This is a genomic window from Streptomyces sp. NPDC055189 (assembly GCF_053606765.1).
This window is the reverse complement of record NZ_JBSGSG010000059.1, coordinates 1-56,251: the sequence shown is the minus strand read 5'-3', so window position 1 is coordinate 56,251 and position 56,251 is coordinate 1. Positions and strand designations below refer to the sequence as shown.

The following is a 56,251-nucleotide window of genomic DNA, read 5'->3' as shown; positions in this document are numbered from 1 at the left end:
GCGCCCTCGGTCATGTCGTCCCGCGTCTCCGCCGGACTCCGGAACCGCCCGATACAGGACCGAGACCACCAGCCGGCTGCCGTCCTGCTGGCCCTGCCCCGTGTGTAACTGCCCACCACAGCCGTCGGATCCCGCACATGGGAGCGGTTGCGGTTCTCCTGCACGATCTGCCGGCCCGCCGTGACCGGCCGCGCACCGAAGCCGGCCTCGCCGGCCCCACCGCCGTCCGGGTCCTGCTCGAGCGCGCCATCGCCTTCCACCCCCCAGCCCGCGGCGAGCCGACCGACGCAGGCCTCCGGCGGCCGCGCACCCTCTTCCGGCCGGGCGGCCGGGCTCAGCTGCGTGCCCGGCGCGCCGCTCACCCGACGGGCCCACCAGCGCGCACGCCGTCCGCACCGGGTCCGAAACCGTGGGCATGGGCCCAGGCGACGGCCGCCGCGCGGGTGCGGACCCGGAGCTTGGCGAACAGGTGGTTGATGTGGGTCTTGACGGTGGCCTCCCCCACCAACAGGCGCCGGCCGATCGCGCCGTTCGACAACCCCTGGGCGAGCAGCCGCAGTACGTCGCACTCGCGCGGGGTCAGCAGGCCCTGCGACGGTATGGACCCACGCCTGCGGCTCGTCGAGGTCAGCCCAGTACCGGTACGCCTTCATCATGGTGTCCTGGGCGACATCTGCGGCCAACGGCAGCGGAGCGCCATGGTTGACCAGGAAACCGATCAGCCTGTTGACGGTCGTGCGGTAGAAGTCCGAGAACTCCGCATCCGCGGCCAGGCGCGCGGCGCCGCCCCCCAACGCCGCCTGGCCGACGTCCGCGCAATCCGCCCCCTTCGCCGGGCTACCGTCGCTCATGCAGCACAGTCCTCCGTCCCGGCCCGGCCCGGGTGATCTTCACGCGGAGCCGATGCCCGTCGCCCCGCTCCCCGTCGATCTCCAACCGCCCCCCGCCGGCGACTGCTTCGGCAGCACTGACGAGGTACTGGCGCTGCATCCTGCCATGCTGCACCAGCCAGCGCAGCCGCAGCCGCAGCCGCAGACCGAGCAGAGCGCACAACTGGACGACAATGATCGAGACGATGGTGACGGCGGCAGTAAGCGTGTCCACGGACGTCTCCTCTCGTGGGTCGTGGGGCCGACGGGCTGACCCGCCATGCAAGTAAGAGCCCCTCAAGACCCGCGCCGTGAACTCCCGCCCGCAAATACTTCACTCCGGCCCCCGATCCGGGCACCGCGCGTGCCGCGAAGCGTCTACTGCTCAGACGGGCTCGGTGAACGAAACCGGCTTGCCCGTGGCGCGGGCGCAGGCGATCTCCCTGCTCGTGGACCCGCCGATATACCCGCCGGGGAAAGCGCCTGAGTTCGAGATTTCTGAGGCGCTGGCACCACGAACTCGCCCATTCGTATGGCGTCTGGGAGCACTCCGCTCCGCCGTTCCAGATGGTCGGAGTGCTGGCGCTGCCAGTACAGCCTGTGGCCCAGCGGCTTCGTCTGCATGTGGAGCGGTCGTGGGACGGGTTGGACGAACTCGACGTCGTTTATTCCGGCTGGATGGGTTCAGCTTCGCGATCAGCAAGCATGACGGCAATCCGCTCGGCGTCTCGTATGTCGGCCTCACCCAACCGCACGAGCAGGCCGACAAGACCCTGGACCCCCCCCCGCTCGATCTGACACGACCGCTTTCGTTCCGAAATACCCGGCTGGCCGCACATCCTTGGACCGGTGGGCGGTTTGCCCATCAGTCAGAAGGGAGGCTCGAGATCGCCGCGGCCATCGCTGTGTGGCCCGCAGTCCCAGCGCTCCTCCTGAAAAGGTTCAATGCCGGTGACATCGTGGCCCCATGCTTCGAGGGCCTTCCGGGCAATGCGCCGGTCAGGATCGTCGCTGCTGGTGCCCAGGATGCGGCGCGCGTGCACGGCGAGGTGATCGCGGCGCTGGGCAAGCGCGGGGTGTTCGGCGAGGACGAGCGCGGCGAGGCCGGCGGCTTCGCGCACGTCCTGGTGACTGTCCTGCAGGAAGGGCGCGACGGCTTGATAAAGCATCGGGCGCAGGTCCCGGAAGGCCGCCACGACGGTGCCGTGGGAGAGAAAACCAGGGAAGTACTGCTCGGTGCGGCCAACAATCTCGTCGGAGGCGTCGTAGGCCGTGTCAGCCAGCCAGTTCAGCAGCGTCGCGCGGATGGGGACGTTGCGATAGGGCCGCAGGCTCATGGCCGCCGGGTGGGTGAGAAGGCCGGCGACATACATGGCGACGGGGGCGGTGGCTTCGTAGATGCTGTTCTGGTGGCCGACCAGCTCACTCAGTTCCGACAAAGCGGTGACCTGCACACTGGGATCAGGCTCCAGCAACCGTGCCAGGACTTCGGGAAGGCACTCACCGTTCCCGAAAGCCGTCTGGAGCGAACCCCAATCAGTCTCCGCCAGGACTACCCGGTAGGGCGGCAAGTCAGGCTCGCGGGGCGCCCCGGCCGTGGAGCTGCTGTGGTTCACAGGCCAAACCTAGACCAGACTTCTGACACGATTCCCGTCCGGGCCAGTGAGAATCCGCTGGCATTCCGAGAGCGACGGGTGCGTTTGCGCTGGTCAAGCACAGAATCGGTGTTTCCGCGGCAGAGACGAGGTGTTGTGTCGTCTCTGCCGTGGAGGTGCCGGGATGCCGCCGGCAGGGCCTGCTGGTGCGCTCAAGGTCTCGACAACCCCGAGCCGCACCCGGCCCTGTCTTCCTGCGCGGACAGACCCAAGATCGAGCCGCGGCATTCGAACCCATGCTCACCAAGATCGATACGACAACGGCTTTCAGTCGGACAAGGGGTCAGGGCGGAATACCCGGGTGTAGCGCAGTCCGGTGTCGGGGGTGATGTCGAAAACCGCGCACAGGTGTTGCGGGTCGGCGCCGGTGACGGCGGCCTCTTCGAGGATCCGGTCCTCGCGGAGTCGTTGGGCGGTGACCGGAAGATCCTTGAGCAGGGGCTGCATCCAGCCGATGGTGACCGGCGTGCGAGAGTGCGCGGTCTGCGAGCTGAGGAACAGGTGGGGGTTGCGGGTGTGTGGCCAGCGTGCGTGGCGGAGTCGGATGTAGTCGGCGGCGGCCTGGCGGGTGAAGGCGTCGAGGGGGTGGTCGATCTTGCCGTGCACGAGCCGGCCGCCGGTGAAGTCGATGGCAGCCAAAGGCAGTGCTCGTGCCCGGTGGGGGCAGAGCGCGTGAATGCCGATGAGGGCGATCAGCAGCTTTGGGGCGGGGTCGCCCTCGGCGGCCGCGGCCAATGTCTGGATCGCCTCGGGACTCGACGGGGTGGGCACCGAGCTGGGCTTCGCCCCCGAGCTCAGGCCGCGTGCCGGGTTGGCGAACAGCAGCCGTTGGCTCTTGAGGGTCTTGAACATGTTGCGCAGCGCGACTGCTTCAGTGTGCGGTGCCGCGCACTGGGACAGCCACTCCATGAGGTCGGCGCGGGTGACCCGGCGAAGGGTGCGGTAGCGCTTCGAGCAGTCGAGGAGGAACGGGATCGAGGCGTCGACCTGGTTACGGACGGCGGCGGTTGAGCGGGGACGGCGGCGGGGCCGTGCGCGGCACCCACGACTCGGCCCGTCATCTCGTCCAACCGAGCGACGCCCACCCCAAACGCTACGACCGTGTCATCAGGCCCCAGCGCCTCCTGCCGCTGACCAGCGTGGCGGCGGCTGTCCCCGGGCAGGTGCCGTGGTGGGCATCGCGGCCGATCGTCAGCGCTACACGTGCAGCACGACGTCCACGGGCGGCGGTGGCGCAGGGTCTCCGAACATGGAGCGGCACTCCTCAAAGCCCTCGACCTTGACGGGCTGCTGAGGCGCGCGGTGCCAGCGGTCGGCGGTGAGAACATCGTCGTGGGCCTCCACAAGGCGGTGGTCCACGGCCAGGCGCCGTACGCCGCCTGGTTCGTAGCCGAACTTCCGGGAGACGCGGCGGGAGGCGGCGTTGTCCGCGAAAGCGGTGGACACGACCCGCTGGGCGCCCGGGCAGTCGAAGGCCAGGTACAGGGCGGCGGCACGCATCTGTGTGCCGAAGCCTCGTCCCTGGAAGCGCCGGCCGAGCCAGAATCCGGTCCGCGCCTCGCGGGTGACCAAGAAGTCGCGGGCGGAGAGGTTCTGCCGGCCGATCACCTGCCCGTCGTGGAAGACCGCGAGCAGGGGTGACGGTCTTCATCAGGGGTGTCCTTTGCTGTGCGGGTACCTGGTCGCGGCCAGGGGCAGACGAGGGCCTTGAGGACCTGGCGGTCGGCCATGGCCTGGTAGGCGGCCGGCGTCCGGTCGAGGGGGAAGGTCTGGTCGAAGACGCGGCCGGGGGCGATGGTCCCGTCCAGGACGTCGGAAAGTCGTCCTCGTCGAACTGGTCGGTCGAGCGCACCGTGCCGGTCAGCATGCCTCGGCCGAGCGCGGAGAACGGCACCAGGCCGATGTTCAGCTCCCGCAGCACGGGCAGCACCCGCTCCTCGATGCCGCGCGTGAACAGCGAGTACTCCAACTGCACCGCGGTAACCGGCCGGACGGCGTGGGCGCGGCGGATCGTGTCCGGGCCCGCCTCCGATTGGCAAGGGCGGGCCACGGCGCAGCCTCAGCCGCGGAAGCCCGGGCCGGGGTCGCGCTCGGTAATACGCCCGGTGAGCACGTCTTCGGACTTGAGGCTGTCAGTTCTTCTTCATTTCCTCTGCGAGCATCACGATGATGCCGCTGGGGCCGCGGACGTATGTGAGCTTGTAGATGTCCTCATAGATGGCCACGCCGCGCAGCGGATGGCACCCGTGTTTGGCGGCGGTCTCAAGTGCTTGGTCAAGGTCGTCGACCGAAAACGCGACGCGGTGCATGCCAATCCCGTTGGGACGAGTGGGCTCCGACTCGATCGCTGCGGGGTGAATGTACTCGAAAAGCTCAAGGCGACCCTGACCATCTGGCGTCTGGAGCATCGCGATCTTGGCGTGGTTGCCATCGAGGCCGACGGCAGTGTCGGTCCACTCGCCACAGACCGTGTCACGTCCGATGACCGTGAGACCAAGGTCGGTGAAAAAGGAGACCGCAGCTTCGAGGTCCCGAACGGTGACGCCGACGTTCTCAAGTTTGACGGGCATGCGCTGCATGCTAGCGAGCCGGAACACTCAACGCCGTACAGCAGTGCGTACTGGGCGACGGGCGAACGCCCAGTCACGCACCTCGTGGCACACCGCCAGCCAGCGGTCGCGGTGCACCTCCTTGGCGGCCGCCGCAGCATCCAGATGGTCGGCGAGGTCACCGCAGGAGTCGATGATCATGGCAGTGAGCCGCTGTTCCCGGCCGGGTAAGCAGCGGTAGAGCGCCGAGGGGGGAGACCAGCCAAGCGACACTCGCCTCCCCCGCTTGACCTGAGTAGACCTGTCTGTCTAATCTTGGCGCTATTAGACAGACAGGTCTACTCACACTCCGGACGGGAATGGTCATGACGAATCTCTCGGTCGTCCCGGCGTCCAAACCGGCGCGCACCCCGGATGCCGCGCTCGCCGGATCCGCTTCCCGATCCGACTCCCCTGCCGTATCCGCGCGGGGCATGCGGCTGCCGCCGAACGTGGCTCTTTACGTACTCGCCTCGATCACCGTCTCGTTCCTGGCGGCCTCCAGTGCGCCAACCCCGCTCTACGCGCTCTACCAAGCCGAATGGGGCTTCGACCCGATCACCACCACCGTGGTCTTCGGCGTCTACGCGGTAGCCGTACTGCTCGGGCTGCTCACCACGGGCAAGCTCTCCGACCATGTCGGCAGGCGGCCGGTACTGCTGGCCTCGCTGGCGGCGCAGGCCGCCTCGATGGTCGTGTTCGCCACCGCCGACAGCGTGTCGGGGCTGATGGTCGCCCGGATCGTCCAGGGACTGTCGACCGGCGCCGCGCTCGGGGCGATCGGGGCGGGGATGATGGATATCGACAGGTCGCGCGGCACAATCACCAACGCGGTCGCCCCCGGCATCGGCACGGCGACCGGCGCGCTGGTTTCCGGCCTCGTCGTCCAGTTCCTGCCCGCCCCCACGCATCTGGTCTACCTCGGGCTGCTGGCGGTCTTCGTCCTCCAGGCCGTCGCCGTCGCACTGATGGCGGAGACGGTGATCCGCAAGCCCGGGGCGCTCGCCAGCCTGGCGCCGGAGATCAAACTGCCGCGCGCCGTACGCCGCCCGATGCTGGTGGCCGCGCCGGTGCTGCTCGCCGTCTGGGCGCTGGCCGGACTGTACGGGTCGCTCGGCCCGTCGCTCGCGCGACAGTTGACCGGTTCCAGGTCCGAAGTCCTCGGCGGGCTGAGCCTGTTCGTGCTCGCCGGGGTGGCCGCCGTCTCGGTACTGGTCCTGCGGAAGGCGGCGACGCGGACGGTGATGCTCACCGGCATCCTCGCGCTGATCGCCGGGGTGGCCCTCACCCTCGTCTCGATCCGCGACTCCTCCCCCACCGGCTTCTTCGTCGGATCCGCCATCGCGGGCGTCGGCTTCGGCAGCGGGTTCCAGGGCGGCATCCGTACGGTGATGCCGCTGGCCCGGCCGCACGAGAGTTCCGGGGTGCTGTCGCTGCTCTTCGTCGTCTCCTACCTGGGCATGGGGGTGCCCGCCGTGATCGCCGGGTTCCTCGTTGTCCACGCGGGCGGACTGACCGCCACCGCGCAGGAGTACGGCGTCGCCGTGATCGCCCTCGCGGCATTCGCGCTGCTCGGGCTGCTGCGCGGCGGCCGAGACGGGGCGGCGGTCCTGCCGGGCAAGCGGATCGGCGGCAACGCCTGAGGAGTGGCCTGCGGCCGGGGCGCGGCCCAGGGGCCCCGCCGGAGCATAATGTAGACAGGTCTGTCTGAAGGAGTGACCGTCATGGCGAGTGTCCAGAGCACCGCAAAGCCGTCGGCGCGTGAGCGTCTGCTCGCCTCCGCGAACGAGCTGTTCTACGCCGAGGGCGTGCAGAGCGTGGGGATCGACCGGGTCATCGAGCACGCGGGCGTGGCCAAGGCGTCGCTGTACAACACCTTCGGCGGCAAGGAGCAGCTCGTCCGGGCGTACCTCGACACCCGGCACGCGGGCACCGCCGACCGGATCACCCGGGCCATCGCGGAGCGCGACACGCCGCGCGAGCAGATGCTGGCGGTCTTCGAGTCCCAGGGGCGGCAGTTCGACCGTCCCGACTTCCGAGGCTGCGCCTTCATCCGCGCCGGTGCCGAGGCCAGCCCCGGCGGGCTGGTCCAGGAAGCGGCGGACGCCTTCCGCAGCTGGATGCGCGAACTCTTCACCCGCCTCGCCGCCGAGGCCGACGCAGCCGACCCCGACACCCTGGGCCGCCAGCTCCAACTCCTCTACGACGGCGCCGGTATTTCCGCCCTGATGGACCACGACTCCGCGGTGGCCGCGACCTCCCGCGCGGCGGCGACCGCCCTGATCGCGGCGGCGACGGGCGCATCCGCCGAGGCATGAGCGGCGCTCGGCAAGCACGCGGGCCGGGACCGCGAGCGTGAACCACGTGGTGACGCCAGGGCAACTGACGCGGCGTCGGTAGAGCGACCCGGGCTCATGCACCGGGTCCGATCGGTGCGCCGCAGGAACTCCTGCAGGCGCTGTCCCGGGACGGGGCTGCCAGGCTGCGAGACCGCGCCTGTCGTGCCGTGCGTACCGCCGCTGAGCGGCAGGAAGCGCTGATGAAAGCGCAGAAGGGGGCTGGCGGCGGCCTACACCCGGCTCCGCGCCCGGCGGCACACGCCCTGCGGGCGGACCACGCACCTCTCGGGCTTTTGGCTGTCCGTCATTTTTGACGTGTCCCTATGAGCGGGTGTGATTCCCTCCGGGGCCGGCAGGGTGATGGACGGTGGTACCGGCAGGTGGGCTGCGTCCAGGCCGAATCCAACGGCCGGCAAACCGCCCGAACGCAGTGCCGCGGCCGCGATCGTCCCCCTTGGCTGCGGGTCAGCGGGTGCGCCGGCCCCGAAGGAACGCCCGCCTGGGCAGGACGAGCAGCAGCAGGCTGTAGTACTGCAGCACGGGTACGGCGAGGGCGAGGGCAAGGGCCAGGACCAGAAGGAGGACGTTGAGATAGCTCTCGATATACAAATCCTTGATCCTGCGACGGTCCTTTTCACCGTCCCCCTCGGCCAGTCCCGGGGTGGTTTTCAGGATCCTCAGCATCGCCAGCCGGCACACCGTGCTTGCCAGGAGAACCGTGTAGTAGAAGGCCGCCGCGAACCGGTCACGGCCGAAGGCGCCAATCATCTCCGTCGGCAGGGGAAGCACGACGACGGACAGCAGCCATCCCGTGTTCCACACCATCAAAGAGCGGGTGACCCTCGCGACCGACGAGAAGGTCCGGTGGTGCTCCTGCCAGATGTTTGCGATGACCGCGAAGCTGAGCAGGAAGCTCCAGATCTGGTCGAGGTGGCCGGTGAACACCTCGCTGGCCTGCTGGTGGGCGGACACGGCCTCCGGGACGAGATCAATCAGCGGCAGGATCAGCAAAGTAATCGAGATCGCGGTCACCGCGTCGGTGAACAGCACCAGCCGTTCGCCCGAGGCACCCCCTTCGCTCCTGTCCGGCGCGGGAACCGGCGGCTGAGCGGGGTCGTATCCTCCCGTGCCGGTTTGGTCGACGGCGTCGCTGGCACCCATGCGTGTTGCACCTTTCTTCTGTCCGGTCCGTCGGGCCGGGGTCTGCCGACTGCGGCGGCTCCCACGACCAGGGCGGATCCCAATGTCTGGCTGTACAAGGGCTGTTGGGAAAACGGATTCGGATTCGAGTACCAAGCAGCCGCTGCCCACGGGGGCAGACCGGGGCTCAGGGCTGCCCGGAGGCGCGCACCTTCAGTGCTCCCGAGCGGGTGAGCAGCGCGGCGATCGCCATGAACACCAGCCCGTTGGTGACGATCGGGGCGATGTCCTGAGGCGGGGCGCCGTGCCGGAAGAAAAAGCGGCCCAGTTCGGACTCGTACCAGTAGGTGGCGCCGATGGAGAACAGCGAGCGGGCGACGATCAGGCCGATCCACAGCGCCGCGTAGCTGCGGCCCGCCCGGGCGACGACCCGGCCGTCCGGCTCCCGGAAGACCCGGACCTGGCTGACGGCTAGCAGGCCGAACAGCACGCCGGCCGCGAGGCCGCAGATCTCGATGGCCAGGCCGATCCCGTTGTCGAAGAAGGTGTGGACGAACACGGGGACGATGATCACCGCGACGATCAGCGGGCGGAGCAGGCGTCCGCGGCTCACCGCCTTGGTGCCGAGGTCGGCGTGCAGGGTCGTGAGCAGCACGACGACGTTGATGAGGAGAGCGCTCTGCAAGGTGGACATGGTTTCCGCCGGTAGGTGAAGGGGGTTGTTGTCCACACAGCGTCGGACCTGTGCCGCGGCCCGGGCGTCGGCCGAGGAGTTGAGGAGGGTGGAGCGCGGATACCTCCACCCTTCTCCACCCTCCTCCACCTGCCGGCGGGCCCCGGCCCGGCTGCGGGGCACAGGTGCATGCCAAGCTGCAACCATGGTCGTTACCACCGAAGGCAAGCCGTCGCCGGCGCACCCCGTGCCGCCGCGACCGGTCCTGGCGCGTGCTGACCTCTGGCAGCATGTGCTGCCCCGGGTGCTCGGGTTGGCTCTGGTGCTGGTCGGCCTGCCGTTCTCGGACGGGCTTGCCTGGTCCGCCACCACCTGGGCGCTGGTGGTATTGATGAGCGGCGCCTGGGCCCTGTGGTGCGCGGCCGCCTTCCGTGCGGGATCTCCGGTGCCCGAGGCGTTGGCCGTGCCGATCCTGGGCATCGTAATGATCAGCGGGAACCTCCTGGTCACCCTCGAACCCGAGGCCATGCTGGCCACGGCAATCGTCGGCATGGCGGCGGTGTCGTCCGGAGCGTTCCTGTCCACGCTGGTCAACGCGGCCGTACTGGCGGCCGGCGTCCTGGCGCTGGCGATCGGCGGGATCGTGGCCGGCTTCCCCGGGTCGGCATGGGCGCGCGTCGCCGCCTGGATCGCCGCCCTGCTGGCTTGCCAGCTCGCCGGCGCGACCCGGCGCAGCGTCGGGACCCAGCACGCGCAGGCGGAGGAACTGCTGTTGCAGACCCGGCGTGTGCACGAGGAGGAGCAGCGGGCCACGGCGCTGGCCGAGCGGACCCGGGTCGCCCGGGAGATCCACGACGTCCTGGCGCAGTCGCTGGGTGCTCTGGCGGTGCAGTTGGACGTGACCGACTCGCTGCTCACCGCGGATCCGCCGCGCACCCAAGAGGCGGTGGAGCGGGTCCGCAACGCCCGCCGGATCGCCGTCGACGGACTGACCGAGACCCGCCGCGCGATCGCGGTCCTGCGTGCGGACACCCCGCCCCTTCCGGAGGCCCTCACCGTGCTGGTCCACGACCACCGCACCGCCTCCGGCGCGCCGGCGACGTTCACGCCGGTCGGCACCCCGCGCGCGCTCGAACCGGACGTCGGGCTGGCGTTGCTGAGAGTCGCCCAGGAGTCGCTGGCGAACGCCGCCAAGCACGCCCGCGGACAGGAGCTGACCGCCACTTTGGACTACGAAGAGGACCAGGTGAGGCTGACCGTGCTGTCCGGGCCCGCCGGCTCCGGTGGCGGCGAGGCAGGCCCACGGCCCCCAGTAGCGGGGATGGACGGCGGCTACGGTCTGGCCGGCATGCGCGAGCGGTTGCTGCTGGTCGGCGGCGACCTGACGGCCGGCCCCACCCCGCAGGGGTGGCGCGTGCAGGCGGAGGTGCCCGCATGAGTACCCGGGTCGTGGTCGTCGACGATCAGCAGGTGGTCCGCGAAGGCCTGATGACCCTGCTGGACATGATGCACGGCATCGACGTCGTCGCCGGGTGCGCGAACGGCGAGGAGGCCGTCGCCCGGGTCGCCGAAACGCACCCGGACGCGGTGCTGATGGACCTGAGCATGCCGGGGATGGGCGGCGTGGAGGCCACCCGCCGGATCGTGACGGCGCACCCGGACGTGGCCGTCGTGGTGCTGACGACCATGGCGGACGATCAGCTGATTCTCGACGCCCTGCAGGCCGGCGCCCGCGCCTACCTGACCAAGGACGCCGGCAAGACCGAGATCGTCCGCGCGATCGAGGCCGCGCTCGCCCGGCACACCACCTTGGACCCGGTCGTCCAGGAGCGGCTGCTGGCCGCCGCCCTGCGCGGCACCGGCCAGACGACCGAACGGCGGCGGGCCGAACCGTCGCAGGACCTGCTGACCCCGCGCGAGTGCGACGTACTGCGGCTGCTCGCCCAGGGGTTGTCGAACGGCGCGATCGGCCGGCGCCTGCTGGTGGGGGAGGCCACCGTCAAGACCCACATCAACCACCTGTTCGCCAAGCTCCAGGTCCGCACCCGCGCGGCGGCCGTCGCCTGGGCCCATGCCCACGGTTTCGGACCCGGTGCGGACGGCGTGCGCTCTGGCCGGCCCGTCGGGTGAGCGGCGCGCCGGGCACGTAGCTGAGCACGAACGCCCGGCCGGATCGGGTGAGCAGCCGCTGAAGGCCTGCGTCGGTCAACTCGCCGCAGGCTGGGGGGTGCTTCTATCTGTTCGGTCAAGGTCTGGGGGCGTGCGGGCAGCTTGAATCTCCTCAGCGGCACGCAGTAGCTGTCCCCCAAATCCGGTACGGAAGCGTGAGAGATCGGCCTTCTTTCCCAGCCGGGCGGGCCCTCACGCCGGCGGGTCCTTCCGCCAGGTCCACTGCGCGTCAGGCGGCTCCTCGCGCAGTACGCGGAGCGAGTCGGTGGAGATCCGGGCAAGTCGGTCGACCTCGTCGAGGCCGAACGACATCTCGTGATTCTCCGAGCGCCCGCCGCGCGGTGGGTGGGCGTCCGGGTCGGACCAGCCGAGCGCCAGCAGCCGCTGCTTCTGCGCCTCGGTCATCGTCCGGTACGCCAACGAGACACATTCGGCGCTGAACCCGTCGTGCCACCTCATGAACTGTACGTAACGCCCGGTTTCCTGCCGGGATTTGGGGCGCCGCTGCCACCAGCGCCGGCCCGGGGCGTCGGGCACCGGCGCAGGCTCCGGGTCGGGCTCGGAGACCACCAGAGTGTCCCCCTCGCGCATACCGGCCACTTCCGCCCGCAGCCGGTCACGGAACTTGCTCCACGCCTCGTCCATCGGGCCAACGTACCGGCACCGATCGGAGAGACGCCCCGGTGCCCGTTCGCGAAGAGGAACTCGCGCCTCCTCCGCCGCCGCCCCACGCCCGCCGGATCATCGAGGAGGAGCAGGAACGACCGGGTGCGGGCGACCAGGGGCCCTGACCGGAGAGCGACCCGGGGTGTGCCAGGAAGAAGTAGCATCGTCGCCGACGTGGCGAGGTGAAGGCCGTCGCTTGCCGACAAGGCGGGGTGAAGCGTGGAACAGAAGAAGCCCTGGACGATCCAGTGGCATGTTGCCGCAGATGGAACGGTGATCAAGCAGCGGTCCCGGGGCAGCGCAGAGCACGAACAGTTGTTCCAGCAGTTTGCGACGACGCGGACGCCGGAGATCGAGCAGCTCGATGCCATGGAGGAGGGGCTGCAGCGTGCCAGCGCCTTGGGCGAGCGAAGGTCCAGGGTTCTCCTCTGCCTGGTCTACGTGGCTCTCGCCGGGCTTGCGGCCGGGATCGTGTCGGCCTGGGCCGGCATGGATTCCGGGTTCTTGACGCTGGGGTCGCTCGCTGTCGTCGTTCTCCTCGGGCTCAGCACGGGCGTCATCATGCGGGCATCGATCAGCCGCTATCAGCGCGCCCATCGGGAGGCCGGGTTCGAATCGTCGAACGGCGTCACGCTCGCAGCGCGCGAGGCCCGCACGATGATCAGCGGTCCAGGTGCCGTCTCCGGCAGGGAGTTCGCCGCCGTCCGAGCCTGAGGGCGCCGGATGTACGGCAGCCTATGCGGCTTCCGGCAGGGGCTGTCGGCCTCCAGGCCGTACCGGAGACGAAGCCGCGCTCCGGACCCCGCAGATGTTGATCAACCAGCCGCGCCTCGCACAGGGCTCCGCGAGGGCGGGCGCTCGCTCCCCCGGCTACGAGCGGGCCGGCACTATCTCACCGGTCGCCTGGGAGCAGGGGGTCTTGGATCCGGCCTTGCCCGCCGCGACCGTGCGCGGGTCGACGGCCTCCAGCGGCGATCCCACCCGGTAGGGGCACTCGGGGTCGTCGGGCCGGTTGGGGCGGTCGTGCGGCAGCAGGTAGAACGTGCGGCGGGAGAAGAGACCGCTGTCGGCGCTGCACGGCGCATCCGGGGCCAGGTTGGTGTAGCCGATCATCCGGCCGTCGCGTTCGTAGCGCGGCCTGCCCTTGCGGGTACCGACCTTGTCCAACGCCTGGCGGGCGTAGTCCATGTCCGCGGTGTCCTCCAGCCAGACCACCCCGGATTCCCGGACGAGATCGCCTTCCTGCGCAATCGCGCTCATCAGGCCCTACCTTCTTTCGTACGGCCCGATCGGTCGCGACGATGGAGCCGCGCGAGCGGAGCAGGCATCGTCCATGGCACATCCGGCCTGCGTGCACCGGCCTTGGTACTGCACAGCCTGATCGGCTGACCGGCGGGGTCGGGCAGGACTGCCCTGTCCGACCCCCCAGTCCTCTCGGACGTCAAGTGGCGTTGGACTCGTGGACTCGCGAACTGTCTCGGTCGCGGTTGGCAGGTCCCGATTTGACGAGCGTCCCATCAGAGCATGGCGAGTTCCGCCCAGACCGTCTTGCCGACCGCCGACGGTACTCGCGAGACCCCCCAGTCGCTGCACAGGCGCTGCACGATGTACATACCGTGGCCACCGGGTCGCCCCGGCCGGTGCGAGGCGCGCGGAACGGACTGGCCGACAGCCAGGTCGGAGACCTCGATGCGCAGTACCTTGCTGTCGCAAGTGATCCGGAGTTCATCCGGGCCGTCGGCGTGCATGGAGGCGTTGGTGACCAGTTCGGAGACGACCAGCAGGGCGTCCTCGGCGAAGGCGCGTTGATCGGGGGTGGCGGCGGGAAGCAGGCCCCACTCGTAGAGTGCCTGGCGGGTGAAGTCACGGGCGAGCGGAATGACCCCGGCGGGTCCGGGGGCAAAGCTCAGCTCCCGGATCTGACGGGTTCCCGCGGAAGACCTGTTCAGGGGTGCCGATTGCGGAGCGATCGCGCGCGCTGTCTGGGCGCTGCTGCGCGGGGTGCCGGCACGAAGGAGTCCGGCTTCTGCCCCTCCCAGCGAGGACTCTTCCAGCAGGGCATCGAAGTCTGCTTTGCTGTGGGCTTCTGCCTCTCCGGGCGAGGTCTCTTCCAGCAGGGCGTCGAGGTCTTCGTTCCGGCTAGCCATGCCGACCTCCTTCTTCGCGCTGCTTCTTCATCCTCCACCGGTACAGCATCCCTTCAACCGCACGAATCGACTTCGCATCGAGCAGCTGCTGGATCTCCTCCTGCGAGAAGTCGTCAACCGTCAGCGCAACAGCCGCCTGAATCCGTGGATCGCCGATGCTCTTCAACTCGTCGAGCACCCACAGGTTGCTCAGGACCGCCTCCTCGACGCACCGCACGGCGGACCTGGCCTCCGTTGTGACGTCTTCGCTCACCTGGCCACGGCGCCACCGTTTCTCCTGCCGCCGGTACCGGCGGTATTCATTGGGGAACTCATAGGCGCACGCACCCATGAAGTACGTCGCGACGCCTGCGCCGCCCTCGGCCCTCCACCCGCCCTCGACCAACGCTCGCTGCCGGAAGGCCGGCAGCGCCCGTGCCACGGTCATCATCGCCAGTTCCTCCCGCAGCTCGCCGTCGCGGACCAGTTCCTCAAGCTCCAGCTCATCAGGCCTGAGGTCGAAGCCACGCAAGGCCACCAGCTTGAACACGAAGCCGGAGTGCATCCATCCACGCAGCACCGAGATTCCGTAGCGGGCCAACTCCTCCTCGAAGCGGTCGTACCGCGGACCTGCGAAGCCGTCGGCAGAAAGCATTCTGACCATCCGCTCGTCGGCCATTCGGCGATCGAGATTCTCCTGCAGCCGCCGGGCCCGCCGAGCGTTCTCGGTATCCATCTCACGCAGAGATTCACCAGGCACAGGCGCGCCGAGAGCCCGCATCTGCTCTGCAGGTTGCGGGTTACGGGCCGGTGAGGCTGCGGATGCCTCGCCCGCAGCTTCGTCATCGCGCCTCATCGCCTCCCCCTCCGGGTGATCGCCGCCACGTCCGCGCTCCGGCTCTACCCGGCCAAGCACGAAGACAGCACCTTGTAGGTTGCCCTCTCGCGCACGCCCCACGGAAACGTGCAAGATCTTCTGGCTGATCAGGGGACCAGCCGAGTCCGTGGGATGCCGGGGCGTCCGTGACGTAGGAGCAGGCGTCACCATCCTCAACGCCCGCTGGAGGGAACGTGAGTTCACCCGGTCCGACCCCACCGGAGCCCGCCCCTTTCCTTACACTCCACACCGCTCTCATCCTCCTGACGGCAGCAGTCATCGGGCTGGTCGTGGGCGGTCTCAGCTTCCTCAACCACACGCCTGTTCCCGGAGCATTCCTCGCGGGGCTGGTCGCAGCCGGCGGCTGCGTTCCCGTCCTGCGCTCACTCATCCGGTGAAGCGGATGAACGACCTTGCGAAGGCACCGTCCCGGAATGCTGCGCGCCTGCATCCCAGGCCTCGCGGGCAGCCCACGCTGCTCGCCATGCCGGGAGCGCACCAGCGTGCTGCGGGGAGCCGGAGAAGGGCGGGGGTTGTCCCTGACCAGGGACAACCCCCGCCCCTCAGGCCAGCTGTGGGAAGGGATGGCATGTGCCGGCACCAAGTAGGTACCATAGGAGGTATGCCATCACTCAATGTGTCCTTCTCCGACGAAGAGATGGAAGGCGTGCGCGCGGCGGCGGCGGCCGAGGGCAAGAGCCTGAAGTCCTACCTGCACGATCTCGGGGTGCGGGAGATGCAGCGCAAGCAATTCGTCGCCGGCGCCGCGAAGTGGGCAGACCGGCTCCAAGCCGAGTTCGACGCCGCCTTCCCCGACGAGGTACCGCCCACACAGCGGACCGACGGAGCCTCAGCCGCCTGATGGTCCTGCACATCGACGTCTCCTGGCTGCTCGACGTCCAGGAGACCGCCCTCCACAGCGACGACGTCACCGTCTCCGACTACTCCGCACTGGTCGCAGCCGTCGCCCGGCACAAAACACGGATGCCGACCCTCGAGGCATCCGACCCCGACGCCGCCTGGCGGGCCGCCGCACTCCTGCACACCATCGTGCGACTCGAACCGCTGCCGCACCGCAACAGCCTGTACGCGGCCTTCGTCGCCGCCCAGTACATGGACCAGTCCGGCGAAGGCATCGACCCGCCCTACGGCGCCCTCTCCGACCTCGTCCGCAAAATCCGCGGCACCAGGATCAGCGTCTACACCGTCGCCGAGGCGCTGCGCACCTGGAGAGTCTGAGGACCCGCTTCTGAGCCGCCGGCGGCGACCTGGCCGCAGCCTGCAGCCCGGAGCGATTGCGCAGACCTCCGTGCCCGCCCGCCTCCGGAAACCCGCAGCGGCGGGACACGCCGCAGGCCTGGCGGTGCCCGCGTTCAGCAGCTGCACTCACAGGACTGCCTGTACGTCTCCCGCCGGCGGAGCACCGAGGCTGCGACAGCGCGGGCGGCCTCTGCGCACCGCAGGTCGCCGGCAGAGCCAGGGTCCCGGGGATCGCTCGTCCCCCGGCGAGGGGGCCCGCAGCGATGAGAGGTACTCGGGGTCTGCTTCCAGGCCGGCTGGAGGTCAGTCGACGGGGTCTTCGGTCCATACGAGCGTCCCGGGGAAATCCGGGTGCCTGTCGGTTACTTCCCACTCGTCGTCGCCCGGCAGTATCGCGATCCAAGGACGCGGCGAGGCCAGCAGGTTCCCGACGAAGTCCAGGGCCCGGGTGAAGGAGCCCCAGGGGGGATCACGTTCCCAGGCGAAGCCCTGCTCGATGCCCCACTCGCCGATACGGCCTGTCCTGGTGTCGACCAGGAGCTGGATCACGCTCAACGCCGCGAACGGGACGAGGAAGGGTTTGTCTCCTTCTGCCAGGTTGGAGTCATCCGGTGCCGCGTACTCCAACCAGACCGCACGCTTCTCGAGGATGTCCCCGACGCCCAGGAGCGTGAACTCGGGCGGCAGAATCACGGTCAGGCCCGAGCCGTTGTGACGTAGCAGCGAGCGTTCGACATCATCCGGCAGCTGCCCGCCGAGAGACTCGTACAAGGCATCCAGCTCTGCGCGAGCACACGGACCCGGCAACCGGTCTTCCTCCGGCGCATGCAGGGCTATCCAGCGTTCGATCTTGCCCCACGACTCCTCGACACTCACACACCCTCCTCCACCCGGCCAGAGGACAAGAATCCCAACCCATCAATGGCGAGGACACCCGCCGAAGTCCAAAGACGGTTTCTTATACCGCCAGGCCCTGCACGTCAGCCGATGGGCTCGCGCATCTCCTCGCGCACCTGCAGCGTGATGCGCGCCACCTCCGCCAAGTCCACCTCGCCCGGGTCCTGGTAGACGTTCTCGTCGGTGACCACACCCACCGACGCCGAGGTGTTGTCATCAGCCCACACGCACATCGGGACGTTGCGCACCGCCCCGCCCTGATCCGACGTCAGCACCAGGCACTCCACCGTCACCTGCGAACCCCGCACCGTCACCTCACGGGCGGGCACCGCGACCGTGGCGCCCCCGGCTTCCCCAGCACCCTCGATCATGTCGTCCCGCGTCTCCGCCTGACTCCGGAAGCGCCCGTATATGCCCGAGACCACCAGCTGGCTGCCGTCCTGCTCGCCCTGCCCCGTGTAACTGCCCACCACCGCCTTCGGATCACGGACGTGGGAGCGGTTGCGGTTCTCCTCCACGATCTGCCGGCCCGCCGTGTCCGAGAGATCCGCGGTCAGCCTGAACGTCCCCCCGGCCAGCTCCGCGGGCACCCGCAGACGGTACTTCGCCTCCGGGAACCCCACCCCGCCGAACACCGCAAACCCCACCATCACCAGCACCACCACCAGGACACCGGCCCCGACCACCGCGACGATCCTGCCCGTCCTGCGCCCCGGCGGCGGCGGGGCGCCCCAGGACGCGGGTGCGGGGTAGGGCTGCAGGCCGTACGGCGGCCCCTGCTGTGCCAACGGCGCAGGAACATACGGCGGTTGCGGCGGTATCTGCCCGTAGGCAGGCGGAACAGGACCGAACCCACCAGACGGTGACGGAGGCATGGACATGCCCACACGCTACGACACCCCCCGCACACACCACCTCCCGGCCTCGCCCCCGACAACGGGAGCCGGAACCAGGTCGTGGTCAGCGCGGACCTTGCCATCGGCGCCGAGGAGTAGCGCGGACACATCCGCCGACAGGCCCTGGACCGACACCGACAGCACCGTGTTCTCACCCTTGCGCAGCGACGTCGTCTGCATACCGCCCCCTTCGGATCACCATGGAGGAATCGCTAGTCATCCCAACGAGGGCGGACTGCCCCTCTGCCGTATTCGGAGGGGCCTGCGGGGGACGCACCCCTCTCCATCATCGGGGGGCGCCGGTCAGAGGAGGACCTCCGGGGCCCCCGGAACCCGATGATCCCCTCCACCACTGACAACAGGAGGAGAGTCAGCTTTGGAGGTTGCACGGTGGCAGGCGAGCGGCTTCCCAATCATGTCAGCGTGGTCGAGTCTCGTCGCAATAGGGCTGGGCGCCCACATTCCCAACGGCGTCGCCGCACAGAACGATCTTCCCTTCCAGCTCTAGCGTGTGTTCGTTCGCGTGTCCGTCGATCACATAGTCGATTCGCACCTGATCAACCACCCCGCCTCTCTGATCGACCTTGACGATAAAGAGGAGTTCGGTGAATCCGCGACCGTACCTTGGATTTCCGCAAGGCCGCTCGATAGCGTGGTCTGCGCGCAACGGCTGGAGTTTACCGGCTACCTCATGGCGCGCACCGCTCTCCAGGTCTGTGAACCCTGGTGGTTTCCCCTGTATCGACACAAGCACGCTCGCATCTGTGTCCACTTCCCGCAGCAGTAGATCAACATCGAGCGGACGAACCGGGGTTTCGTATCGCACTCGCTTGATGGTGACCGTATGTTCGCCTTCCACGCACAGCAGGTAGGAGCCAAACGTACCCGCCCAAGGGTGGATGCTGGGTTCGCTCATCACGACGTAGCCGCCGGCATTCTGGGCGCTTAAGATCTCAACGGTGGACCGTGGCGTATCCGCGGCTGTCGTGAATAGTACGAGTGCACCCGCGCACGCGACCAACGCGCTACGGGGGATTGGGCGGATGGCCCACCAACGACGTAAAGGTGAAACGCCTTGGTGGGCCATCTCATGGAACATCGAACCGCTCCTCACTCGTTACCGGGGGATACCTCGACAAGTCGTACACGGCGGTTCGCCGACGCCTCGCTCTCGCGATACCTCGACGAGGGCCGGACTCCTGCGAACTAGCATTAAATAACGACCAGTTCAGGGGAGGACCAGTTCAGCGACGCTAATCATACCGGTCGCCTCTAGCGTGCCGACCCAGCGCAACTTTCCGCAGGTCAAGGGCACCTGACGGCACGCCGGGAAAGTAGAGGGCGTCGATCGGGACGGCGTTGCGGGCTCCATTTCCACATCGTGGACCTTTTCGCCGGCGGCGGGTTACGGCCTGTCACGCGCCCTCGCTAATCCTGTACTCGATCTCCTGTCGACAGAAGTGAGGTCCCGGGCTTGTGAGGCCTACTGCGCTTCTCCACTGCGGGGCGCCTTCGCCATTCCCGCCCGATCACAGCTTTCGCGCCGCTACGCTCCGGGCCCTCACACACGCCTGGGGGGATCATGCGCCATACCACCGCCCTGCTCGCTACCGTCCTGCTGATCGCCGGGGCCGCCGTCGGCTGCTCGAAGTCTCAGAACGAGATCGCCAAGGAGTGGCGAAGACACAGGACTACCAATGCCCCTGCCACCCCATCGAGCAGCACCGCACAGCAGCCCGACCGCCACCGGAGTTGCCGATCCGGGACCATCCCCCGCATGCGGGGAGCAGCTCGGAGCCGACAGCACAGCCATTCTGATCGAAGGTCCGTCCCCGCGCGCAGGGAGCAGTTGCCACCGGTCGACAGCGTGCCGAGCGCGGCTGCTGTTCCCCGCGCGTACGGGGAACAGCAGCCGCCGAGAAGGTGCCGGCAGAGCACCTTCAACTGCACCACGCTGCCCATCCCTGTGCGACCGAACTCCCCCGCCCCACAAGAAGAGAGGGCCCTTTGGGAGGGACGTCCGACCGCAGGGCGCTCTACCGGCCGCCAATCCTCCACCGGGCTCGGGGAATAGCGCTTCGCGTTCACACCGCAGGACTCGCAAAGCGGCGGCCAGAAGGAATCCCCCCTGGCGTGGAAGATCGAAGCCTGTCGCTAGAATGGAGGAAAAGCGCTTCCCGGGATGAAACTCTGGGCGCATCGCACCGCACTACTCCAAGACGAGATCGTATGTCTTGCGGAAGTACTCCCGGATCTCATCGTCGCTGTAGCCATCCTCCTTCATTTCATTGATCATGTAACCCACTACCTCACCGACCGTGTAGAGAGTTCCTCCGACTACGAGGGCGCCAGCCCCGGCTGAAGCACCTTGCGCGAGCGCGTGGGCCAAACTGGCACCTATCGTGTGGTGAGCTGCGTAACTGGCAGTGGCACCGAGCGGCGTGTAGAGCGTGCTGCTTACTGCCGTACTCAGCGCGTGCGTACCGGCTTGATGCACGATGGCGGTCGCCGCCGCCCCCTTGGCCGCCAGTGCCGCCTTCAGTGCGATCACCCCCTTGGCCAGCAGAATTTCCATTCCCGGGAAGTAGACCATCACCCCTCCTCAACAATGTGGCTTTCCCAGTTTCTACACGCTGAATGCCACGGTGAATCACTCGATTCACTTGACAGCCCTCAAGACTCGTCACATGGCGCATGGTTGTAAAGAATCGGACCGCATAGGCCGAGTCCGCCGCGTCATGCGTGTGAAATCGAGGTCACGGCACTCGCCCCGTGGGGACCCATGCGGAATTTTTCCATTCGAATATTTGCCCCGTCCGCCGCCGTAGGACCGCTGCGTGATCCCGCGTCCCTGGCCGGCCCCCAGGTCGGCGATCGTCTCAACGAGCCCGAAAAACGAGGTGAACGAAGCCGTCGAAATCCTGAAGCAGCAGCCGCCTGAGCCGCCGCGGGGCACGGTGCCGAAGTGTAGGAGACCACCGTGTCCCTGCACGGACCCGAAGCGGACGCCGAGACGGAATCCAGCTTGGCTAAGGGCTGTCCCATAATTGATCTTGTGAGTGGTTCGGCCGGCGGCGACGTCCCGAGCCGTGCGGGGCTCAGCCGGCGAGGTTGAGGTTGTGCAAGCGGGCGATGCCGAGCATCGCGTGGTGGACGCCGTCGCCCTTCAGGCGGCAGTCGCGGAGGATCTTCCAATTCTTCATGCGGGCGAAGGTGTGCTCGACCAGGGCTCGAACTCGCTTGTGGACCTTGTTGTTGGCCTGCTGCCAGTCGGTCAGTTCCTCGCCGGGGCGCCGGCGGTGGGGCATGACCAGGCCGGTGCCGGGATAGCCGCCGTCGGCGATCGTGGTGGTGTGGCCGACGGCTGCCTTCGCCCCGGATTCCTCCCACGCCTTGCAGTGGTTGCGGTTGCCCGGCAGTGCGCGGCCGACCACGACGACCAGGCGGGTGTCGGCGTCGATGACCACCTGGTGGTTGGTGGAGTACCGATAGTTCTTCGACTGCTCGGCCACCGCGTGGTCGCGGGTGGGCACCAGGGTGCCGTCCAAGATCAGCACGGTGTCCTTCGCGAACCGCTGCCTCGGCTGGAACGCGAGCTTCGGCCCGAGATGGTCGATGATCCGGTCGGCGGCGGACTTCGAGACGCCGAAGAGCGGGGCGAGTTGGCGCAGCGTCAAGTTCGTGCGCCAGTAGGTCGCGACCAGCAGCACCCGGTCTTCCAGCGGCAGGCTCCAGGGCCGTCCGCGCCGCGGCTCGTCCGGGACCTTGCGCCACACCAGGGTCACCAACTTGCCGACGCAGCGCGGGCTCAGCCCGGTGAACGGGGCTATCAAGGACGGCTCCGACGCCGTGATCACACCAGCCATAGCAAGATCATTCCACTGTGGCTGAACCCTCCAGCCGATCAGGATGGACCCCGGACGCGAAGGCGAGGATCTCTCGGACCGCTTCGCGCAGACTGACGAAGTGACGATGCACGCCATCGACTGCCGCGGGGGTGTTCACGCCCCACACCGTCATCCCGGCACGCAGCCCGGACTGCACCCCGGAGGGAGCATCCTCAAGGACCAGGCAGTCCTCCGGCCTGGCGCCGAGTTGTGCGGCCGCCTGCAGATACGGCACCGGCGACGGCTTGCCGTCGGTCACGGCGGCCGCATCCACGACAACCTTCGGGACCGGCAAGCCCGTCCGTGCGAAACGTCCGCGTACCCGGTGCTCGTAGTTCGAGGTCACGAGCGCCCATGCCCCGGGCTCCAAGGCGTTCAGCAGTTCAGAGGCGCCCTGGAAGGCCGTATATGAACCGGTGCGAACGTCCTCGTCCTCCAGCTCATGCAGTGCGGCCAGGCACTCCCCGGCGTTCTGATCCGGAGCAACCTGCGCGAACGTCTCCATCGGCCTCGTCCGCAGTGCTACTCGGTAGACCTCATTAGGATCGAGTCCGTACCGTTCCGCCCACGTGCGCCAGACCAGACGCTGATTGTCCACGGCGTCGATCAACGTGCCATCGACATCGAACAGGACATACCTCATCGCACCGGGACGGCCGGGTTCACTGATCACGCCCCGATCATGCCATCAGGCCCTGAGCAGGCAGTTTGCGGGACAAGCCTGAGTGCCTGTTGTCGTTCCGAACTTGATCGCTGAGTTTCTGCTGGTGGGAGTGGCTTTCCGGCGGGTCAGGAAGACATGCCTGGTCCGTGTTCCTGCTCGTTCGGAGGTGGCCGGTGGTATCGGTACTGGGGTTGTTGGAGGCGAGGGAAGCATCAGCACGGGAGCGGGCCGAAGGCCTGCGCTCGGAGCTCGCGGCTGCCGAGCTGGAGGTGGAACGGCTGGTGTGTGCACGGGAGATGGTGAGCCAGGTGCTGTCCCAGCCGGAGGAGCAGGCCTCGCTCAAGGCAGTGCCCGGCCCGGATGCGTCCCGGGTGACGCCGAAGCGGGGTTCGGTGGTGCCGCATCACCGCGAGGGACTGGATGCGGGAGTGCTCGCGCCGGAGTACCGCCGGATCATGACCGTGCTCGCCTCCCGGACGCCTCAAGGCGGTCTGCGGGCCGCGGACTTGGCCCGCATGCTGGACCTCGAACTGGTTCCCGCGCAGATCGAAGGACTCAGGGCGAAGTTGAAGCGCCTGGTGGAGCGGGGCTGGGCGGTCGAGCCGGCGGCCGGGAGATTCGCAGCGGCGGCCGCCGTCGGGCCAGTCGGCGGCCCATGAGTATGGTCATCGACCACAGCATCATCGCCTCGCTGGTGGCGGGCAGGCGTTCGTAGTCGCGGACCAGGCGCCGTCGGTGCATCAGCCAGGCCAGGGTGCGCTCGACGCACCACCGCCGGGGCAGCACGGTGAAGCCGGTGCTGGCAGCGGGTCGTCTGACGACGGTCAGAGTCAGGGCGAGGTGGTCGCGGGCGGAGTCGACGAACCGGCCGGCACAGGCGCCGTCGGCCCAGACGAGCGTGATCTTGTGGTGGAGCCGGCGGAGTTGTTCCAGCAGCGGCTGGCCGGCGTCGCGGTCCTGGACGTTGGCGCCGGTCACGAGCACTACCAGCAGCATCCCCGTGCTGTCGACGGTGATATGGCGTTTGCGGCCGCCCACCTTCTTTCCGCTGTCCCAGCCGCGGGTTGCGGCGCCGACGGTCTCGGCCGCCCGCACGGACTGCGAGTCGACGATCGCCGCGGTCGGCTGGAGCGATCGCCCCTCGGCCTGCCGCACCCGGCCGCGCAATCGGTGGTGGAACTCGGCGATCAGCCCTTGCCCGCGCCAGCAACGGAAGAAGGCATAGACCGCGCTCCAGGCCGGGAAGTCGACCGGCATCGCCCGCCACTTGATTCCGTTGTCCAGGAGATAGCGCACCGCATCGAGCATCTGGCGGTGGCAGTAGCCTTCCGGCTGCCCGCCCCGGCCCTCCAGCCAGGCCGGAACCGGCAGCAGCGGCCGGATCGTCTCCCATTCCGCGTCCGTCATATCCGACGGGTAACGCCGAACACGCTCGGGGTGATCGGCCGCGTTTCCGAACCGATGGGCGGCACAACCACACGACGGGGATGCGGAGTTGAACTCGGTGGGCATGAACGCGTAGAACTGCGGCAACAGGGTCTCCTGGTTCTCGGTCGGCTTCGCAACCCCGAGCTACCAAGAGGCCCTGCCTTCATGCCCGGACCACCAGAAGACCACCCGACTCAGAACCCCGTTCGAGTCACCAGGCGCCACGCTCGATACGACAACGGGCACTGAGACACTGCCCCTCGGCGTTGGGTCGACATGAAGGGGTGCAGTGGGTGACGTTTGGGTCACTCCTGCGGCGGGTGCAGGTTAATGCGGCGACGGTTCACCTCTTCTGCCTCCCAGGTGCGCCCCAGCAGCACCAGCACGGAGGCCTGCGCTTGCAGCGCATCGCGGTATAGACGGGTAAGTGCCGGATCCTGTGCGGTCTGTCGGCGGAACAGCTCGGCTGCCCCTTCAGCTGCCTGCAGCGTTCCGGGCAGGACCTGCCCAGTGTCTGTGTCGACCCCTGCTACGGCCAGAACAAACAGTGAGAAGGCAAGTTCAGTGGCGCTCTCCGGCTGACCGCCAGCCGTCAACTCGAAGTGAAAATCCGCGGTTGGATTTGGCGTTGCTGCCTTCTCCAGATGCATGTGCTGCAGAGCAAGGCCGAGGTTCATCAAGGCCATTTTTTCACGATGCCAATCGTCGAGTTCACGGAAGACGGCGACAGCACGGCTATCAGCCTCAATGGCCTCCTCGAGACGGCCGGTTCGGCGCAAGGCGACGCCAAGGTTGCCCCACGCCATGCCCTCGCTGTGGCGGGCACCGAGTTCGTGCAGTAGAGCGGCAGCCTGGGAGTGGGCCTCGACTGCCTCCTCAAGACGGTCTGCCCCGCTCAAAGCGCTGCCGAGGTTGTTCAGCGCCACGCCTTCCCGGTCGAGGTCACCGAGTTCACGGCAGATGGTCAGGTCGCGGGTGTGCGCGTCGATGGCCTCCTCGAACTGGTTCATTTCACGCAGAGCATTGCCGAGGTTGTTCAGCGCCTGGCCTTCCAGGTGCCGATCTCCGAGTTCACGGCAGATCGCCAGGTAGCGGCCGTAGGCGTCGACAGCCTCGCTGAACCGGCTCGTCTCAAGGAAAGCGTTGCCGAGGTTGTTCCGTGCCGTGCCTTCGCTGAGCTGGTCATTAAACTCCCTGAAGATTGCGGCGGCCCGGGTATGGGCCTCGGCTGCCTCCTCGAACCGGCGCAACTCGGACCAGGTGCAGCCGAGGTTGTTCAGTACTTCGGCTTCCTGGTATCGATCTTCAAGACTGCGGCAGATAGCAAGGCTGCGGGTGTAGGCGTCAATGGCCTCATCGAACCGGCGCGCCTTCTGCAGGGCATTACCGAGCCTGTTCAGCGCCGAGCCTTCCTGGTGCGGGCTGCCAAGCTCGCGACAGACGGCCAAGTGGTACGTGAGTGCGTCAATGGCCTCGTTTAACCGGTGCACCTGACGTAAAGCTTCGCCGAGGTTTGCCAGCACGACGCTCGCACGGTCCCGGTCGCCCAACTCCCGGCAGATGTTTAGGGCGTCGACGAGTACGACCAGGGACTGCTCGAACCGCCGCATCGCACAGAGGGTGCTGCCCAGGCTGCCCAGCGCTGTGCTCTCCCCCTGCCGGTCACCAAGCTCGCGGCAGATGGCCAGCTCGCGGGTGTGCGCATCCATGGCCTCATCGAACCGGCGCGCCCCACTCAAAGCATGGCCCAGTCCAGCCAGCGCTATGCCCTCACCCCGCCGGTCACCAAGATCACGGCAGATGCCGAGGTCTCGGGTGTGGGCATCAATAGCCTCGTCGAACCGGCGCAACCCCTTGAAGGCGTGGCCGAGGTTGTTCAGCGCCATGCCCTCTCTGCGCCGGTCACCAAGCTCACGGTAGACGGTGAGGGCAGTGCTGGTGATGGTGATCAAGTCCTGATAGCGGCGGCGAGAGTCGAGAAAGCGGGCGAGGTCCCAGGCAAGAGAGGTCGCGGTGTCGGGGTGGCCGAGTGCCGGAGCAGAGGTAACCGTGGCGATCAAGTTGCTGAGTTCAGCGTCTAGCCAGTCCATTGCAGCTTGCCGGGTTTCGAAGCGGGCCGAGGGAGGCCTGAGGCGCTTGCCCAGATGAGTGCTGGCGGCAGTGGTGGTGGCGACATAGTAGGCAAAGAGACGGGTTTGGGCGCCCAGGCGCGTGGTGGGACTGTCTCGGTCAGCGCCCTTGTCCAGGGCGAAGAGGCGGACCAGGTCGTGCAGCCGCCAGCGGCCCCAGGGGTGCCCGAACTCGACTAGATGGCTCTCCGCGAGGTGCTGCAGCAGTTCCTCTGCTTCGCCTGGTTCTCCATCGGCGAGGCAAGCGGCGGCTTCGGTGGACAGGTCGGGGCCACAGTTGAGAGGCAGCAACCGGAACAGTGCGGCAACGCCGTCGTCAAGGAGTTGGTAGGACAGGTCGAAGGCAGCCCGCACGGCCCGATTAGGTCGACTGAGCTTGTCGAGTCGGCTGTGCTCGACGTCGAGGGCAGAGGCGAGAGAGGCTGCTGGGCGGGTAGGTGCGGCGGCCAGGATGGCGGCCGCAATACGAAGAGCCAAGGGCAAGCCGGCGCACAGACGGGCAATCGCCATCGCCGCCCCGGGGTCGTCGGCCATCCGGGTGTCGGTGCTTCCGCGGGCGCGGCGCACGGCCTGGTCAAGCAGATCGGCGGAGGCCCGGTCGTCGAGGACGTCGAGGTCCAAGAGGCGGACATCATCGAGGTCGAGGAAGTGGCGGGAGGTCACTAGAGCGGCCGTGGCGCCGTCGGTGGGCAGCAAGGGGCTGACCTGTTCGGCGACGGCCGCATTGTCGATGATCACCAAGAGCCGTCGACCGTGACGGGCGTAGGTGGACAACACACTGCGGTACAGCCGCTGCCTGTCCTGCAGGCTCGGGGGAATGTGCTCGCCCGGGATACCCAGCGCGCGCAGCCATCCGTCCAGGGCCTGTTCTGGGGGCACTCGCCGGTCGGAGTCATAGCCCGACAGGTCCGCAAAGAGCACCCCGCCCGGGAACCACCCTGGTTTCCGCAGCGCTTGGGCGGCGGTTTGCACTACGAGTTCGGTCTTGCCGACGCCAGCCAGTCCCGCCACCGCCGAGCACGACCGATCACCCCCTGGCCGGAGAGCTTTGAGAAGATGGCGAAGTTGTTCGTCACGACCAGTGAACGTCTGCGAGGCAGCGGGAAGGCCCGACAGTGCCGGGGTGACCTGTGGTGGCAACTGGACGGTGATGTTCCGGCCCTGGATAACCATGTGGAAGAACACTCCACCGGTGATCGTGTTCTCTACGCCCTCACTGCCTGCGGCAGCGTCCTGTGCCCCTGCCACGGCGGCGTTCAGTTCTGGACCGGCGAGTTGGGAAACGACGGGCCAAAGTAGTCGCGCCCCTGCAGCACGGGACCGTGCTGAGTCCCGCCGCTGATGGTGTTGTTGACCTCTCCCCCGCCGACGCACATCCGACTCGTCTGCGCATGCCAACCTTCCAGGCCGGCACGAAATCCCCCGTCCAGCGCCGCCCGCATGGCCAGTGCCGTGCTGAGCGCCGATGCCCGGTCCAAGTTGGTCGGCTCCTGGGTCAATTGTGCCAGTTCCGCCTGGCCGGAGCTGACTCCAGGGACATCGTCGCCGTGATCACGCCTCAAGGGGCGACGGACCAGCGCCGTCAACCCGGCCCATGCCTGCCGGCCGAGTTCCCCTCCGGCCCCACCAGCCAAAGCCGCCAGCAACCCCACTGACACCGGGTCCATACCGCACCACCCCTAACCATTTGTGATCAGGCCTTCACAAAGAGTGGACGAAACGTAGGGAGTCGGCGGTTCCAACCGAACCGGATGATCACACCCCGGCATCCGGCATCCGGCATCCGCCGACCAACTGGACGCGCACGCTTCGCCGATCACAGCGGCTCACCGCAGGGTTCCCCCCAACCGACCGCTGTCGCCGAAGGGTGTAGCTCTCGGCTCATACAAGCGGATGCTGTTGGAGATCTTCACTCGTCTTGCTGAAGTCCCGTCGCGAGGTCTCCCGTTGGTCGGGGAGTCGTGCTGCGCTGAGCGGGGCGGGGTGCTTCGGGGCGGCCGGAGGGGTGACCGCGATGTCCATGGGCTCCGGTTCGGGGTGGGTGATCCCGCCGTTGACGGTGCGGATGGCGCGGGCGAGTAACCCGCGGGGCACGGCGGCGATCTGGGTGCGGGATCGTCCGGACGAACTGTTCACGGACGAGGACTTCACCGACTGGTACCCGGCCGACGGGCGGCGGGGCCTGTCGCCGGCCCGCCTGGCGATGGTGTCGGTGCTGCAGTATGCGGAGAACCTGAGTGATCGGCAGGCCGCCGAGGCGGTCCGTTGCAGGCTGGACTGGAAATACTGCTTGGGTCTTGAGCTGGACGACCCTGGCTTCGATCACTCTGTGCCGAGTGAGTTCAGGGACCGGATGGCCCAAGGCGACCGGGCAGACCGGTTGCTGGCTGTCATGGTTGACCACTTGGTGGCGGCCGGTCTGGTCAAACGGCACGGCCGGCTGCGGAGCGATTCCACCCATGTGCTGGCTGCGGTGCGGAAGCTGAACCGAGTGGAGCTGGTCACCGAGACCCTGCGGGCGGCCCTGGAGGCACTCGCCGCGACCAACGACACCTGGCTCGCACCGATGGTGACGATGGCATGGGTGGAACGCTACGGGCGCCCGGCCCGTTACGACCGGCTGCCCAGGACGAAACGGGAATTGCTGAGCTTGTACGCGTGGTGTCGTGAGAAGCTGACGCCTGATGATCGTCGCGGTATGCCCGAGGTATGAGGTAATCCATGACTCTGCGTGACGCCCGAGGATAAATGCCGAGCTCAGGACAGAGAGTTGGAAATCCGGAGCGAGCGACGGCCACGACAGCATCGATCCGCCCCGTAACGGGCCACGACGAAACGGAGGAGGACAAGCTCAGAACCAGCTCTGGAACTGGCTTGCGTTGCAGGGGAAGGTGCGCAGACCGTAGGCGTTGCTGTCGTCCAGGCACTTGCCGTTGAACTGGTTCTGCAGGCGCCGGGTTCCGTCGTTCCAGGCTTTGACACTCCACTTCTCGGCGCCTGGAGGGGACCCGTTGCAGGCGGACGTGTATGGACCGCCGAATCCTGAGGACAGGCACCGGGACGTGGCCTGATTCTTGAAGGTCGGCTTCACGCAGCAGTTCGACGCCCTGGCCAGAGGCGAGGTGGGTGCGGCTTTCCTGCGCGCGCCGCTGCCCGCCAGGTTCCAGACACAGCACCTGGCCAGTGAGCCACAGGTGGTCTGTCTCTCAGCGGATGACCCTCTGGCCCGCGAGACGGTGCTCACCTTGGATCAACTCGCCGACAGCCTGGTGGTCGACATGCCACGCGAAGTACCGCGCATGTGGTGGGACCACCTCACCGTCAACCCGCGGCCGGACGGATCCGCGGTCCGCTACGGGCCCGTAGTGCGCGACACCGAAGCCATGGTCCTGGCCGTACTGCAGCAGCAGGCCATCACGTTCCTGCCGGCCGCAGCGCGTGAACGCTACCCACGTCCCGGCCTCGTCTACGTAGATGCTCCCGAGCTGGGAAACTCCGAGTCCGTGCTGGCATGGCTTCCGGAGAACCGAGACATGCCGGCAGTACGGGCGCTGAGGACAGCGGCCCACGCCTCGACATGAGTCCCCCCTGGGCCCCCCTACCTACGGGGTTGTTGAGGCTGGATGAGGCCTTGGCGGTGGGGAGCTTGGGCCCTGGGTTGCTAGGAATCTGGCAGCGAGAGAACGCTGTCGTGCAGGAGGGCCGGGGTTCGTCGCTGACGAAGGATCCGCTGCGCCTCGGCCTTTGGGGGTGGGCGCGTGCCCGTTGAAGAGAAGGTGGGGTGTGTGACCCGGCAGGGCAGGCGTTTCCTCCAGGGCCTTCAACAGCCGTCGCTGGCTCGACTACGCAACCTGTGCCGTGGACCCGCGCGCCAGGAGCTGTGGTTCGAAAAGCAGCTCCTCCGGCCGCACCGGGCTGCCCGCGAGCTGCGACATGAGCAGCTCCGTCACGGTGCGGCTCATTGCCTCGACCGGCTGGCGGATGGTGGTGAGGGAGGGCCCGGTCCAGTTCATGAGCGCCGAGCCGTCAAACCCGACGACGGAAGCCTCGCGCGGTACGTCGAGGGCCTTGGCGCCGGGCCGCGCGCACCGCGCCGAGGGCTTGTGGGTCACTTGCGCAGATCAGGCCCGTGACACCGTCGCTGATCAACTGGGTTGCGGCGGCCTGGCCTCCCTCGAGCGAGAACATCCCGTGCACCACGTGCGCCTCAGGCAGCGAGTTGCCTGCCGCCTTGGCCGTGGCGCGTGCGGCGGCGACCTTGCGCTGTGAGGCCACATGGTCGGCCGGTCCCAGCACGAGGCCGATCCGCTCGTGGCCGAGCGAGACGAGATGGCGCCGGCTCCGCTCTACAGACGCAACGTCGTCACACGAAACCGCAGGAAAGTCGAGACGGCACATTGGACCGCCCGGTGGCTGGCCGCATTGGTACGTGGTCGATCGCGTGACATGGCATCACTGCCAGGAGGGGCGTGACCAGGGCCTCTGGCCAGTCCGCGGCAGGGTCACGCCGTCGTCGCCTCATGGTTCCAGTCCGTGCCGACGAGGCCGTCAGGCTGCCCGGACACAGAAGGGGTGTCCGGCCGGGCTGGCGTAGACGCGGGAGCCTTTTGCGTCGGAGTCGGTGACGTCGTCTGTGGGGCGCAGGCGCCGGCCGCCTGCGGTCAGGACCTGTTGGTCCGCGGCGGCCAGGTCGCCGGTGGCGAGGTCGAAGTGCATCTGCTGTGCGTTGCCATCGGGCCACTGCGGCGGCACGTGTCCCGGAGCCTTCTGGACAGCGATGACGGGAAGGCCGTCGGAGTGCAGGAAGTGATGCGTCGGCGTCTGGGTGAGGGATCCGCCGAGCAGGCTGTGCCAGAAGGCGCTTTCGCTGGCGGGGTCCGCGCTGTCGATGATCAGCGCGGTCAGTTGGAAGTTCACCGTTGGTCCCTGTCCGTGAGTGGGTCGAGTGGAGGTGGTTCGGTCAGATGGTCGGGATGATGCCGCCGTCGACCCGGAACTGGGCTCCGGTGAGCCACTTGGCGCGGCTGGAGGCGAGGAACGCGATCATCTCGGCGACGTCCTCAGGGTCGCCCGGGCGTCCCATCGGCACCTTCAGGTGATCGACGATCTGGCGCTCGATGTCGGCGTATCCCACGCCCTGGCGGTCGGCCATCTGCCGGAGATGATCGACGGCACCTTCGGTGGCGACGAACCCGGGGAGCACGCAGACGACGCGCACGCCGTTGTGGCTGATGGAGGTGGCCAGTTCGCGGCTGTAGGCGTTCAGTGCCGCTTTGGCCGCAGCGTAGGAGACGTCGTCGGGCTGGGGCAGCCGGCTGGCGATTGAGGACACGTGCACCACGACGCCGGATCCGCGCTCGACCATCCCGGGCACCAGGGCGCGGTCGAGGCGGACCGCGCTGAGCAGGTTCATGTCCAGGTCCTGGAGCCAGGACGCATCCGTGCGCTCCAGCGTGGGCACCGATGACGTTGCCGCGCCCGCGTTGTTGACCAGGACGTCGACGCCGCCGAAGTCCTCGATCACCCGCCGCCCCAGCTCGGACACTCCCCGCTCGGTGCGCAGGTCGGCCGGGATGAAGGTGGCGAGCACGTCATCGTCCGGTGCGGTGCGCGAGGCGGTCAGCACGGTGGCGCCCGCCGCTGCGAAGCGCCGCGCGGTGGCGGCGCCCAGTCCGCGGCTGGCCCCGGTCACCAGAACCCGCAGTCCCTTGAAGTCCTCGTCCGCGACGGTCATAGGTCTACTCCCCGGCTAAAATGAACCTGACTCCGGAAACGGTACACATAAACGGAACCCGATTCACCTTGGAGGAGCGTTGCCCTCGTCACGCCCCCTGCGCGCCGACGCGCGCCGCAACCGCGAAGCCCTGCTCGCAGCGGCCCGCGAGGCATTCCTGTCCGGGGACACGGATGCGCACGTGGAAGAGATCGCCAAACGGGCCGGCGTCGCGGTCGGCACCCTCTACCGCCACTTCGACACCCGCGAAGCCCTGATCGCCGAGGTCTACCGCCAAGAAGTCGCCGAACTGTGCACCGCCCCCGCACGGCTGCTCGCCGAACATCCCGCCGACGACGCCCTGCACGCCTTCCTGCTCCTGCTCGTACAGCACTCGGCAACCGGCAAAGGCATGGGCGAAGCCCTGGAAAGCATCATGGCGACAGACTCACCCGTCTTCGACGAGGCCCGCGACGAGATGGCACGCGCCCTCGACCAACTGCTCACCGCGGGCGCCGGGGCGGGACTCCTGCGCGACGACGTCAGCGGCCGGATCGTCCTGCGGGCGCTCGGAGGCATCTGCGGCATGCGCGCCGCCGGCTGGCAGGACGACGCCCGGCACATCGCAGCGATCCTCTGCGACGGCCTGCGCCGCACGACCGCCACGCCTGCCGGCACCCCCCGCCGGCACAGCCGGGACGAGGACGACGAGCAGGAGTGAGCGCCGGCAGTCGCTGCTGCCGGCGTACGGGCGAACGCACCCAGCCGGGCGCGCCGGCGCGGCGCCGCCCCCGCCTCGTCCATCCCGACGGCCTGAGCACGAACCCGGTCGCCGCATGGCTGCGGGAGCGCCGACGAGACCGGCCCCGCACCGCCGGCACGTATTTGCTCATCGCCCGGCACACCTGCCGCCACATGGCACGGGCCGTCTCCACAGGGTCTTCCGCGGTGCGGCGGAGGTGCTTCGAGCCAGGAATCGAGCGACCGGCCGAGCGCCTTGTGCAGGCTCTCCGTGCCGGCATCGACCGGGCCGCCCGACCAGGATTCCTCGGTGTACACCCGGATTTCGTCGCCGTGGGCCTCGAAACGCCACTCGTGGACGGCGGTGATGCCGTGGGCGAAGCCGCCCCACAGGACGCGCCCGGGAGCCTGGACGGCGTAGACGGTGGGGCCGATGGACAGGCCGGTGGTCCGGCGGAAGGTGCTGCCGGGCGCCACGGGGCCGTCGGTCCGGGCGGATCCGATGGCGGTCTGCCGGCGAGGCCAGGCGTCGATGTCGGCGTGCAGCTGCCATACCCGGCCGGCGTCCGGGGTGCCGAAGAGGCCGGCGCCGCCGCAGACTCCTCGGCGGCGTAGAGGCGGGCATCGATATCGGTGGGCCGTCGTCCGTCTCCGCGTGCGCCGGTTCTTCTGTGATCAGAACCAGTGCCGGCGTCGGGCGTATGCGGAACAGGCGAGCAGAGCGCGGGCAGTGACCGAGCTCCGCACCCCGGCCGCTCCCGCTCCGCGTGAGCGGAAGCGGTTCGCTCCGCTCACCGCCAGGCGCCCGAGCTCCGCACGGGCGCCAACTGCAGGGCAGCCGCCTCGTGTTGCGAGGCGCGGCCGGACTCCGGCCGGACCGTGGCCTGCGCTGCGCTCCAGCTGCCAGAACGCGCAGCAGCAGGCCGCCGGCGTGGGGTCTGCTATTCCGGCTGGGTTACCGTCAGGGCCCAGCGCACATCCTCCTGCGATGCGTCGACTCCCACCGTGAAGGACCCAGACCTCACCACGCCCTCATCCAGCGTCACCGACCCCACGCCCGCGGTGCCCACCGGGCAGTCCACCTCGAACCCGGCCACCTGCACCTGCTGCGACTCCATCGTCACCGCCACGCTGCCGCCGCCCTCACAAGCGACCGTGAGCACCGTCGGCAGTCCCTCCCGGGCCCCGCCGGACACAACCCCGCCATCGCCCGTTCTCTTCTCAACCCACACCAGGCCGTCAGGCCCGGGATGCGGAAGAAGCCCCCCAGCAGCCACAGCCGGCGCCGCCCCGGCCCCAGCCACGGCACAGACTGCCAGCATCCCCGCCAACACGATCTTCCGTGCATTCATCACGCAGCGCCCCTCCCAGTGACCTGTCATGGCACGGCCATTCTGGCGGGCAACCCCCACACGCACCTGAGTACCCGTACTCATGACTCCCGGCCGGAGAGACGGCCCGCGCCAAAGCCCGCCCGCAGGCCAAGCGGCGGACGCAAGAGGCCGGGGGGATGCAGCCAGTTGCCGCCCTGTCAGCGGTAGACCGGAGCCGGGCCCGGAGGAAAGGGAGGAGGGGCCGGAGGAGCGGGGGGCTCGAAGAGGTCACCAGGAGGGTCATACGGCTGGGTCGAACTCCCGGGATCAGGATCAGGGAAATCAATGTTCTCCACAGCCCACATGACGCCCAACACGGCCGCCGCGACAACCGCGATGACAACCCCACAGAGAACAATCCTCACCACTTCGCGACCCAGGCTCCGGCGCATCCAACTCCCCCACCCTTCGAACAGAGCCCCGGGGCCTTTGACAGACAATCAGCCCCTTCCTCTACCCCTACCCGGCAGAAACGATTCTCTTCACCTGCGCCCCGCCTCAGTACGCACAAACACCAAGAGCCCACCCGATGAGCAGCAGTACTGCCCGGGTACCGGCGGTCAAGCACCCAAGCCGTCAGGCCGGTTGATGACCTGTGTAGCCTGCGGCCGGTGGACACGGGACCGAACGCAGATGACTGGCTGGCCGATACACGGACGTCTTACGACACCGTCGCGGCAAGCTACGAAGAGCTGACACGCCACCTCCTGGACGAAACACCCGAGGAACGCGCGGTCCTGGCACTGTTCGCCGGCCTGGTGCGTGCCCGGGGCGGCGGGCCGGTCGCGGACGTGGGGTGCGGGACCGGCCGGATCACAGGCCACCTGCGCCACCTCGACCTGGACGCGTTCGGCATCGACCTGTCCCCCGGCATGCTCGAGGTGGCCCGCCGTCGTCACCCCGGTGCGCGCTTCGACCTCGGCTCCATGACGGACCTCGCCCTGGCCGACGCCTCCGTGACCGGCCTGGTCGCCTGGTACTCACTGATCCACATTCCCGACACCGAAATCAGACCGGTCCTTGCCCACTTCCGCCGGGTACTCCGGCCCGAGGGGCCGCTGCTGCTCAGTTTCCATGTCGGCGACACCTCGCAGCTGAAAACCGAGGGCTACGGCGGGCACCCGATGAACGTCTACGTCCACCGCCGGCAGCACCACCAAATGATCCAGTGGCTCAACGAAGCCGGGTTCACCGTCCGGACACACACCACTCTCACCTCTGCCGAGAGCAAACTGGGAGGAATCATCCTCGCGCACCGTCAAACCTGACCGGCTCCGCCCACCGCCAGGCGAAGCCCAACAGATGATCCGTACGACGTTCCCGCCCGAAAACAGACAGACCCGCGAAGGACCCAGCTCGTTCTTCAACCCGCTGCGTGCAGTGGTCCGAGGCCGGAATGTCAGTGACCGGTGATACCTGCCGGACGCGGGAGATACGATTTCGGGGGATTGCTGCCCTGCGCGCAACCTTTCCAACAGAGGTCCGCCACCGCCCGTTGCACGGGGAGGAGCTTCGGGTGCGGGAGCGAAGGCACGGGGTGGTGCTGCGGGAGCCGTACCGCACTTTCGTGACCGAGATCGCCAACGGTGCCGATGACAGTCCGCCCGACGAGGGCGGCCTGCTGCCGCCGGGAGAGAAACCGTACAGCCGGACCGGCCGGGAAGCGGACTGCTGGATGAGCCCAGGCGCCGTTCGATAGCGCCGCCGTACGCCTGCCCCGGCCAGCCATTCCCCCTCGAGGAGGAATGGCAGTGGGAACACGACTACTACGACCACACCCGCCACTCATCCCTGCTGCACCAGACCTACCAGCACGGCTCGGTGCTGCTGGCCAGCGACAGACCCGGTGAATACCGGACACTGGTGGTCACCGGGCCACAACGTGGTCGAGTGTGGTGCTCGGCGACGGATGCGCCGCACCCCATGCCGACGACCCGCCCGATCAGCCGGGGAGCGATTTCCCGCACCGAGTAAGGGACTGGCATACCGGACACGGGCCGTGGCACACCACGTAGCGTCATCTCAGCCCGCAGCCCCGCGCGGGGAGCAACTGCCTTTGTTGAGCCGGCGCTTGTGGGACTGTCCACCCCGCGTATGCGGGGAGCAGGACTTGATCTTGTCGCGAGCCCCGGTCAGACCGGGTTCATCACCGCGCGTACGGGGAGCAGCAGCCGCCGGAAAGGTGCAGCGACAGAGCACCTTCAACTGCGCCACGCTGCCCATTCCTGTGCGACCGAACTCCCCTGCCCCGCCCTCGATGACGAGGCGGTGACGACCGTACTGGCCGCCGTCCACGACGCGGTGATGGAGCTGGAGGCCGTACGCCAGAGGCGGACCATCGAGAACGCGGCCTTCGCCAACCTCTGGCGCGGCCCGTGAGCCGAGCCCGCCTCCGCGGGCTCGGTCAAGTCCGACGGCAACGGCAACGGTGATGCGGCCGCACGGCCGTCGGCTGTTCCTACAGCATGTCCGTAGACCACTTCCGGCCCGGGTCCTGCGGCTCGCACCTGGACCATGGGTGTGCGTCCGGCCCACAGCCTGGTCACGGTGTCTCACAAGCCCATCGGAACCCCGGCGGCGGTGCCCGTTCCGGGCGGAAAACGGGTGTAACAGGGCGGGTAAAGGCAGCCGGGCGGCAGGTCGGCAAATCGGGGTGACAGGTCTCGACCTCGCGGGCATGATCGGTCAGTTGTTCCGTCACGTCTGACTTCGGGGGTGCGTCACGTCCATCCACCGCGAGCGAGCCCGGTCGCTGCCTTGGGCTGCCGCTGATCCTGGCCGGAACCCTTTCGACTGGGACGAAGACGAGGCGGCACAGCTGACGGCGCTTGTCGTCCCGCTGGTGCCTTCCGAGGCCGACCGGACGGCTGATCCCGGCCGGATGGCGGACTTTCGATTCATCGACAAGGTCACCGTGCTCCTGGTGTCCCGTTACGGCCGGTGGGCCTGCGGCTGGGACTACTCAGTCCACAACGGCGGTCCCGTTGACGCCTGGTGCTGCCATTCGCACTCGGTTGGAGAAGCGCGGGAGACCGCCGAACGCGTCGTGACCTGCCTGCTGGAGTGGCGTGACTGGCTGGAGGACGTAGCCGAGCGGTTCGAGCAACTTGCGCCGCATCCCGACGCGGACGCCGAGGACCGAAGCTGGCATCTGGAACGCGCGGTGACCCGCCTGGTCACCGCCGTCGTCAACAGTACCCACGCCGAGTCGTCCTGGTATGGGCTCTGCGATACGACGCTGACCTGGTTCCTCACCTCCACCGGCGTGGGCCTGGAAGAGGCGGATAAGGCGGTGGAAGCCGCTATCGGTGGCCGGTTCAAGAGCCACGTTGCGCCTGCCCCGACCCTGGTCGACACGGTTGGAGAGGACCTGGCGATTCGCCTGACCGGTCGCGGGTTCTATCGTGAGCGATGACGCGCCGGCAGCATGGTGCATGGTCGCAGCGTGGTGCAGGTCGGGGAGCAGGTCGACTGGTCCTCGGCCGCGGGCATAGGCCCAGCACCGGTGCACCCGGCCGTCGACGGGCTCGCTGCCTGATTCGACGGTCCGAACCGGACCGTCTTCGGCACCCGGATGGCGCCGCCCGGCTGCTCTCTGCCGTAGCGCTGCCCCGCGTCACGGCCTCAGCAACAGTGACGCTCAGCAACAACTGGCCGCGGTGGCGGAGGCGAAGAAAGCCGGCCCCGACACCATGTTGCAGCTTCCGTGGCTGGTCGTCGCATCGGGCGATGTCGTGTTCGGGCGCCTGATACCGACAACCACCCCTTGACGGCACAAGCTGTCCTAGGTGCCCGGCCCAGTAGGCCGGGCACCACCAACGTGACGGACAGGCGGCCGTCACGTCGGCGTGCCGCCGTGCCTCTCCTCCGTCCCCCGCCGCGAACGACACGGTCGGGAATGACCAGGGTCCACGGGCCGATGCCGAGCATCGATTCCCCTGCCGGCACAAGGACCGCGAGCAGCCTCACGAGCCACCGAACAGATTGCATCGCGTCCGCCGGACGACGCCCGCACGGACCATCCGTACCGCGTCATCTCGGATACGCCGCCCGAGCCCCCCAGACTCCCATTCGCGCAGAATCCTCTCGGGTGGGGCGGACTGGGCGCGGAAGATGCTGACGTGCCCGGCCCTCGCGCTGCGGCGGACTCCGCGGGTATCCAGGCTCTTCCGGCAACAAAATCGACGCGAAGTCGTGGACGAGGACGTCGGATGCGTACTGCGGCCGCGGGGAACATCGGTACAGCCGTGGCATTCAAGGCACGGCTTGGTGGCGTCTATGTGTCTCCTGATGCCCTCTCGGATGGTCGACTACGAGCCTGCCCTGGCCCTTCCTGTTCGGACTCCGCCGTTGATGGGAGGGCCGCGGCGGTGCAGTCGAGGACGCGGTGGAGGCCGCGCTTCTGGTGATCTTCGTGCCGCTGTCGCTCCGCGCCTACACGCGCAGAGGACGCTGACCACTCCAGGCATCTGCCCCTGGGAGCCGATCGCCACTCACCGCACCGGACCGGCGCCCAACGGCATAGGCCACCGCAATCGATGAGAGACCGCGCACTTCACACCGCGTCGGTCGAAGGAAACGCACCACCGGAATCGCGCTGACATCGACACCAACACCATGGAGACGCTATGAGCCTGTTCCGACTCGACGCCAGCATCCTTCCCTGCACGTCCGCCAGCGCCGAACTCGCCGACCTCGTCGAATCGGAGTGGACCGCAGTCCACCCGGACGTGCCGGTGGTACGCCGCCACCTGGGCACCGATCCACTGCCCGCCGACGCCTGGGCACACGCCCACACCGGCAACTTGACGCCCGAACCCGACCGCACTCCCGCCCAGCGCGACGCGCTCACCCTCGCTGGGTCGCTCACCGCGGAACTCGACTCCGCCGAGGCGGTGGTGCTGGCCGTGCCGCTGTACAACTTCGGCGTCTCCCAGCACTTCAAGACCTGGGTGGACCTGATCATCGCCGGGTCGCCCCTGGGTAGTCCGGTACTCAAGGACAAGCCGACCTTCCTGGCCACCGTGCGAGGCGGCGGCTACGCCCCCGGCACTCCGCGCGAGGGCTGGGACCACTCCACCCCCTACCTCAAGCGCATCCTCGCCGACGTGTGGCAGGCCGACCTCGTCGTCATCGAACGCGAGCTCACCCTTGCCGCCACCTCCCCCGGTATGGAACACCTCCAGGACCTCGCCGCCGATGTGCATACCAAAGCCCTGGCTGCGGCCCGCGACGCCGGCCGTGAAACCGCAGCCAAGTGACGCTGCCCGCTTCGGCGCACTGTGCATCCGCCGGGCCAACGACGGTTGATCGACTGTGCGGTCAGCTCGGGGCGCGGTTGCGGCTTTGCCGCCCGAGCCGAAGGTGTTTCACGGACGGTGAGCGCCGACGCCGAACCGGTCGGGCACGTCCGCCTTGGCTACGCCCGCGCCTCGACCGCCCGGCGGTGCCTCGACGCACAGCTCGGCTCCCTCGCCGAGGCCGGGGTGGCGCGGGTCTTCTCGGAGAAGATCTCCACCCGTGCCACGAAACGGCCCGAGCTGGAGGCCCGCCGTGAAGCTCGCCGGGAAGAGCCGCTCCTCCGGCGCCGCCGTGACCCTCGTCGTCCACGAGCACAAGCGGCTCGGCCGCCGGGTCGTCTGCAGGAGGGGCTTCCTGACGCGCCGCCGTCTGCACGGGCGTCCTCTCGAGCCCGGCCGCCGGCAGGGCCGCGCACTGACGGGAACCTTCTCCGTACCGAGGGGGCGGGCAGGGTCAGGGGTGAGCAACGCCCCCGCGTGCGCACCGGGCCGCTGCGCACGCGGGGGCTTGTTCACAGGCCCTAGTTCAGAGGAGCGACCAGGCCGAAAACGATCTCGCCAGCCGTCATGGCACATCACGGATCGTCAGATCCGGCACGGCTTCCGAGGCGCTCGGCGGGCTGGTGTGCGCTGCCGGGGCCGGGGCCCCGCTGCCGGTGTAGGAAGGGAGGTTGGCCACCAACTCGGTGAGGGCCGGGTCGCCGGCGTAGCGTCGCGTGTGCAGGTCGGCGATCTTCTGGACGATGTCCGGGTCGTCGCTGTCGGTGGTGTCGTAGGAGACGAAGGACTCCAGCAGCGGCAGACCGATTCGGTCGGTGCGGGCGTGGGAGGGCGCCATGAGGTACTCCCAGTAGCCGTCGAGATTCTCCAGGAGGAAGACGGCGCCGTACTCGAACTCGCCGCCGATGTCTCTGCCCACTACATAGCGTGTGACCGCGTCGATCGACTCGCCCTGGTTGCGCAGGCTGGCGAGGGCCGCCTCGCGCTGCTCGGCGGTGGCGGTCGCCTTGAAGGTGAAGCGGTTGTGGTGATAGATCATTTCTCTCCCCTGGCGGTCTGCGGGCGGCTTTCGATATGCGCGGTGGGGGCTGACCAGTAGCCGAGCAGTGCGGTCACCGCCTGGTCGGCCAGGCGCAGGGCGCGGTCGAAGCCGACGTCCTCGATCGACCCGATGCTCGCGAGGCCGTGCAGCGTGCCCCACAACAGGTCGCAGGCGTCCTCGACACTGGCAGGCCCGGCTGCGCTCTCGGCCGACCACGCACCGATGAGCTGCCTGGTGAAGGCGATCACGTCGGCGGCGGCGGCGCGGCGGGCGGCGGCATCGACGTCCGTGCCGGGCGCGCCCGACACGAGCTGGTACAGGCCGGGCCGCGACCGGGCGAACTCCAGGTAGGCGACCGCCGCCAGGTGCGGGCCCCGTGCGGCCGGTTCACCGGCCACCGCGGCCCGCATCCGCTGCGCCAGCTCGCCGTTGGCCCGCTCCAGCAGCGTGTGCAGCAGGGCCTCTTTGCCCGGGAAGTGCTGGTAGATCACCGGCGCGCTGTAGCCGATCTCGGCGGCGATCCGCCGGATGGTCACCGCCCGCCAGCCTTCGGCTTCGGCCATCCGGCCCGCGGCCTGAAGGATCTCGGCGAACGTCCGCCGGCGCACCTCTTCCCGCTTCCCCACCACAACCCCTAACGTCGTTAGTACTCCTAACGCCGTTAGTATTTTTGGTACTCCCTCACCTGTCAACCCCACACGGCCAGACTCGCTGGCGCCGATAGGCACTGCCCACGGCCGTCACCCCCGGGACTGCCAGCTGCCACGCAAACACCACCCAGGCCCAGCACACCTCGCAAACAACCCGCCACCCGCCACCCCCCACCGCACCTCACAGACCCGGGAACCGAACAGCCACTCCTCCGCACACGCCTGGAACGACGTTCAAAGCCTGCGACTCATCGCGCGCCCGTACCTCAATGCGCCGCCCCTTGGCCAGTACCCGGCTGCCTCCGGCCCGCCCGAAGGGCGTCGCGTCCCGCGCCGGTGTGAGACCAATATGGCCAGCGCCGCGGCCGGATCCTCACCGCACACGACTCCAACCGGCCTGTCGCCGACCGTGCACCGTGCGCAGCCGCAGCCCTGCAACCGTGCACCGTGCGCATGGCCTGCTGCCCGCGACCTTCCCTAGAGTCGGTTCCGCCCGGCCAGAGGGTTTCGGTCCACGAACCCGGTCGTCGATTCAACTGGCCGGCCGTTCCATGCCGTGACGTCCCGTAGACGCGCAGCGGCCGCCTTGCCCTGCACAGCCGATGAGCACAGCCGATTACAGGGGGAAACATAAGGAGACACAGGGCTTTCGCCGCCCTGGCCGCGATCGGTGCGGCTGCCGTGCTGGTGTTGCCTGCATCCGGGGCGCAGGCAGCGGCCTACCCGACGTGTAACGCCGACACGGCGGTGTTTGTGAGCAGCACACGTTTCGTCGTACAGCCGGTATACAGCAAGACGGGTTCCTCGACACGCGATTGCGTGATGGGGCGCGGCGCTCAGAGCAAGGCCGTCCGCCTTCTTCAGAAGACACTCAACACCTGCTACGGCCTCGACACCGGAGGGCAGGACGGCATCTACGGCGAGAAGACCGAATCCGCCGTGAGAACCGTGCAGGGCCGAGAAGGCGCTTCCGTCGACGGCGAATACGGCCCGGAAACCCGCAGGAAGATGGACTGGATCTACTACCGGCGCCCGGACGCAGCGCAGATGAGCTGCGCGGAGCCCGGCGTCTGACCTGTCTGGCTCAGAGCTGTCCCGCAGCCGCTGATCTCGGTGCCATGACCGTGCGTTGCGTGGCCCCGTACACCGGCACAGGAAGGAGGATGCCAGCCAGCGGGCGGGCGGTGACCGCCCCGTCCGCCGCACCCGCCCCCGCCCAACAGGCCGGTGCATCCGCCAAATGCTTCGGAAACCTCAGCAAGAGCAAGGCAGGCGTGGCGCGGCCGCTCTACAGGACCAGTGACTCGCTCGCCTTCGAGACGGCCTGGAAACGCACCAGCACCGTGGACATGCACCTCTACAAGTGTTGAGCGCGGTTCCTGGCCTTGCCGGTTGGCTCCGGCTCCCCCAGCCCTTGGGGGGCAACCGGCAAGGCCCGGCTGCACCCACCGGCCAGGTTCAGAAGTACAGAACAGGGCTCCTCCACGTCCCCCGGCGCCCCGGCAGACCCGGCGCCGAGCACGCTCGTGCAGACAACCCGATCGCTCAGCCCCTCTTGGGGCTGGGGAGTAATCGGAAATCCGCGCGCTTCAGCAAAATCGCGCCACGGATGAGGACACGTCATAGCCGCGATCGTCGTCACCCGCACATGGCCGGCGCCAAAAGCATGACGCCGCCCACCGCTGCCCCTCCCCCAACCCGCACATCGCGCCCACCGTCTTCTGCGGCCGGAAGGCGGTGCAGGGAATGCGTGAGCGGACCGGTCGGCCCGCGCAGCAGCAGCGGGCGTCCCGGGCCGAGGCCGGCTGGAGCGTGCAAGCCATCAGGGCCCATCGCGGGGGTAGTGGGGTGGCATGAGTGGACTTCGGTGGACGGCGGGTGTGCTCGCGGCGATGTGCGTGTTCGGCGTGGCCGTATGGGCGCTGGCACGGTCGGTGTTCGACGCCGGTGACCCGGTGTGGTGGGGGTACTTGGCGGCGTGCATGCTGGGAGGCGGGCTGCTGGGGCTGCGGATGCGGCGGCGGGAGAGGCGGAGATCGCGATAGGCGGACGGGCACCGGCTGGTCTCCACGCGTTCCGCAGCCTGCATGTTGCGGCGCTTCGCGACCAAGGCAACCCGGCCACCGGGCAGGTGGAACAGCAAATCGGTCCGGATCCCGTCGTTCTGATAGCCCGTCAGGCTACCGGGCAGTGCGTCGAAGCTCTGCAGCGGATGCGCCGTGTTGCCCCCGGCGAAGAGCGCTTCACCGGCCGCCGTCAGCATGCCCAGCCCTGAGCTTTCGGCGACGATGCCGCGGATATGGCGCGAGCTCGCCGTGAACGCGCGGCGATCGAGCCGGAGTGGGCCGTCGGCCCCAGCGGCCCGGAGGTAGCTGACAAGGAGACAGTTGCGCAGACGATGCCGTCACTCACAGGCCCGGCTCTATGGTTTCCGGTCTGCCTCTTCGCGCTGTCCCCCATGGGCAGGTGCGTGGCGACGTCGCAGTCGCAGGAGCCGGCCCGGACCATTACGCATGACCGAAGGGGGCGGGGGTGTGGCCTTCCCAGATCTCGCGGGATGCCTGTTCAGGGTAGGGCAGAGTCTTCGACTCGGCGTCCAGGACGCGGGTGAGGTGCCCGGCGGGCCGGTGGGCGGGCCAGCCCGCGTCGCCGGTGGTGATGAAGCGAACCCATGCCTCCTGGAGTTCGCGGGAGAGCGCGACGGCCTCACGAGTCGGCTCCTGGCCGATGAGCTGGATGGCGACGGGGCTGTCGAGCGTGCCGAACGCCAGGGGCAGGTCGAGGCTGTGGCAGGCGCCCAGGATGCCGCCGAGGGCCGGGGCGGCCCAGCACAGTTCGAAGAGGTACGAAGTGCCGCCGGCCGCGGCGTTCGCCTCGGCCAGCTTCTGTGACGGCATGCGGAAGAGGGCGTCGGAGTACACCGTCTCCACCAGCTCCTCGGGGCCTGCCTGCGGGAACGCGGCACGGTAGGCCCGCGCGCCGTCCGGTTGCGGGGCGAGCAGTTCCAGGGCTGCGCGGGCGTCCTCCTCGGTGAAGGTGCCGTGCCGACCGCTCACGACGCTGAAGTAGCGGAATTCGTCCCGGGCGTGACCGACGAGCAGTTCGGTCCCGTTCGCGCGCCCGCCAGTCAGCGCGGGCCAGGGCGTTTCCGGGAGGACCTCGCCGTCGACGACGGGGCACAGCGCGGTGCCGGTCTCCGTGAGGCGTCCCCAGCTGTCCCGGTGCGCGTGGAGGCCGGCGTTGAAGGAGGTGAGCTCGGCGGCCAGGTGCCATGGGTCGATGTCGCGCAGGGCCTCGGCGGTGGGGGCTGCGGCGCCGAGCCGGTCCGCGAACGCGGCGGTGACCTGCCGGGCCAGCGCTGGGGTGCTGTGCAGCCCCGGCACCGAATGGGCGATGGCCCGCCGGAACAGGCCACGCGCGGACTTCATCGTCAGCAGCGCGGCGACCGAACCCGCCCCGGCGGACAGCCCGCCCACGGTGACCCGGCCGGGGTCGCCTCCGAAGGCGGCGATGTTGCGCTGCACCCACTCCAGCGCCGCGATCTGGTCGAGGAATCCGCGGTTGGGCGGCGCGTCGTCGAGGAACGCGAATCCCTCAGCGCCCACGCGGCAGTTGATGGTCACCACGACGACTCCCGCCCCGGCCAGCGCTGCCGGGTCGTACATCGGGTCGCTCGACGCCGCCGAGAGATAGCCGCCCACGGGGATCCACACCAGCACCGGCAGTCCCGCCGCGCCGGGATCCGGAGTGCCGACGTTGAGCGTCAGCCAGTCGGTGCCCTGCGGGGGCACGTCGATCGGCAGGGACAGCGGCACCACAGGGCCGAACTCGGCCGCCTGCCTCGTTCCCTCCCAGTGGTGCGGCGGCGCGGGCGCGGCGAAGCGGAGCGCTCCGACGGGGGGTTGAGCGTAGGGGATGCCGCGGAACACCGCGTGGCCCTGCCGCCGGCGCCCCTGCACCACGCCTTCCAAGGTCCGCACCTTCGGCCCTTCGGACATGACGATTCCCTCCCTCGAGTGGACCCCTGGATTATGGGTCAGGTGTATTATGTCGACTGTATTGGAATAGTGCCGGGGGTACGAGGGGGCCTGCGATGCCGAAACAGGTGGATCACCGCGGACGCCGCGAAGCGATCGCCCGCGCACTGTGGCGGGTGGTGGAGCAGCGTGGCGTCACACAGCTGACGATGCGCGTGGTGGCGCAGGAGGCGGGCATGTCACTCGGGCAGCTGCAACACTACTTCGCCTCCCGGACCGCCATGCTCTCCTTCGCCATGGATTTCGCCTCCGAGCAGACCTCGGTGCGCGTACACCAGGGACTCGAAAAGCTCGGTGCCCCTCCGCACCCCCGTGACGTGCTGCGACTGACGCTCGCGGAAATGCTCCCCCTGCATGCCGACGCCCGCGCGACCAGCCGGATGAGCGCCGCCTATGCCCTGGAGGCGCTGCACGACCAGACCGTGCACGAGCAGGCGCGCCGCGGTCTCACCCAAGGGCGGTCCCTCGTCGAGCAGTTGGTCCGCCAGGCGATCACCGACGGGCACATCGACCCCGGCCGCGACCCGGCGATTGAGACCAACCTTCTCCTCGCCCTCACCGGCCTCACCCCCCTGATCGAACTCGACGTGATCGCCCCCTCAGACGCGCTCGCCGCGATCGACGCGCATCTGGAAAGGCTGTTCAGCAGTACGTGACCCGCCCCACTCCCCCGCCGAGCCGCCCCGGGCAGAAGCACACCCCACCCCAAGCCCCCTCGGTGACGCCACCACTAACCGACATCACAAACCCGGCCAGCAGGCGACTTGACCAATATGCCGAAACGCCCCCGGCCCAGTCGCACAGCCATGCCAGGCTGCGCGTCCACGGAAGACCACAGGCGCGGCTTCCGGGACGGGCAGCGACGGTGCGGGGCTACCCCGGGCCCTCCCTCAGAACCCGACCGAGTGCCTCCCGGCCCGCAGGTCCCCACCTCGGCCTGCCACCGGGAAGACACCGCTCCCCGCTCTGCCCCATGACCATCAAGAAGGGGCTCTTCACAGCGGCCAGCCCCCGCGCCTGCCGGATCGCCGCCTCGCCTGCAAGCGGCCGCCACCCCCTGTCACCTCGGCAATGCTCCCGCTGTCTGGCGCACATGGCTGCATCCCTGGTCACCCACTCGCTCCGGACAGCAGCGACCGCTTGACTCGGAGCGCCATCCCCATCTCACGCGATGACGCGACCATGCCCTTGGTCCTGCGTATTCTCCCCTCGGCCCGAACGTGTTTCACTGCGGACATGACTGACGCAGCATCAGATAATGAAGCGGACTACATCGTCGTGGGCGCCGGCAGCGCAGGCTGCATCGTCGCGCGCAGGCTCGCGGACACCGGTGCGAGCGTCATTCTGGTGGAGGCGGGCGCGGATCGGCTCGATCGATCGCGTGTCATCCGGGTCCCCGGCATGATCTCGATCATGCACTCCGTACCCCAAGTGAAGAAGCGTTTCGATTGGGGCTACTACACGACTCCGCAGGAGCACGCGGGGGGCCGCCGGATTCCCGTTACCCGCGGCAAGCTGCTCGGCGGCTCCAGCGCCATCAACGGCATGCTCTTCGTGCGCGGCCACCGGCGCAACTATGACGACTGGGCCGCGGCCGGCTGCACCGGCTGGTCACACGACGAGATATTGCCCTCCTACAAGCGCATGGAGGACTGGGAGGACGGCGCGAGCGAACTGCGCGGCGCCGGGGGCCCGGTGGCGGTGACCCGCCAGAGCGGTCTCACCCCGGCATCCCACGCGCTGGTGGAAGCATTCGGCGACGCGCTGGATTCACCCCGCAACGACGACTACAACGGAGCCGAACAAGCAGGCGTCGGCGTCGTGCAGATGAGCGCCCGCGACGGTGTCCGCTACAGCGCCTCGCACGCCTATCTCGGTGACGATCGACCGGCCGGCCTGAAGATACGTCCGGCGGCCATGGTGACGCGCGTGGTGCTCGAAGCGGGCCGGTGCACGGGGGTGGAGATCGCCGACGGCCGCCGGCAGCGGCAGATACTGCGCGCCGGGCGCGAGGTCGTGCTGTCGGCCGGTGTGGTGGGCTCGGCGCAGATACTGCTGCTCTCCGGGATCGGTCCCGCCGAGCAACTGCGCGGCCTGGGGCTCGATGTGGCCGTCGATCTGCCGGTCGGGCGAAACCTCCACGACCACCTCTTCGTGCCGATGACCTTCCTCGCCCCCAGCGCACAACACCGCGGCACCGCACGCCACTTCTTCGCCGGGATGGTCTCGGAGTCGGTGCGCGGGGGCGGCTGGCTGGGCCGTACCGTTTTCGAGGCGATGGCCTTCGTACGGACTGCCGCAGCCGAAACTCCCGCCGATCAGCCCGATCTGCAGCTGCTCGCCCTCCCCTGGTCATATCCGAGCCCCAACCAGGACGCGCCCGTCCGTCACGCCGTCGACAAACGGGCGGCGCTGACGGTGATGCCGACGCTCATCTACCCCAAGAGCCGCGGTGAGCTGCGGCTGGCCTCCGCCGACCCCGCCGTCGCCCCACTGATCGACCCCGGCTTCCTCTCCGATCCCGACGACGCCCGTTTCCTCGTCGCCGGAATGAAACTCGTGCGGGAGGTCATGGCGCACAAGCGCCTCACCGAGGTCGTCACCGGCGAGCTTCATCCCGGCCCGGCGGCCGCCGACGAGAGTGACCTCGCACGCGAGCTGCCGCAGCGCATCCACTCCGTCTACCACCCGGTCGGCACCTGCAAAATGGGCGGATACGAGGATGAGGACGCCGTCGTCGATCCTGAACTGCGGGTGCGCGGCATCGAAGGCCTGCGCGTCGCCGATGCCGCCGTGATGCCCAGCATCACGGGCGGCAACACCAACGCTCCCGCCATGCTGATCGGCGAACGGTGCGCGGAGTTGATGAAACAACACGGCAAGTAGCAAGCCGGGCCAACCCCACGCGTGCGGGCAGCAGTTGGTGTGCCGGTTGACGTACGCCACCAGCTGACTCTGACGCACAAGATCCAAACCAAGCGGTCCACTTGGCCGCTCCGGGCGTCACGGCCGGCCGCAGATTGCCGAGGTGGGCGCACGCTGACAGACACGGTGCAACTGTTGCCGAACGTCGGCGAGGCGAGCTTCCGTGTCTCGTACCGCCATGCCCGTGACGCGGATGCTCGACGACCTGTTCAGCGGCCTCTGGGCGCGCGGGAGGGCTCAGCCCGAGGTCCCAGCAGCAGCCATGGCAGGTGTGTCATTTTCCTGGTCCATGATGCAGTGGGAAGTGAGCCGACTGGTCATCCTCAGCATTCACTCGCACGACGCCAAGGAGGCGCGATGGGAGAGGAATTCTGGCGGACGATCCGGATGGCGATGCAGCAGGACAACTGGACGGCCCGCCTCGTGGTGGTGCTCTGCGTCCCGCGACTGCGCCGCTCGCCGCCCGCCGCCCGCCGCCCGCCGCCTACACGATCAGCGCTGCGCGGTAACCGCCCTGGCGTCAGCAGGTGGCATGACGGCCGGCGCGACAGCCTCGCCCGGTGCCGGACCGGCCACTTCATCCCTGCTGGAGAGATCGCCCGCCGGTGCAGTGCTCAGCACGGGCGGCGCGTGTGCGGCGATGGGCTCGCATAGGTGACTGCAATCGGCGTAATCGACAAGGAGCCGCGCCCGTGCTCCTGTCGAGCCTTGCAGCCCCGGTGCCGTCTCGTAAGTGAAAGGTGTCCGGCTGGCGAGTGCGGCGATCCTTCAGGCCATAGAGGAGCGAGCAGAGAATGTGGGCACCTCTTCCCCACAGGCAGACGGACGGCACGGACATCCTCACCTCGGCGTACGACGTGGCATCGGCGGTCCGCGGCCAGGAAACCGCCCGTTCGGACAAGCACGCTCGGCGGACTTCACGCATTCACAGACGGTGTCAGGGCATACGGGCAGCTACGGCAACTCGACTGCAATAGAGCACAGATGGGTGTGATGTCATGTCCTTCCCCGAGCATCCCCAGACCTCCGGAAACTACGGGCAGACTCCCGAGCACTCCGGGATGCGGCCGGGCAACGGAATGGCGATCGCCGCTCTTGTTCTCGGTATTCTGGCGATCCTGCTCTTCTGGACTGTCATCGGTGGCGCACTGCTCGGCCTGCTGGCGGTGATCTTCGGCATCATCGGCGCGCGCAAGGCGCGTGGGGGCCGGGCGCCTCACGGGGTGATGTCGATCATCGGCGCGGTGCTCGGCGGGCTCGGCCTGATCGCGTCCGGCGTGATCATCGCGATCGGCGCGTCGATCCTCAATTCGGACGAGTACAAGAACTTCGACGACTGCATCAAGCACGCCGACACAAAGAGTGAACGTGACGCGTGCGCGAAGGACTTCGACCGCGAATTCAACGACTGACCCGCCCCGAGCCCCATGCCGTCGGCATCCGAACGTCTCCTATTCCGCGTCTACTTCATGCGCCGCAGGAAGATCAGTGACTTCAGGAGTGTCCTTTGGCCTCGCTTAAGAGTGAGCACTGGCCCCACCTATAAAGGGCGGGGAACCGTTCCAGAGGGTCTTGACCCCACCAGGACTTGGGGGAATCGCCGAGCTCCGCGACGTAGGCGCAGAACGCGCAATAGCACCGCTCTTCATCGAGCTGCTCGGTCGGTGCCGGTGCTGCGCACTGAACCAAGGGCTCACCTCCGGCTGCTGGCTCACTCCCCCGTCTCCGTCGTCCCGCCGGAAGTCGGACCGATCGTTTTGAGGGCAGCGTCGGTGGGCGGGCGGGTGGGCAACACTGCATCACTTGAGGGCGGTTGACCGTGCCTTATGCTCCTGAGCATGCGAGATGACGAGGGATTGGGTCGCATCACCCTGGCGCAGGTGGCCCAGGAGGCGGGGGTCTCCATTTCGACTGTTTCGAAGGTGCTCAACGGGCGGCGCGACGTGGCGACTCCGACCCGCGTGAAGGTGGAGCGCATCCTGGACGAGAGCGCCTACCGACGCACCACTCGGGCCGCTCGCGAGGCGCCGCTCATCGAGCTCGTCTTCCACGAGTTGGAGAGCGTGTGGGCACTGGAGCTCATCCGCGGGGTGGAGAAGGTGGCGAAGGCCAGCGGTGCCAGTGTGGTGCTCACCGAGAGTGGTACGCGGCATGCGCCGGGGCCCGAATGGATCGAGGGTGTGCTGCGGCGCAGGCCGCACGGTGTGGTCCTGGTCTTCTCGACTCTCCCCAGCGCGGCGAAGCAGCAATTGCGGTCGCGCTCCATCCCGTTCGTCGTCATCGACCCGGCCGGTGACCCCGACCCGGACGTGCCCTCGGTCGGGTCGGCGAACTGGAACGGCGGCCTGGCCGCCACGCGGCATCTGGTCCAGCTCGGCCACCGGCGCATCGGCATCATCACGGGCCCCGAGGACATGCTCTGCTCGCTGGCCCGGCTCGACGGGTACCGTTCGGCGCTCAGCATGGCCGGGCTGCCGGCCGACCCCGAACTCGTCCGGTTCGGCGACTTCCACGTCGAGGGCGGTCGTGAGCGGGCGGCCGAACTGCTCGATCTGGACAATCCGCCGACCGCGGTCTTCGCGGGCAGCGACCTTCAGGCCCTCGGCGTCCTGGAGGCGGCCCGGCTGCGGGACCTGCGTGTCCCGCACGATCTGTCCGTGGTCGGCTATGACGATGTGCCCCTGGCCCAGTGGTCGAGTCCCCCGCTCACGACGGTGCACCAGCCCCTGCGACAGATGGCCGAGGGGGCGGCGCAGATGCTGATGCGTCTTCGGTCGGAGGAGCCGGTGGCGACCAGGCTGGAGCTGGCGACGAGTCTGGTCGTGCGCGAGAGCACGGCGGAGTGCCGACAAGGCCGATGACGGCCTGTTCAGCCTGTTGCGGGCCGGTAGACGCACAGCGCGTCTCGCGACGCTCCGAAAAACTTTCGGAGAGATGGTCGAGGTGATTACCCGTCACCCTGGCTGGTTCTCGCCTCGGGGCGTCAGATCTGTTTCTGTGTGGCCCAGTTGACCCTGTGGCCAGGTGCGATGGTGCGCGGTGGAGGATGGTCGCGGAGCTAAAGTTTCGCTCGATACGCCGAAACAGTTGACAGTGTGTAGGCCCGCCATCAACCTATCGACGTCGACACACACCTCAATGGCTGTGCAGCCTCTCGCTGGCCCCACCAGGAGGAAGCATGAACCTGAGCGACCCGCCCCCCGTACCCCCGATGAGCCGCCGCGCTTTCATCGGCACGGCCGGCGCCCTGGCACTCGGCGCCTCCGCGCTGACGCTGCCGGGTACCGCGTACGCGGACACGACCATCACGACCAACCAGACCGGCACCAACAACGGTTACTACTACTCGTTCTGGACCGACGCCCCCGGGACGGTCTCGATGACCCTGTCCTCCGGCGGCAGGTACAGCACCTCATGGCGCAACACCGGCAACTTCGTGGCCGGCAAGGGCTGGGCCAACGGCTCCCGCAGGACCGTGAACTACTCGGGCTCCTTCTCCCCCTCCGGCAACGCCTATCTGACGCTCTACGGCTGGACGTCGAACCCGCTCGTCGAGTATTACATCGTCGACAACTGGGGCACCTACCGGCCCACCGGCACGTACAAGGGCACCGTCACCAGTGACGGCGGCACCTACGACATCTACCGGACGACGCGGTACAACGCCCCGTCCGTCGAGGGCACGCGCACCTTCGACCAGTATTGGAGCGTTCGGCAGTCGAAGCGCACGGGCGGAAGCATCACCAGCGGCAACCACTTCGACGCGTGGAGCCGAGCCGGGATGCCCCTGGGCAGCTTCAAGTACTACATGATCATGGCGACCGAGGGCTATCAGAGCAGCGGCAGCTCCAACATCACCGTGTACTAGACGAGTTGGCCGCCCTTTTTGATGATGGTTGCGGCGGTCGCGCCGCGAGCCGCCCATGGACCGGCAGCGCGCGACCGCCGCCATCTCCAGGTGTCGCAACAGATTCCCGAGCCGGAGGACCCACTGATGAGCATGCCCTCACCTCACTCGCTGCGTTCCCTGACGGCAGGGCTGGCCGTCGCCGCCATGGCCGGTGCATGCACCCTTGCCGTCGATGGCGCCGCCTCGGCGCAAGCCGCCGCCTGCACCGGCTACGTCGCCCTCACCTTCGACGACGGCCCGTCCGCCGGCACGTCGGCCCTGCTCGACGTGCTCAAGCAGAACGGGCTGCGCGCCACGATGTTCAACCAGGGGCAGTACGCCGCCGCCAACCCCTCCCTGGTCCGCGCGCAGGTCGCCGCCGGCATGTGGGTCGGCAACCACAGCTACACCCACCCTCACTTGACCCGGCTCAGCCAGTCACAGATCGACTCGGAGATCTCCCGCACCCAGCAGGCCATCGCCGACGGCGGAGGGGGCACGCCCCGCCTGTTCCGTCCGCCGTACGGCGAGACCAATGCGACGGTGCAGTCCGTCGCGGCCAAGTACGGCCTGACCCAGGTCATCTGGGACGTCGACTCACAGGACTGGAACGGCGCCAGTGCCGATGCGATCGTGCAGGCCGCCGCCCGGCTCACCAACGGCCAGATCATCCTCATGCACGACTGGCCCGCCAACACGCGCGCCGCGATCCCGCGCATCGCCCGGGGGCTGGCGGCTCGCGGCCTGTGCGCCGGCATGATCTCTGCGCAGACCGGCCGCGCAACGGCTCCGGCCTGACCGCCGCAAGCCCGGGGTCCTGCACGACGGCGCCTCCCCCTGCGGCACCTGGCGTGCCGCAGAGGGAGGCTCGCGAGAGGCCGGCTATCGGAGCCCGGCCGCTTCGGCGTCGGGGGGCGTCCGGCGCCGGCTCACTCGGCCTCGGGCCGCGCGTGGGCGGGGATGGCGGCGGGCCGCTCACCCGCACTCGTGACGGTGACGCTCCGCCCTGTGCCGGACGCGGTGAGCAGGCACTCCATGATCTCGAGTACGTGGTAGGCGAGTTGGCCGCTCGCGCGGTGCGGGGTGCCGGTGGCCAGGGAGCGGGCGAGATCCGCGATGCCGTAGCCGCGGCCGGCTCCCGCGTAACCGCCCTGGACGGGGACGTCCTCCCATTGTCCGGCCCCGGCCCTGAAGTGGCGCACCGGTCCGTCGAAGCCGTTGGGGTCGGGAACGGACAGGGAGCCGTCGGTGCCGTACACCTCGATGCGCGGCAGGACGCCGGCCCAGACGTCGAAGGACATCACCAGCGTGGTCAGCGCCCCGCACTCGTGCTCCAGGACGCCCGTGACGTGGGTGGCCACCTCCACCGGGAAGGCGGTACCGGCCCGCGGGCCGCTGGCGATGGTGCGCACCGGGCGCGAGGTGGATGCCATGCCGACCACTGTGCGTACCGGGCCAAGGAGCGTGACCAGGGCGGTGAGGTAGTACGGGCCCATGTCGAACAGGGGGCCGCCACCGGTCCGGTAGTAGAACTCCGGGGCGGGGTGCCAGAGTTCATGGCCCGGCGTGACCATGAAGGCGGTGGCGGCGACGGGCGTGCCGAGCTGCCCCGCGTCCAGGACCGCGCGGGCGGACTGCACCCCTGTGCCCAGGACCGTGTCCGGAGCACAGCCCACGCGCACGCCCGCGCGGTCGGCCGCGGCCAGCACCGCCCGGGCCTCGGTGGTGGTCGCGGCCAGCGGCTTCTCGCCGTAGACGTGCTTGCCCGCGGCGATCGCGGCACGGGCGACGTCGGCGTGCGCGGCGGGGACGGTCAGGTTGAGGACGAGGTCGACGTCCTCGGCCGCGTACAGCTCCTTCAGGCCGGTGGCGCGAGCGCCGGGGACCGTGGCCGCGACGGCGGCGGCGCGGGTCTCGTCCAGGTCGGCGACCGCGGTGACGGACAGGTTCGGCAGGGTCGCCAGCGTCCGCAGATACGCCCCGCTGATCTGTCCGGCGCCGACCACCCCGATGCGCAGGGGTGAGCGGGCCTTCACCGCGTCGCCCATGCCATGCCCTTCCTGATCATCGCGTCGGTCTGGGGCACCTCCAGGTCGGCGAGGCTGTGTCCGAGTGTGGTGACGAAGACCCGGCCCTCGCCCCAGCGGCGCGTCCAGGTCACCGGTACCTGTGTGCCCGCGAGATCGGGGTGGTCGGGGTCGTGGGCGTACAGGGAGGTTGCGAGCACGTCGATCGCCGGGTCGACGTGCAGGTAGTACTGCTCGGTGGTGACGGTGAAGGCGTCGATGCCGGCCAGCACGGGGTGATCCGCCTTGCCCGGCACGGGGACGACCTCGAAGGTGCTGAACTCCCGTGCGTGGTGCACAAATTGACCGCCGGTCATCAGGTGGTAGCGCGTCTGGGCGCGGAAGGCGTCGATGATGCCGCCGTGCCAGCCGGCCAGACCGGTGCCCGCGCGGACGGCCCGGCTCAGACCTTCCGCCTGGGGGTCGGTGATCTCGCCCATCGTCCAGCACTGCACCACGAGATCGGTCGCGGTGAGCAGGTCCGCGTCGAGGTAGCTGTCGAGGGTGTCGGAGACCGTCACCGCGTAGCCGTCCTCCTTCAGGGCGGTGACATGACGGTCCGAGGCGGCGACGGGGGCGTGCCCGTCCCAGCCGCCGCGGACCACCAGAGCCCGTTTGCAGGCCGTGGTGCGGGAAGGGGCCATGAGTCGTCCTCCGGGGGTGTCGAATGCGGCGGCGAGGAGGCGTGGCCGCGCAGGGCCGTGCGTCGCGCGCGCAGGGCAGAGGCCTTTGCACGGTCGGGGAAGGGTGCGCCGGGAACTTCCGGGAATCTTCCGGCAACATCGCCGCAACTTAAGGCCGCTCCTCACCTCTGTCAACGGGGCCGCCTGCCTCGCGCCGGCCACCGCCAGGGCGAACCGACCGGAACCGTCCCGGCGCGGGAGGTCCGCGCGCATTCGTACGACGGTCACGAAGGGGGCGCCGCCGTGTACGTGTGGGGCCAACTGGCCTGACTGGTCGGCGTTCTGGAGGCCGGTCACGCTGGGATCAAGGGCCTTGCGTTCGGCCGGTCGTACGGACGGGGGGCTTGACCGGCGCGTGGTCGACGGCATGTCCTACGGTTTCCGGAAGGCATCCGGAAGGCATCCGGAGATTTACGGATGACGAGTCGACGGAGGTGGGGAACGTGGCCGGGGAAGGCGCTCAGCGCAAGGCGACCACGCGGAGCCCGGACGGGCCGGCCAAGGTGACGATCGCCGGGATCGCGCGGGAGGCCGGGGTCTCGGTCCCGACCGTCTCGCGGGTCGTGAACGGACGTTCCGACGTGTCACCGGCCACCCGCGCCCGGGTGGAGGAGCTGTTGCGGCGGCACGGCTACCGGCGCCGGCCGCCCGCGCCCGGGGACCGTGCCGCCCTGCTCGATCTGGTCTTCAACGACCTGGACAGCCCGTGGGCCGTGGAGATCATCCGCGGCGTCGAGGAGGTCGCGCACGAGGCGGAGGTGGGCACGGTGGTCTCCGCCATCCATGACCGGGCGGGCGCGGCCCGGCAGTGGATGACCAATCTGCGGGCCCGCGCGTCCGACGGCGTGATCCTGGTGACGTCGGTCCTGGAGCCCGGGCTGCACGACGAGTTGCAGCGCCTGGGCGTGCCGCTGGTGGTGATCGACCCGGCAGGATCGCCCGCGACCGAGGCGCCGATGGTCGGCGCCACCAACTGGGCGGGCGGGATGGCGGCCACCGAGCACCTGCTGGGCCTCGGGCACCGGCGGATCGGGTTCATAGAGGGCCCGCCTAGGCTGCTGTGCTCGCGGGCCAGGCTGGATGGTTACCGGGCCGCGCTCGACGTGGCGGGTGCGCCGGTGGACGACGAGCTGATCGTGCCCGGTGACTTCTACCACGCGTCCGGATTCAGCGGCTGCCAGCGGCTGTTGGACCTCGCCGAGCCGCCTACCGCCGTTTTCGCCTCCAGCGACCAGATGGCCCTGGGCGCGATCGAGGCGCTGCGCCGGCGCGGCCTGCGGGTGCCCGAGGACATGAGCGTCGTCGGTTTCGACGATCTGCCGGAGGTGCGCTGGAGCGCGCCGCCGCTCACCACGGTGCGCCAACCCCTGTCCGACATGGGCAAGTTGGCGGCCCGCACCGTCCTCGACCTCGCGCGGTCCGTGGCACCCGCATCGCCGCGCATCGAGCTGGCGACGGAACTCGTGGTCAGGGCCAGTACGGCGGCCCCGCGCGAGCAGTAGTGCGGCAGGCACCCGGACGGGGGTGGGGAAGGGCCATTTTTGTTTAGGCGGTGTAACCCCCCCCAGG

55 protein-coding genes and 4 pseudogenes (1 of these 59 cut by a window edge) are annotated in these 56,251 nt (G+C 68.8%); 23 read left to right on the top strand and 36 right to left on the bottom strand.

Going from position 1 to position 56,251, the window contains the following annotated elements; genetic code table 11:
• From ACWFR3_RS31915 to ACWFR3_RS31870, 10 genes and pseudogenes are all read right to left on the bottom strand, one after another.
• Positions 1–362, bottom strand: the 5' portion of a protein-coding gene (locus ACWFR3_RS31915; RefSeq protein ID WP_453738147.1) for a hypothetical protein. 274 nt of this gene lie to the left of the window's left edge; 362 of the gene's 636 nt are visible here — the first part of the coding sequence; its start codon is at positions 360–362; the stop codon falls past the left edge of the window.
• Complete coding sequence (locus ACWFR3_RS31910; RefSeq protein ID WP_453738146.1) at positions 359–583, bottom strand: response regulator transcription factor; 225 nt, start codon at positions 581–583, stop codon at positions 359–361. The genes ACWFR3_RS31915 and ACWFR3_RS31910 overlap by 4 nt, the downstream gene beginning before the upstream one ends.
• Before the next feature lie 254 nt (positions 584–837).
• Positions 838–1,104, bottom strand: a complete 267-nt coding sequence (locus ACWFR3_RS31905) for a hypothetical protein (RefSeq protein ID WP_453738139.1) — start codon at positions 1,102–1,104, stop codon at positions 838–840.
• 634 nt (positions 1,105–1,738) lie between these two features.
• On the bottom strand, positions 1,739–2,485 hold the full coding sequence (locus tag ACWFR3_RS31900; RefSeq protein WP_453738138.1) for a hypothetical protein: 747 nt from the start codon (positions 2,483–2,485) through the stop codon (positions 1,739–1,741).
• Positions 2,486–2,791: 306 nt separating this feature from the next.
• A complete protein-coding gene (locus ACWFR3_RS31895; protein ID WP_453738137.1) occupies positions 2,792–3,376 on the bottom strand; it encodes a hypothetical protein in 585 nt (194 codons plus the stop codon).
• Between the two features lie 345 nt (positions 3,377–3,721).
• Positions 3,722–4,132, bottom strand: a complete 411-nt coding sequence (locus ACWFR3_RS31890) for a GNAT family N-acetyltransferase (protein WP_453738136.1) — start codon at positions 4,130–4,132, stop codon at positions 3,722–3,724.
• An 83-nt stretch (positions 4,133–4,215) separates the two neighbouring features.
• Positions 4,216–4,344: pseudogene (locus ACWFR3_RS31885) on the bottom strand (IMP dehydrogenase); the annotation flags it as partial.
• Positions 4,341–4,556: pseudogene (locus tag ACWFR3_RS31880) on the bottom strand (aldo/keto reductase); the annotation flags it as partial. The pseudogenes ACWFR3_RS31880 and ACWFR3_RS31885, both read right to left, overlap by 4 nt.
• Positions 4,557–4,656: 100 nt before the next feature.
• Entirely contained in the window at positions 4,657–5,094 is a 438-nt protein-coding gene (locus tag ACWFR3_RS31875) for a VOC family protein (RefSeq protein WP_453738135.1), read from the bottom strand.
• A 27-nt stretch (positions 5,095–5,121) separates the two neighbouring features.
• Entirely contained in the window at positions 5,122–5,274 is a 153-nt protein-coding gene (locus ACWFR3_RS31870; RefSeq protein ID WP_453738134.1) for a hypothetical protein, read from the bottom strand.
• Positions 5,275–5,438: 164 nt separating this feature from the next.
• On the opposite strand from ACWFR3_RS31870, the gene ACWFR3_RS31865 reads away from it, so the two are divergent.
• Both ACWFR3_RS31865 and ACWFR3_RS31860 read left to right on the top strand, forming a co-directional pair.
• Positions 5,439–6,755: an MFS transporter gene (locus ACWFR3_RS31865; RefSeq protein ID WP_453738133.1), complete on the top strand. Its 1,317-nt coding sequence runs from the start codon at positions 5,439–5,441 to the stop codon at positions 6,753–6,755.
• Positions 6,756–6,836: 81 nt separating this feature from the next.
• Entirely contained in the window at positions 6,837–7,430 is a 594-nt protein-coding gene (locus ACWFR3_RS31860) for a TetR/AcrR family transcriptional regulator (RefSeq protein WP_453738132.1), read from the top strand.
• A gap of 486 nt (positions 7,431–7,916) precedes the next feature.
• On the opposite strand, the gene ACWFR3_RS31855 is transcribed toward ACWFR3_RS31860, so the two are convergent.
• Positions 7,917–8,612, bottom strand: a complete 696-nt coding sequence (locus tag ACWFR3_RS31855) for a TMEM175 family protein (protein WP_453738131.1) — start codon at positions 8,610–8,612, stop codon at positions 7,917–7,919.
• 166 nt (positions 8,613–8,778) lie between these two features.
• Complete coding sequence (locus ACWFR3_RS31850) at positions 8,779–9,285, bottom strand: hypothetical protein (RefSeq protein ID WP_453738130.1); 507 nt, start codon at positions 9,283–9,285, stop codon at positions 8,779–8,781.
• 184 nt (positions 9,286–9,469) lie between these two features.
• Here ACWFR3_RS31850 and ACWFR3_RS31845 point away from each other — a divergent pair, with 184 nt between their 5' ends.
• Both ACWFR3_RS31845 and ACWFR3_RS31840 read left to right on the top strand, forming a co-directional pair.
• Entirely contained in the window at positions 9,470–10,702 is a 1,233-nt protein-coding gene (locus ACWFR3_RS31845; protein WP_453738129.1) for a sensor histidine kinase, read from the top strand.
• Positions 10,699–11,394, top strand: a complete 696-nt coding sequence (locus tag ACWFR3_RS31840) for a response regulator (RefSeq protein ID WP_453738128.1) — start codon at positions 10,699–10,701, stop codon at positions 11,392–11,394. Before ACWFR3_RS31845 ends, ACWFR3_RS31840 begins: the two co-directional genes overlap by 4 nt.
• 231 nt (positions 11,395–11,625) lie before the next feature.
• Here ACWFR3_RS31840 and ACWFR3_RS31835 read toward each other — a convergent pair whose 3' ends face one another.
• Entirely contained in the window at positions 11,626–12,078 is a 453-nt protein-coding gene (locus ACWFR3_RS31835; protein ID WP_453738127.1) for a TY-Chap domain-containing protein, read from the bottom strand.
• Positions 12,079–12,318: 240 nt separating this feature from the next.
• Here ACWFR3_RS31835 and ACWFR3_RS31830 point away from each other — a divergent pair, with 240 nt between their 5' ends.
• Positions 12,319–12,813, top strand: a complete 495-nt coding sequence (locus ACWFR3_RS31830) for a hypothetical protein (RefSeq protein ID WP_453738126.1) — start codon at positions 12,319–12,321, stop codon at positions 12,811–12,813.
• A 156-nt stretch (positions 12,814–12,969) separates the two neighbouring features.
• Here the strand turns inward: ACWFR3_RS31830 and ACWFR3_RS31825 are convergent, their stop codons facing one another.
• The 3 genes from ACWFR3_RS31825 to ACWFR3_RS31815 form a co-directional block, all read right to left on the bottom strand.
• Positions 12,970–13,359 (bottom strand): DUF6009 family protein, encoded by a 390-nt coding sequence (locus ACWFR3_RS31825; protein ID WP_453738125.1) that lies wholly within the window; start codon positions 13,357–13,359, stop codon positions 12,970–12,972.
• A 257-nt stretch (positions 13,360–13,616) separates the two neighbouring features.
• Positions 13,617–14,246, bottom strand: a complete 630-nt coding sequence (locus ACWFR3_RS31820; RefSeq protein ID WP_453738124.1) for an ATP-binding protein — start codon at positions 14,244–14,246, stop codon at positions 13,617–13,619.
• Positions 14,239–15,081 carry a hypothetical protein gene (locus ACWFR3_RS31815; RefSeq protein WP_453738123.1) on the bottom strand — a complete coding sequence of 281 codons (843 nt, stop codon included), beginning with the start codon at positions 15,079–15,081 and terminating at the stop codon, positions 14,239–14,241. Before ACWFR3_RS31815 ends, ACWFR3_RS31820 begins: the two co-directional genes overlap by 8 nt.
• Positions 15,082–15,724: 643 nt before the next feature.
• On the opposite strand from ACWFR3_RS31815, the gene ACWFR3_RS31810 reads away from it, so the two are divergent.
• Both ACWFR3_RS31810 and ACWFR3_RS31805 read left to right on the top strand, forming a co-directional pair.
• A complete protein-coding gene (locus tag ACWFR3_RS31810; RefSeq protein WP_453738122.1) occupies positions 15,725–15,964 on the top strand; it encodes a hypothetical protein in 240 nt (79 codons plus the stop codon).
• Positions 15,964–16,341 (top strand): toxin Doc, encoded by a 378-nt coding sequence (locus ACWFR3_RS31805; protein ID WP_453738121.1) that lies wholly within the window; start codon positions 15,964–15,966, stop codon positions 16,339–16,341. Before ACWFR3_RS31810 ends, ACWFR3_RS31805 begins: the two co-directional genes overlap by 1 nt.
• A gap of 324 nt (positions 16,342–16,665) precedes the next feature.
• Here the strand turns inward: ACWFR3_RS31805 and ACWFR3_RS31800 are convergent, their stop codons facing one another.
• From ACWFR3_RS31800 to ACWFR3_RS31755, 10 genes are all read right to left on the bottom strand, one after another.
• Complete coding sequence (locus ACWFR3_RS31800; RefSeq protein WP_453738120.1) at positions 16,666–17,238, bottom strand: hypothetical protein; 573 nt, start codon at positions 17,236–17,238, stop codon at positions 16,666–16,668.
• Between the two features lie 104 nt (positions 17,239–17,342).
• Positions 17,343–18,047: a hypothetical protein gene (locus tag ACWFR3_RS31795; RefSeq protein ID WP_453738119.1), complete on the bottom strand. Its 705-nt coding sequence runs from the start codon at positions 18,045–18,047 to the stop codon at positions 17,343–17,345.
• 102 nt (positions 18,048–18,149) lie between these two features.
• A complete protein-coding gene (locus ACWFR3_RS31790) occupies positions 18,150–18,335 on the bottom strand; it encodes a hypothetical protein (RefSeq protein WP_453738118.1) in 186 nt (61 codons plus the stop codon).
• A 238-nt stretch (positions 18,336–18,573) separates the two neighbouring features.
• The gene (locus ACWFR3_RS31785) at positions 18,574–19,254 is read right to left on the bottom strand and encodes a hypothetical protein (protein WP_453738117.1); all 681 of its coding nucleotides are present in this window, start codon (positions 19,252–19,254) and stop codon (positions 18,574–18,576) included.
• A 1,110-nt stretch (positions 19,255–20,364) separates the two neighbouring features.
• Positions 20,365–20,748 carry a hypothetical protein gene (locus ACWFR3_RS31780; RefSeq protein ID WP_453738116.1) on the bottom strand — a complete coding sequence of 128 codons (384 nt, stop codon included), beginning with the start codon at positions 20,746–20,748 and terminating at the stop codon, positions 20,365–20,367.
• Positions 20,749–21,253: 505 nt separating this feature from the next.
• The gene (locus ACWFR3_RS31775) at positions 21,254–22,021 is read right to left on the bottom strand and encodes a transposase (protein ID WP_453738115.1); all 768 of its coding nucleotides are present in this window, start codon (positions 22,019–22,021) and stop codon (positions 21,254–21,256) included.
• Positions 22,022–22,028: 7 nt separating this feature from the next.
• Positions 22,029–22,715 carry an HAD-IA family hydrolase gene (locus ACWFR3_RS31770; RefSeq protein ID WP_453738114.1) on the bottom strand — a complete coding sequence of 229 codons (687 nt, stop codon included), beginning with the start codon at positions 22,713–22,715 and terminating at the stop codon, positions 22,029–22,031.
• 546 nt (positions 22,716–23,261) lie between these two features.
• Positions 23,262–24,239, bottom strand: a complete 978-nt coding sequence (locus ACWFR3_RS31765; RefSeq protein WP_453738113.1) for an IS5 family transposase — start codon at positions 24,237–24,239, stop codon at positions 23,262–23,264.
• 200 nt (positions 24,240–24,439) lie between these two features.
• Positions 24,440–27,511: a tetratricopeptide repeat protein gene (locus ACWFR3_RS31760; RefSeq protein ID WP_453738112.1), complete on the bottom strand. Its 3,072-nt coding sequence runs from the start codon at positions 27,509–27,511 to the stop codon at positions 24,440–24,442.
• 8 nt (positions 27,512–27,519) lie between these two features.
• Positions 27,520–27,930, bottom strand: coding sequence for a hypothetical protein (locus tag ACWFR3_RS31755; protein ID WP_453738111.1), 411 nt, complete (start codon positions 27,928–27,930; stop codon positions 27,520–27,522).
• A gap of 347 nt (positions 27,931–28,277) precedes the next feature.
• Here ACWFR3_RS31755 and ACWFR3_RS31750 point away from each other — a divergent pair, with 347 nt between their 5' ends.
• Both ACWFR3_RS31750 and ACWFR3_RS31745 read left to right on the top strand, forming a co-directional pair.
• Positions 28,278–28,976, top strand: a complete 699-nt coding sequence (locus ACWFR3_RS31750; RefSeq protein ID WP_453738110.1) for a transposase — start codon at positions 28,278–28,280, stop codon at positions 28,974–28,976.
• Between the two features lie 361 nt (positions 28,977–29,337).
• Positions 29,338–29,844, top strand: coding sequence for a LysR substrate-binding domain-containing protein (locus ACWFR3_RS31745; protein WP_453738109.1), 507 nt, complete (start codon positions 29,338–29,340; stop codon positions 29,842–29,844).
• Positions 29,845–30,105: 261 nt separating this feature from the next.
• Here ACWFR3_RS31745 and ACWFR3_RS31740 read toward each other — a convergent pair.
• The 3 genes and pseudogenes from ACWFR3_RS31740 to ACWFR3_RS31730 form a co-directional block, all read right to left on the bottom strand.
• Positions 30,106–30,652: pseudogene (locus ACWFR3_RS31740) on the bottom strand (substrate-binding domain-containing protein); the annotation flags it as partial.
• Positions 30,653–30,811: 159 nt separating this feature from the next.
• On the bottom strand, positions 30,812–31,180 hold the full coding sequence (locus ACWFR3_RS31735) for a VOC family protein (RefSeq protein WP_453738108.1): 369 nt from the start codon (positions 31,178–31,180) through the stop codon (positions 30,812–30,814).
• A 43-nt stretch (positions 31,181–31,223) separates the two neighbouring features.
• Positions 31,224–31,997, bottom strand: coding sequence for an oxidoreductase (locus ACWFR3_RS31730; RefSeq protein WP_453738107.1), 774 nt, complete (start codon positions 31,995–31,997; stop codon positions 31,224–31,226).
• Between the two features lie 79 nt (positions 31,998–32,076).
• Between ACWFR3_RS31730 and ACWFR3_RS31725 the strand changes: the two genes are divergently transcribed.
• Positions 32,077–32,697, top strand: coding sequence for a TetR/AcrR family transcriptional regulator (locus ACWFR3_RS31725; protein ID WP_453738106.1), 621 nt, complete (start codon positions 32,077–32,079; stop codon positions 32,695–32,697).
• A 961-nt stretch (positions 32,698–33,658) separates the two neighbouring features.
• Here ACWFR3_RS31725 and ACWFR3_RS31720 read toward each other — a convergent pair.
• Positions 33,659–33,880: a hypothetical protein gene (locus ACWFR3_RS31720; protein WP_453738105.1), complete on the bottom strand. Its 222-nt coding sequence runs from the start codon at positions 33,878–33,880 to the stop codon at positions 33,659–33,661.
• Between the two features lie 821 nt (positions 33,881–34,701).
• Between ACWFR3_RS31720 and ACWFR3_RS31715 the strand changes: the two genes are divergently transcribed.
• The 4 genes and pseudogenes from ACWFR3_RS31715 (at position 34,702) to ACWFR3_RS31700 (ending at position 39,351) form a co-directional block, all read left to right on the top strand.
• A complete protein-coding gene (locus tag ACWFR3_RS31715; RefSeq protein WP_453738104.1) occupies positions 34,702–35,358 on the top strand; it encodes a class I SAM-dependent DNA methyltransferase in 657 nt (218 codons plus the stop codon).
• 979 nt (positions 35,359–36,337) lie between these two features.
• Positions 36,338–36,469: pseudogene (locus ACWFR3_RS31710) on the top strand (GPP34 family phosphoprotein); the annotation flags it as partial.
• Positions 36,470–36,932: 463 nt separating this feature from the next.
• Positions 36,933–37,505: a hypothetical protein gene (locus tag ACWFR3_RS31705; protein ID WP_453738103.1), complete on the top strand. Its 573-nt coding sequence runs from the start codon at positions 36,933–36,935 to the stop codon at positions 37,503–37,505.
• A 1,213-nt stretch (positions 37,506–38,718) separates the two neighbouring features.
• Positions 38,719–39,351 (top strand): FMN-dependent NADH-azoreductase, encoded by a 633-nt coding sequence (locus tag ACWFR3_RS31700; RefSeq protein WP_453738102.1) that lies wholly within the window; start codon positions 38,719–38,721, stop codon positions 39,349–39,351.
• A 604-nt stretch (positions 39,352–39,955) separates the two neighbouring features.
• On the opposite strand, the gene ACWFR3_RS31695 is transcribed toward ACWFR3_RS31700, so the two are convergent.
• A complete protein-coding gene (locus ACWFR3_RS31695) occupies positions 39,956–40,429 on the bottom strand; it encodes a Dabb family protein (protein WP_453738101.1) in 474 nt (157 codons plus the stop codon).
• Positions 40,426–41,058, bottom strand: coding sequence for a TetR/AcrR family transcriptional regulator (locus ACWFR3_RS31690; RefSeq protein WP_453738100.1), 633 nt, complete (start codon positions 41,056–41,058; stop codon positions 40,426–40,428). Before ACWFR3_RS31690 ends, ACWFR3_RS31695 begins: the two co-directional genes overlap by 4 nt.
• Positions 41,059–41,763: 705 nt before the next feature.
• Between ACWFR3_RS31690 and ACWFR3_RS31685 the strand changes: the two genes are divergently transcribed.
• Both ACWFR3_RS31685 and ACWFR3_RS31680 read left to right on the top strand, forming a co-directional pair.
• Complete coding sequence (locus ACWFR3_RS31685; protein WP_453738099.1) at positions 41,764–42,156, top strand: peptidoglycan-binding domain-containing protein; 393 nt, start codon at positions 41,764–41,766, stop codon at positions 42,154–42,156.
• An 89-nt stretch (positions 42,157–42,245) separates the two neighbouring features.
• Positions 42,246–42,452, top strand: a complete 207-nt coding sequence (locus ACWFR3_RS31680; protein WP_453738098.1) for a hypothetical protein — start codon at positions 42,246–42,248, stop codon at positions 42,450–42,452.
• Positions 42,453–42,904: 452 nt separating this feature from the next.
• Here the strand turns inward: ACWFR3_RS31680 and ACWFR3_RS31675 are convergent, their stop codons facing one another.
• Positions 42,905–43,345, bottom strand: coding sequence for a hypothetical protein (locus ACWFR3_RS31675; protein WP_453738097.1), 441 nt, complete (start codon positions 43,343–43,345; stop codon positions 42,905–42,907).
• 244 nt (positions 43,346–43,589) lie between these two features.
• The gene (locus ACWFR3_RS31670; protein ID WP_453738096.1) at positions 43,590–45,080 is read right to left on the bottom strand and encodes a carboxylesterase/lipase family protein; all 1,491 of its coding nucleotides are present in this window, start codon (positions 45,078–45,080) and stop codon (positions 43,590–43,592) included.
• A gap of 95 nt (positions 45,081–45,175) precedes the next feature.
• Here ACWFR3_RS31670 and ACWFR3_RS31665 point away from each other — a divergent pair, with 95 nt between their 5' ends.
• The 6 genes from ACWFR3_RS31665 (at position 45,176) to ACWFR3_RS31640 (ending at position 52,731) form a co-directional block, all read left to right on the top strand.
• Positions 45,176–45,775, top strand: coding sequence for a TetR/AcrR family transcriptional regulator (locus tag ACWFR3_RS31665; protein WP_453738095.1), 600 nt, complete (start codon positions 45,176–45,178; stop codon positions 45,773–45,775).
• 580 nt (positions 45,776–46,355) lie between these two features.
• Positions 46,356–48,005, top strand: a complete 1,650-nt coding sequence (locus ACWFR3_RS31660; protein WP_453738094.1) for a GMC family oxidoreductase — start codon at positions 46,356–46,358, stop codon at positions 48,003–48,005.
• Between the two features lie 1,037 nt (positions 48,006–49,042).
• Positions 49,043–49,456, top strand: a complete 414-nt coding sequence (locus ACWFR3_RS31655) for a DUF4190 domain-containing protein (protein WP_453738093.1) — start codon at positions 49,043–49,045, stop codon at positions 49,454–49,456.
• Positions 49,457–49,870: 414 nt separating this feature from the next.
• Positions 49,871–50,905, top strand: coding sequence for a LacI family DNA-binding transcriptional regulator (locus ACWFR3_RS31650; RefSeq protein ID WP_453738092.1), 1,035 nt, complete (start codon positions 49,871–49,873; stop codon positions 50,903–50,905).
• Between the two features lie 350 nt (positions 50,906–51,255).
• On the top strand, positions 51,256–51,912 hold the full coding sequence (locus ACWFR3_RS31645; RefSeq protein ID WP_453738145.1) for a glycoside hydrolase family 11 protein: 657 nt from the start codon (positions 51,256–51,258) through the stop codon (positions 51,910–51,912).
• Positions 51,913–52,044: 132 nt separating this feature from the next.
• Positions 52,045–52,731, top strand: a complete 687-nt coding sequence (locus ACWFR3_RS31640) for a polysaccharide deacetylase family protein (protein WP_453738091.1) — start codon at positions 52,045–52,047, stop codon at positions 52,729–52,731.
• Positions 52,732–52,862: 131 nt separating this feature from the next.
• Here ACWFR3_RS31640 and ACWFR3_RS31635 read toward each other — a convergent pair whose 3' ends face one another.
• Positions 52,863–53,981, bottom strand: a complete 1,119-nt coding sequence (locus tag ACWFR3_RS31635; RefSeq protein ID WP_453738090.1) for a Gfo/Idh/MocA family protein — start codon at positions 53,979–53,981, stop codon at positions 52,863–52,865.
• Positions 53,966–54,643, bottom strand: a complete 678-nt coding sequence (locus ACWFR3_RS31630) for a ThuA domain-containing protein (protein ID WP_453738089.1) — start codon at positions 54,641–54,643, stop codon at positions 53,966–53,968. Before ACWFR3_RS31630 ends, ACWFR3_RS31635 begins: the two co-directional genes overlap by 16 nt.
• A gap of 482 nt (positions 54,644–55,125) precedes the next feature.
• Here ACWFR3_RS31630 and ACWFR3_RS31625 point away from each other — a divergent pair, with 482 nt between their 5' ends.
• Positions 55,126–56,184 carry a LacI family DNA-binding transcriptional regulator gene (locus ACWFR3_RS31625; protein ID WP_453738088.1) on the top strand — a complete coding sequence of 353 codons (1,059 nt, stop codon included), beginning with the start codon at positions 55,126–55,128 and terminating at the stop codon, positions 56,182–56,184.
• Positions 56,185–56,251 lie beyond the last annotated feature (67 nt).

Coding starts and splice junctions, on each gene's coding strand:
- ACWFR3_RS31650 (WP_453738092.1), top strand. CDS start 49,871: ATGCTCCTGAGCATGCGAGATGACGAGGGATTGGGTCGCATCACCCTG.
- ACWFR3_RS31850 (WP_453738130.1), bottom strand. CDS start 9,285: ATGTCCACCTTGCAGAGCGCTCTCCTCATCAACGTCGTCGTGCTGCTC.
- ACWFR3_RS31785 (WP_453738117.1), bottom strand. CDS start 19,254: ATGTTCCATGAGATGGCCCACCAAGGCGTTTCACCTTTACGTCGTTGG.
- ACWFR3_RS31670 (WP_453738096.1), bottom strand. CDS start 45,080: ATGTCCGAAGGGCCGAAGGTGCGGACCTTGGAAGGCGTGGTGCAGGGG.
- ACWFR3_RS31820 (WP_453738124.1), bottom strand. CDS start 14,246: ATGGCTAGCCGGAACGAAGACCTCGACGCCCTGCTGGAAGAGACCTCG.
- ACWFR3_RS31805 (WP_453738121.1), top strand. CDS start 15,964: ATGGTCCTGCACATCGACGTCTCCTGGCTGCTCGACGTCCAGGAGACC.
- ACWFR3_RS31630 (WP_453738089.1), bottom strand. CDS start 54,643: ATGGCCCCTTCCCGCACCACGGCCTGCAAACGGGCTCTGGTGGTCCGC.
- ACWFR3_RS31810 (WP_453738122.1), top strand. CDS start 15,725: ATGCCATCACTCAATGTGTCCTTCTCCGACGAAGAGATGGAAGGCGTG.
- ACWFR3_RS31875 (WP_453738135.1), bottom strand. CDS start 5,094: ATGCCCGTCAAACTTGAGAACGTCGGCGTCACCGTTCGGGACCTCGAA.
- ACWFR3_RS31825 (WP_453738125.1), bottom strand. CDS start 13,359: ATGAGCGCGATTGCGCAGGAAGGCGATCTCGTCCGGGAATCCGGGGTG.
- ACWFR3_RS31865 (WP_453738133.1), top strand. CDS start 5,439: ATGACGAATCTCTCGGTCGTCCCGGCGTCCAAACCGGCGCGCACCCCG.
- ACWFR3_RS31695 (WP_453738101.1), bottom strand. CDS start 40,429: ATGATCTATCACCACAACCGCTTCACCTTCAAGGCGACCGCCACCGCC.
- ACWFR3_RS31790 (WP_453738118.1), bottom strand. CDS start 18,335: ATGCAGACGACGTCGCTGCGCAAGGGTGAGAACACGGTGCTGTCGGTG.
- ACWFR3_RS31845 (WP_453738129.1), top strand. CDS start 9,470: ATGGTCGTTACCACCGAAGGCAAGCCGTCGCCGGCGCACCCCGTGCCG.
- ACWFR3_RS31860 (WP_453738132.1), top strand. CDS start 6,837: ATGGCGAGTGTCCAGAGCACCGCAAAGCCGTCGGCGCGTGAGCGTCTG.
- ACWFR3_RS31840 (WP_453738128.1), top strand. CDS start 10,699: ATGAGTACCCGGGTCGTGGTCGTCGACGATCAGCAGGTGGTCCGCGAA.
- ACWFR3_RS31645 (WP_453738145.1), top strand. CDS start 51,256: ATGAGCCGCCGCGCTTTCATCGGCACGGCCGGCGCCCTGGCACTCGGC.
- ACWFR3_RS31750 (WP_453738110.1), top strand. CDS start 28,278: ATGTCCATGGGCTCCGGTTCGGGGTGGGTGATCCCGCCGTTGACGGTG.
- ACWFR3_RS31730 (WP_453738107.1), bottom strand. CDS start 31,997: ATGACCGTCGCGGACGAGGACTTCAAGGGACTGCGGGTTCTGGTGACC.
- ACWFR3_RS31680 (WP_453738098.1), top strand. CDS start 42,246: ATGCCAGCCAGCGGGCGGGCGGTGACCGCCCCGTCCGCCGCACCCGCC.
- ACWFR3_RS31895 (WP_453738137.1), bottom strand. CDS start 3,376: ATGTTCAAGACCCTCAAGAGCCAACGGCTGCTGTTCGCCAACCCGGCA.
- ACWFR3_RS31700 (WP_453738102.1), top strand. CDS start 38,719: ATGAGCCTGTTCCGACTCGACGCCAGCATCCTTCCCTGCACGTCCGCC.
- ACWFR3_RS31855 (WP_453738131.1), bottom strand. CDS start 8,612: ATGGGTGCCAGCGACGCCGTCGACCAAACCGGCACGGGAGGATACGAC.
- ACWFR3_RS31660 (WP_453738094.1), top strand. CDS start 46,356: ATGACTGACGCAGCATCAGATAATGAAGCGGACTACATCGTCGTGGGC.
- ACWFR3_RS31775 (WP_453738115.1), bottom strand. CDS start 22,021: ATGGCTGGTGTGATCACGGCGTCGGAGCCGTCCTTGATAGCCCCGTTC.
- ACWFR3_RS31870 (WP_453738134.1), bottom strand. CDS start 5,274: ATGATCATCGACTCCTGCGGTGACCTCGCCGACCATCTGGATGCTGCG.
- ACWFR3_RS31655 (WP_453738093.1), top strand. CDS start 49,043: ATGTCCTTCCCCGAGCATCCCCAGACCTCCGGAAACTACGGGCAGACT.
- ACWFR3_RS31675 (WP_453738097.1), bottom strand. CDS start 43,345: ATGCTGACGGCGGCCGGTGAAGCGCTCTTCGCCGGGGGCAACACGGCG.
- ACWFR3_RS31780 (WP_453738116.1), bottom strand. CDS start 20,748: ATGGTCTACTTCCCGGGAATGGAAATTCTGCTGGCCAAGGGGGTGATC.
- ACWFR3_RS31755 (WP_453738111.1), bottom strand. CDS start 27,930: ATGGACCCGGTGTCAGTGGGGTTGCTGGCGGCTTTGGCTGGTGGGGCC.
- ACWFR3_RS31635 (WP_453738090.1), bottom strand. CDS start 53,981: ATGGGCGACGCGGTGAAGGCCCGCTCACCCCTGCGCATCGGGGTGGTC.
- ACWFR3_RS31640 (WP_453738091.1), top strand. CDS start 52,045: ATGCCCTCACCTCACTCGCTGCGTTCCCTGACGGCAGGGCTGGCCGTC.
- ACWFR3_RS31835 (WP_453738127.1), bottom strand. CDS start 12,078: ATGGACGAGGCGTGGAGCAAGTTCCGTGACCGGCTGCGGGCGGAAGTG.
- ACWFR3_RS31815 (WP_453738123.1), bottom strand. CDS start 15,081: ATGAGGCGCGATGACGAAGCTGCGGGCGAGGCATCCGCAGCCTCACCG.
- ACWFR3_RS31665 (WP_453738095.1), top strand. CDS start 45,176: ATGCCGAAACAGGTGGATCACCGCGGACGCCGCGAAGCGATCGCCCGC.